The organism is Sodalis sp. RH20 (genome assembly GCF_047324205.1).
Lineage (GTDB): Bacteria > Pseudomonadota > Gammaproteobacteria > Enterobacterales > Enterobacteriaceae > Acerihabitans.
On record NZ_CP178733.1, the window covers coordinates 1036021 to 1093691 of the forward strand.

The 57671-nt window shown below is 57.2% G+C and carries 49 protein-coding genes (2 of these 49 only partly in view); 26 read left to right on the forward strand and 23 right to left on the reverse strand.

What is annotated here, in order from left to right:
- A protein-coding gene (locus tag ACL2XM_RS04785; RefSeq protein WP_413732514.1) for an alpha-2-macroglobulin family protein crosses the window boundary here: on the forward strand, window positions 1-2938 show its 3' portion. Its footprint begins 3089 nt before the window's first position; only the last 2938 of its 6027 coding nucleotides appear in the window; the start codon falls outside the window, past its left edge; its stop codon occupies window positions 2936-2938.
- Window positions 2939-2998: 60 nt separating this feature from the next.
- A complete protein-coding gene (gene pbpC / locus ACL2XM_RS04790) occupies window positions 2999-5365 on the forward strand; it encodes a penicillin-binding protein 1C (protein WP_413732516.1) in 2367 nt (788 codons plus the stop codon).
- A 102-nt stretch (window positions 5366-5467) separates the two neighbouring features.
- Here the strand turns inward: pbpC and ACL2XM_RS04795 are convergent, their stop codons facing one another.
- Window positions 5468-5776, reverse strand: coding sequence for a hypothetical protein (locus ACL2XM_RS04795; RefSeq protein ID WP_410014521.1), 309 nt, complete (start codon window positions 5774-5776; stop codon window positions 5468-5470).
- A 645-nt stretch (window positions 5777-6421) separates the two neighbouring features.
- Between ACL2XM_RS04795 and ACL2XM_RS04800 the strand changes: the two genes are divergently transcribed.
- Window positions 6422-7633, forward strand: coding sequence for a multidrug effflux MFS transporter (locus ACL2XM_RS04800; RefSeq protein WP_410014522.1), 1212 nt, complete (start codon window positions 6422-6424; stop codon window positions 7631-7633).
- Between the two features lie 82 nt (window positions 7634-7715).
- Here the strand turns inward: ACL2XM_RS04800 and ACL2XM_RS04805 are convergent, their stop codons facing one another.
- Window positions 7716-8186, reverse strand: coding sequence for a cupin domain-containing protein (locus ACL2XM_RS04805; RefSeq protein WP_413731034.1), 471 nt, complete (start codon window positions 8184-8186; stop codon window positions 7716-7718).
- A 281-nt stretch (window positions 8187-8467) separates the two neighbouring features.
- On the opposite strand from ACL2XM_RS04805, the gene ACL2XM_RS04810 reads away from it, so the two are divergent.
- A complete protein-coding gene (locus ACL2XM_RS04810; RefSeq protein ID WP_413729886.1) occupies window positions 8468-10063 on the forward strand; it encodes an MFS transporter in 1596 nt (531 codons plus the stop codon).
- Window positions 10064-10087: 24 nt separating this feature from the next.
- Here ACL2XM_RS04810 and ACL2XM_RS04815 read toward each other — a convergent pair whose 3' ends face one another.
- Both ACL2XM_RS04815 and ACL2XM_RS04820 read right to left on the reverse strand, forming a co-directional pair.
- Window positions 10088-10498 (reverse strand): DUF2000 family protein, encoded by a 411-nt coding sequence (locus ACL2XM_RS04815; RefSeq protein ID WP_413732518.1) that lies wholly within the window; start codon window positions 10496-10498, stop codon window positions 10088-10090.
- Between the two features lie 240 nt (window positions 10499-10738).
- Entirely contained in the window at window positions 10739-11242 is a 504-nt protein-coding gene (locus ACL2XM_RS04820) for an Lrp/AsnC family transcriptional regulator (RefSeq protein WP_413732519.1), read from the reverse strand.
- Window positions 11243-11665: 423 nt separating this feature from the next.
- Between ACL2XM_RS04820 and ACL2XM_RS04825 the strand changes: the two genes are divergently transcribed.
- The 4 genes from ACL2XM_RS04825 (at window position 11666) to ACL2XM_RS04840 (ending at window position 18099) form a co-directional block, all read left to right on the forward strand.
- Window positions 11666-12808, forward strand: coding sequence for an efflux RND transporter periplasmic adaptor subunit (locus ACL2XM_RS04825; RefSeq protein ID WP_413723153.1), 1143 nt, complete (start codon window positions 11666-11668; stop codon window positions 12806-12808).
- Window positions 12809-12818: 10 nt separating this feature from the next.
- Window positions 12819-15956 carry an efflux RND transporter permease subunit gene (locus tag ACL2XM_RS04830; protein WP_413732521.1) on the forward strand — a complete coding sequence of 1046 codons (3138 nt, stop codon included), beginning with the start codon at window positions 12819-12821 and terminating at the stop codon, window positions 15954-15956.
- The gene (locus tag ACL2XM_RS04835; protein WP_413732523.1) at window positions 15949-17364 is read left to right on the forward strand and encodes an efflux transporter outer membrane subunit; all 1416 of its coding nucleotides are present in this window, start codon (window positions 15949-15951) and stop codon (window positions 17362-17364) included. The genes ACL2XM_RS04830 and ACL2XM_RS04835 overlap by 8 nt, the downstream gene beginning before the upstream one ends.
- Before the next feature lie 108 nt (window positions 17365-17472).
- Complete coding sequence (locus ACL2XM_RS04840; RefSeq protein WP_413732525.1) at window positions 17473-18099, forward strand: TetR/AcrR family transcriptional regulator; 627 nt, start codon at window positions 17473-17475, stop codon at window positions 18097-18099.
- Between the two features lie 75 nt (window positions 18100-18174).
- Here the strand turns inward: ACL2XM_RS04840 and ACL2XM_RS04845 are convergent, their stop codons facing one another.
- Together ACL2XM_RS04845 and ACL2XM_RS04850 are read right to left on the reverse strand one after the other, a co-directional pair.
- Entirely contained in the window at window positions 18175-19386 is a 1212-nt protein-coding gene (locus ACL2XM_RS04845; protein WP_413732526.1) for an MFS transporter, read from the reverse strand.
- Between the two features lie 94 nt (window positions 19387-19480).
- Window positions 19481-20140, reverse strand: a complete 660-nt coding sequence (locus ACL2XM_RS04850) for an O-methyltransferase (RefSeq protein WP_413723149.1) — start codon at window positions 20138-20140, stop codon at window positions 19481-19483.
- Window positions 20141-20277: 137 nt separating this feature from the next.
- On the opposite strand from ACL2XM_RS04850, the gene ACL2XM_RS04855 reads away from it, so the two are divergent.
- From ACL2XM_RS04855 to ACL2XM_RS04875, 5 genes are all read left to right on the forward strand, one after another.
- On the forward strand, window positions 20278-20910 hold the full coding sequence (locus ACL2XM_RS04855) for a TetR family transcriptional regulator (protein WP_410014531.1): 633 nt from the start codon (window positions 20278-20280) through the stop codon (window positions 20908-20910).
- 137 nt (window positions 20911-21047) lie between these two features.
- On the forward strand, window positions 21048-22289 hold the full coding sequence (locus ACL2XM_RS04860; protein WP_413723148.1) for an MFS transporter: 1242 nt from the start codon (window positions 21048-21050) through the stop codon (window positions 22287-22289).
- A 14-nt stretch (window positions 22290-22303) separates the two neighbouring features.
- Window positions 22304-23377, forward strand: coding sequence for a sugar phosphate isomerase/epimerase family protein (locus ACL2XM_RS04865; RefSeq protein WP_413732529.1), 1074 nt, complete (start codon window positions 22304-22306; stop codon window positions 23375-23377).
- The gene (locus ACL2XM_RS04870; RefSeq protein WP_413732530.1) at window positions 23370-24521 is read left to right on the forward strand and encodes a Gfo/Idh/MocA family protein; all 1152 of its coding nucleotides are present in this window, start codon (window positions 23370-23372) and stop codon (window positions 24519-24521) included. Before ACL2XM_RS04865 ends, ACL2XM_RS04870 begins: the two co-directional genes overlap by 8 nt.
- 108 nt (window positions 24522-24629) lie before the next feature.
- Complete coding sequence (locus tag ACL2XM_RS04875; RefSeq protein WP_413732531.1) at window positions 24630-25610, forward strand: LacI family DNA-binding transcriptional regulator; 981 nt, start codon at window positions 24630-24632, stop codon at window positions 25608-25610.
- 42 nt (window positions 25611-25652) lie between these two features.
- On the opposite strand, the gene ACL2XM_RS04880 is transcribed toward ACL2XM_RS04875, so the two are convergent.
- On the reverse strand, window positions 25653-26543 hold the full coding sequence (locus ACL2XM_RS04880; RefSeq protein WP_413732532.1) for a LysR family transcriptional regulator: 891 nt from the start codon (window positions 26541-26543) through the stop codon (window positions 25653-25655).
- Between the two features lie 97 nt (window positions 26544-26640).
- Between ACL2XM_RS04880 and ACL2XM_RS04885 the strand changes: the two genes are divergently transcribed.
- The gene (locus ACL2XM_RS04885; protein WP_413723143.1) at window positions 26641-27147 is read left to right on the forward strand and encodes a phenolic acid decarboxylase; all 507 of its coding nucleotides are present in this window, start codon (window positions 26641-26643) and stop codon (window positions 27145-27147) included.
- 203 nt (window positions 27148-27350) lie between these two features.
- On the opposite strand, the gene ACL2XM_RS04890 is transcribed toward ACL2XM_RS04885, so the two are convergent.
- The 4 genes from ACL2XM_RS04890 to ACL2XM_RS04905 all read right to left on the reverse strand — a co-directional run bounded on the left by ACL2XM_RS04890 (window position 27351) and on the right by ACL2XM_RS04905 (window position 30045).
- Complete coding sequence (locus tag ACL2XM_RS04890; protein ID WP_413732534.1) at window positions 27351-27788, reverse strand: hypothetical protein; 438 nt, start codon at window positions 27786-27788, stop codon at window positions 27351-27353.
- 252 nt (window positions 27789-28040) lie between these two features.
- On the reverse strand, window positions 28041-28652 hold the full coding sequence (locus tag ACL2XM_RS04895; RefSeq protein WP_413732535.1) for an alpha/beta hydrolase: 612 nt from the start codon (window positions 28650-28652) through the stop codon (window positions 28041-28043).
- A complete protein-coding gene (locus tag ACL2XM_RS04900; protein ID WP_413732537.1) occupies window positions 28649-29626 on the reverse strand; it encodes a glutathione S-transferase family protein in 978 nt (325 codons plus the stop codon). The genes ACL2XM_RS04895 and ACL2XM_RS04900 overlap by 4 nt, the downstream gene beginning before the upstream one ends.
- A gap of 11 nt (window positions 29627-29637) precedes the next feature.
- Entirely contained in the window at window positions 29638-30045 is a 408-nt protein-coding gene (locus ACL2XM_RS04905; protein WP_413723139.1) for a DoxX family protein, read from the reverse strand.
- A 328-nt stretch (window positions 30046-30373) separates the two neighbouring features.
- On the opposite strand from ACL2XM_RS04905, the gene ACL2XM_RS04910 reads away from it, so the two are divergent.
- Complete coding sequence (locus ACL2XM_RS04910; RefSeq protein WP_410014554.1) at window positions 30374-31288, forward strand: LysR substrate-binding domain-containing protein; 915 nt, start codon at window positions 30374-30376, stop codon at window positions 31286-31288.
- Between the two features lie 144 nt (window positions 31289-31432).
- Here the strand turns inward: ACL2XM_RS04910 and ACL2XM_RS04915 are convergent, their stop codons facing one another.
- Window positions 31433-32176, reverse strand: a complete 744-nt coding sequence (locus ACL2XM_RS04915) for a GntR family transcriptional regulator (protein WP_413723138.1) — start codon at window positions 32174-32176, stop codon at window positions 31433-31435.
- Between the two features lie 236 nt (window positions 32177-32412).
- Between ACL2XM_RS04915 and ACL2XM_RS04920 the strand changes: the two genes are divergently transcribed.
- Genes ACL2XM_RS04920 through ACL2XM_RS04930 form a run of 3 tightly spaced genes read left to right on the forward strand, consistent with a single transcriptional unit; the run spans window position 32413 to window position 34997 of the window.
- Window positions 32413-33192 carry an ABC transporter substrate-binding protein gene (locus tag ACL2XM_RS04920; RefSeq protein WP_410016787.1) on the forward strand — a complete coding sequence of 260 codons (780 nt, stop codon included), beginning with the start codon at window positions 32413-32415 and terminating at the stop codon, window positions 33190-33192.
- A 3-nt stretch (window positions 33193-33195) separates the two neighbouring features.
- Complete coding sequence (locus tag ACL2XM_RS04925) at window positions 33196-34173, forward strand: SIS domain-containing protein (RefSeq protein ID WP_410014556.1); 978 nt, start codon at window positions 33196-33198, stop codon at window positions 34171-34173.
- An 11-nt stretch (window positions 34174-34184) separates the two neighbouring features.
- A complete protein-coding gene (locus ACL2XM_RS04930; RefSeq protein ID WP_413723460.1) occupies window positions 34185-34997 on the forward strand; it encodes a PfkB family carbohydrate kinase in 813 nt (270 codons plus the stop codon).
- A gap of 123 nt (window positions 34998-35120) precedes the next feature.
- Here ACL2XM_RS04930 and ftrA read toward each other — a convergent pair whose 3' ends face one another.
- Entirely contained in the window at window positions 35121-36143 is a 1023-nt protein-coding gene (gene ftrA / locus ACL2XM_RS04935) for a transcriptional regulator FtrA (protein WP_413732539.1), read from the reverse strand.
- A 136-nt stretch (window positions 36144-36279) separates the two neighbouring features.
- On the opposite strand from ftrA, the gene ACL2XM_RS04940 reads away from it, so the two are divergent.
- Both ACL2XM_RS04940 and ACL2XM_RS04945 read left to right on the forward strand, forming a co-directional pair.
- Entirely contained in the window at window positions 36280-37872 is a 1593-nt protein-coding gene (locus ACL2XM_RS04940) for a B12-binding domain-containing radical SAM protein (protein WP_410014558.1), read from the forward strand.
- Window positions 37873-37879: 7 nt separating this feature from the next.
- A complete protein-coding gene (locus ACL2XM_RS04945; protein ID WP_410014559.1) occupies window positions 37880-38803 on the forward strand; it encodes a DMT family transporter in 924 nt (307 codons plus the stop codon).
- Between the two features lie 26 nt (window positions 38804-38829).
- Here the strand turns inward: ACL2XM_RS04945 and ytfE are convergent, their stop codons facing one another.
- Window positions 38830-39495: an iron-sulfur cluster repair protein YtfE gene (gene ytfE / locus ACL2XM_RS04950; RefSeq protein WP_413732541.1), complete on the reverse strand. Its 666-nt coding sequence runs from the start codon at window positions 39493-39495 to the stop codon at window positions 38830-38832.
- A gap of 287 nt (window positions 39496-39782) precedes the next feature.
- Between ytfE and ACL2XM_RS04955 the strand changes: the two genes are divergently transcribed.
- Together ACL2XM_RS04955 and ACL2XM_RS04960 are read left to right on the forward strand one after the other, a co-directional pair.
- The gene (locus ACL2XM_RS04955; RefSeq protein WP_413723134.1) at window positions 39783-40325 is read left to right on the forward strand and encodes a chorismate mutase; all 543 of its coding nucleotides are present in this window, start codon (window positions 39783-39785) and stop codon (window positions 40323-40325) included.
- 105 nt (window positions 40326-40430) lie between these two features.
- Window positions 40431-40952, forward strand: a complete 522-nt coding sequence (locus ACL2XM_RS04960; RefSeq protein WP_413732542.1) for an SDR family NAD(P)-dependent oxidoreductase — start codon at window positions 40431-40433, stop codon at window positions 40950-40952.
- Window positions 40953-41080: 128 nt separating this feature from the next.
- Here the strand turns inward: ACL2XM_RS04960 and ACL2XM_RS04965 are convergent, their stop codons facing one another.
- Window positions 41081-41854 carry an SDR family NAD(P)-dependent oxidoreductase gene (locus tag ACL2XM_RS04965; RefSeq protein WP_410014563.1) on the reverse strand — a complete coding sequence of 258 codons (774 nt, stop codon included), beginning with the start codon at window positions 41852-41854 and terminating at the stop codon, window positions 41081-41083.
- Between the two features lie 139 nt (window positions 41855-41993).
- Between ACL2XM_RS04965 and ACL2XM_RS04970 the strand changes: the two genes are divergently transcribed.
- A complete protein-coding gene (locus ACL2XM_RS04970) occupies window positions 41994-42866 on the forward strand; it encodes a LysR substrate-binding domain-containing protein (protein WP_413723132.1) in 873 nt (290 codons plus the stop codon).
- 151 nt (window positions 42867-43017) lie between these two features.
- On the opposite strand, the gene ACL2XM_RS04975 is transcribed toward ACL2XM_RS04970, so the two are convergent.
- The 3 genes from ACL2XM_RS04975 to ACL2XM_RS04985 form a co-directional block, all read right to left on the reverse strand.
- The gene (locus ACL2XM_RS04975) at window positions 43018-44379 is read right to left on the reverse strand and encodes an MFS transporter (protein ID WP_410014565.1); all 1362 of its coding nucleotides are present in this window, start codon (window positions 44377-44379) and stop codon (window positions 43018-43020) included.
- Between the two features lie 123 nt (window positions 44380-44502).
- Window positions 44503-45297, reverse strand: a complete 795-nt coding sequence (locus ACL2XM_RS04980; RefSeq protein ID WP_410014566.1) for an enoyl-CoA hydratase/isomerase family protein — start codon at window positions 45295-45297, stop codon at window positions 44503-44505.
- Window positions 45290-46504, reverse strand: coding sequence for a CaiB/BaiF CoA transferase family protein (locus ACL2XM_RS04985; RefSeq protein WP_410014567.1), 1215 nt, complete (start codon window positions 46502-46504; stop codon window positions 45290-45292). The genes ACL2XM_RS04980 and ACL2XM_RS04985 overlap by 8 nt, the downstream gene beginning before the upstream one ends.
- 192 nt (window positions 46505-46696) lie before the next feature.
- Between ACL2XM_RS04985 and ACL2XM_RS04990 the strand changes: the two genes are divergently transcribed.
- Window positions 46697-47812: a hypothetical protein gene (locus ACL2XM_RS04990; protein WP_413732543.1), complete on the forward strand. Its 1116-nt coding sequence runs from the start codon at window positions 46697-46699 to the stop codon at window positions 47810-47812.
- Window positions 47813-47873: 61 nt separating this feature from the next.
- Here the strand turns inward: ACL2XM_RS04990 and ACL2XM_RS04995 are convergent, their stop codons facing one another.
- Window positions 47874-48533, reverse strand: coding sequence for a GntR family transcriptional regulator (locus ACL2XM_RS04995; protein ID WP_410014569.1), 660 nt, complete (start codon window positions 48531-48533; stop codon window positions 47874-47876).
- A gap of 322 nt (window positions 48534-48855) precedes the next feature.
- Between ACL2XM_RS04995 and katG the strand changes: the two genes are divergently transcribed.
- Both katG and ACL2XM_RS05005 read left to right on the forward strand, forming a co-directional pair.
- Window positions 48856-51066 (forward strand): catalase/peroxidase HPI, encoded by a 2211-nt coding sequence (gene katG / locus ACL2XM_RS05000; protein WP_413729902.1) that lies wholly within the window; start codon window positions 48856-48858, stop codon window positions 51064-51066.
- 706 nt (window positions 51067-51772) lie between these two features.
- Window positions 51773-52981, forward strand: a complete 1209-nt coding sequence (locus ACL2XM_RS05005; RefSeq protein ID WP_413732544.1) for an aldose 1-epimerase family protein — start codon at window positions 51773-51775, stop codon at window positions 52979-52981.
- 210 nt (window positions 52982-53191) lie between these two features.
- Here the strand turns inward: ACL2XM_RS05005 and ACL2XM_RS05010 are convergent, their stop codons facing one another.
- From ACL2XM_RS05010 to ACL2XM_RS05025, 4 genes are all read right to left on the reverse strand, one after another.
- Window positions 53192-54118, reverse strand: a complete 927-nt coding sequence (locus ACL2XM_RS05010; protein ID WP_410014572.1) for a carbohydrate kinase family protein — start codon at window positions 54116-54118, stop codon at window positions 53192-53194.
- Window positions 54118-55485 (reverse strand): hypothetical protein, encoded by a 1368-nt coding sequence (locus ACL2XM_RS05015; RefSeq protein ID WP_410014573.1) that lies wholly within the window; start codon window positions 55483-55485, stop codon window positions 54118-54120. The genes ACL2XM_RS05010 and ACL2XM_RS05015 overlap by 1 nt, the downstream gene beginning before the upstream one ends.
- A gap of 75 nt (window positions 55486-55560) precedes the next feature.
- Entirely contained in the window at window positions 55561-56580 is a 1020-nt protein-coding gene (locus ACL2XM_RS05020) for an ABC transporter permease subunit (RefSeq protein ID WP_410014574.1), read from the reverse strand.
- A 1-nt stretch (window position 56581) separates the two neighbouring features.
- Window positions 56582-57671, reverse strand: the 3' portion of a protein-coding gene (locus tag ACL2XM_RS05025; RefSeq protein WP_410014575.1) for a sugar ABC transporter ATP-binding protein. The gene runs 440 nt beyond the window's last position; the window shows 1090 of its 1530 coding nt (coding positions 441-1530); the start codon falls outside the window, past its right edge; it ends in the stop codon at window positions 56582-56584.

A 57671-nucleotide genomic window follows, 5' to 3' on the forward strand; every position in this document is an offset into this window, starting at 1 on the left:
GAAAATGAAGGAAGTGCGGCTGTCTGAACAGCCGCTGGCGCTGACCGAGCAGGGCGCCGATCTCAAACTTGCCACCGGCCGGCCGGGCGACTTTGTGCTGGTGATTGAAGACGCGCGGGGCAAGGCGCTGAACCGCATCGCCTATAGCGTCGCCGGCAACGCTAACCTTAGCCGCGCCCTGGATCGCAACGCGGAACTGACGCTGAAGCTGAACCAGGCGGAATACGCGGCGGGGGAGGACATCGAGGTGTCGATTAACGCGCCGTACACCGGCAGCGGGCTGATAACCATTGAAAAAGACAAAGTCTACAGCTGGCAGTGGTTCCATACCGATACCACCAGTTCGGTGCAGAAAATCCGCGTTCCGGCGGGCATGGAGGGTAACGGCTACATCAACGTGCAGTTTGTGCGTGATGTGAATTCCAATGAAATCTTTATGAGCCCGCTGAGCTACGGCGTCATGCCGTTTAAAATCAGCACCAAGGCGCGTCAGAACAGCCTCGGTGTCGCGGTGCCGGCAGTGATTAAACCGGGCGAAAACCTGGCGATGACGGTGTCTACCGACGGCCCGCAGCAGGTTGCGCTGTTCGCCGTCGACGAGGGCATTTTGCAGGTGGCGCGTTATCGCCTGAAGGATCCGCTCGAGTATTTCTTCAGCAAACGTGAGCTGGGCGTTAAGAGCGCGCAAATCCTCGACCTGATCCTGCCGGAGTTCAGCAAGCTGATGCAGCTGGCGGCCGCGCCGGGCGGTGACGGCGGCGAAGGACTGGATCTTAACGTCAATCCGTTCAAACGTCAGCGCGACAAGCCGGTGGCGTATTGGTCCGGCATTACCGACGTGAACGGCGAGAAGCGGTTTGATTATCAGGTGCCGGATTACTTCAACGGCAAAATCCGCGTAATGGCGATTTCCGTAACGCCGGACAAAATCGGTAAAGCGCAAACCTCGGCCGTCGTGCGCGACAACGTCATCATGACGCCGAATGTCCCGGCGATGGTGGCCCCGGGCGATGAATTTGATGTCAGCGTCGGCGTCAGCAATAACCTCGAAGGACTGAACGGCAAAACTGTGGCGATTGCGGTGCATCTCACGGTTCCGCCGCAGCTGAGCGTGGTCGGCGGCGCGGATCGCGACCTCCAGCTTGCCGAAAAACACGAAGGCGCCATCAGCTTCCGCCTGCGCGCCAATGCCGTTCCGGGCGATGCGCCGCTGGTGTTTGACGCCCAGGTGCGGGATGACGCCGGTACCGGCAAAGCCAGCCGCCGCACGCTCAGTATCTCGGTGCGTCCGGCCATGCCATTTCGCACCCAGTCCATCATGGGACGCATGAGCGGCCGCAGCCAGGATATCGCCGGTTTGCGCCAAATGTTCGATGCTTACGTGGTGCGTAAAGCGGCGGTCTCCAATTCGCCGCTGGTGCTGGCCAGCGGGTTGTCGCAATATCTGGCGGATTATCCGTATTATTGTTCCGAGCAGATCGTCAGCCGCTCGATTCCGCTGATCCTCGCGGGCGCGCACCCGGAAATCAACGGCAATCAAAGCCAGGCGGAAAACGGTAAGCAGTTGAAAAACATGCTGGCGGTGCTGCGTTCGCGCCAAAACGGCAGCGGCGCGATCGGCATGTGGCGCTCGTCGCCGGAAACCGATCCGTTCGTAACCCCGTATGTGGTGCAAGCCCTGCTGGAAGCGAGAGACGCGGGATATGCCTTGCCGGACGGTATGCTGGACGAGGCGAACGCGGCGCTGCGCGCGCTGGCCGCCAACCAGCATGACGACTTGTATACTCTGCGCCTGCGCGCGTGGGCGTCCTATCTGCTGACCCGGCAGGGGGAAATCACCACCAGTTCGCTGGCGTCGGTACAGGACGCTTTACAGCAGCGGTACCCCGACAGCTGGAAAACCGATCTCGGCGCGCTGTATCTGGCGTCGGCTTATCGCCTGCTGAAAATGGACGATGAAGCCAATGCGCTGTTGCAGCCGACCTGGACGCAACTGGGCAACGCATATGGAAAAGCCTGGTGGACCCAGGCTTATTTCGACCCGTTGGTACAGGACGCGACGCGACTGTATCTCATCACCCGTCACTTCCCGGAAAAAGTGTCCTCGATTCCGCCGCAGGTGCTGGAAAATATGATCAGGGCGCTGAAGGAGGAGCGCTACACCACCTATTCATCGGCGATGAGTATTCTGGCGCTGGAGAGTTACTCCGCGCAGGTGGCGGCACAGGCCACGGCACCGGGCGCGCTGAAAATCACGCAAATCAGCGCGGATAAACAGGTCGGGCCCAAGCTGATTTCCAGCATGCAGGGGTGGCTGGCCAAAGGCGATTTTACCGCCGATGCGCAAGCGATTCGCGTTGAAAATGGTCATGACGCGCCGGCCTGGTATGTGGTGACGCAGGCCGGCTACGATCTGGCCGCGCCGGAAAAAGCCATAGCGCGCGGCCTGGAAATCACCCGCAGTTACACCGATGACCAGGGCAAGCCGGTAACCCGGGTAACGCTGGGACAGACGGTAAGCGTGCATCTGAACATACGCGCCAACGCCAAAGAAGGGCAAAGCAATCTGGCGATTGTCGATTTGCTGCCGGGCGGGTTTGAAGTGGTGCAGCAAACGCCGCCGGAACCGGCGTCCGACCAGGGCGATGGGGACACCGACGAGAACGGCGAGGCCAACGCGCCGCCGTCCTGGCAATCGCCGCTGGCGGCCTCCGGGTCCACCTGGGCGCCGGATTACAGCGATATCCGCGAAGATCGTGTCGTTATTTACGGCAGCGCCGGCCCCGTTGCGCAGGAGTTTGTCTATCAGATCAAAGCCACCAACACCGGCAGCTTTGTCATCCCGCCGGCTTATGGCGAGGCCATGTATGATCGTGACGTCCAGGCGCTGTCCATCGGCGGCCAAAAACTGCTGGTCGGCGCGGCGGCTAAACAATAATATGCCGCGGTCAGCGCCCCGCCATGGAGGGCCGGGGCGTAAACCGCCCCGGGTAATGAGATGAACCTCTTTCCCGTGTTATCCGCCGCCACGCAACGCCGGCTGCAAAACATTGCCATGGCGGTTTTATTACTGGCGCTGCTGGTATTGGCATGCCGGCTGTGGCCTCATCCGCCGCTTTCCCGGGGGCAACCTTTATCGTCGGTCTACTATGACCGGCAGGGGACGCTGATGCGTATCGCCCTCGCCAGTGACGACCGCTACCGGTTATGGACTCCGCTGGAGCGGGTTTCCCCGCTGGCGGTCAAAGGCCTGCTGCTGCATGAGGACCGCTGGTTTTACCTCCACCCCGGCTTCAACCCGTTCAGCCTGGCGCGGGGGTTCTGGCGCAGTTATGTCGCGGGCGGTAAAATGCAGGGCGGCTCGACCATCACCATGCAGCTGGCGCGCATGCGCTGGCATCTCAATACCCGCGCGCCGTCGGGCAAAATCATGCAGGTCCTGCGCGCGGCGCAGCTGGAACTGAGTTACTCCAAACACGATATTCTCGAAGCCTACCTGAACAGCGCCCCCTATGGCCGCAATATAGAGAGCATCGGGGCGGCCAGCCTGATTTATTTCGACAAGGCGCCGCAAGATCTGACCTTGCCGGAAGCGCTGACGCTGGCGGTGCTGCCGCAGTCGCCGCGTTATCGCATCGATGCCGGCGCCGGCGTGCTGGGCGCCTTGCTCTCGCAGGCGCGCAACCGGCTGTTCCAGCGCTGGCAGCGGCACTACGGCGTCGACGCCAGCCAGGGCGCGTTGTTCAGGCTGCCGCTGGCGCTGCGCCAGCCCGAGCGGCTGCCGTTCATCGCGCCGCATTTTATCGAGCAGCTGCGCCAGCAAAACCAGCGCTATATCGGCACCGATACCCGTATCGACACCACGCTGGACGCCGGCTTGCAGCGGCTCGTCGAGCGGCAGGTAACCGCGTTTATCACCCGCAACGAGCGCCGGGGCATCCATAATGCCGCCGTGCTGCTGGTGGATACCCGCGATATGGGAATACGCGCGCTGGCCGGGTCGGCGGATTATTACAACCGCGGCATTCAGGGACAGGTGAATGGCACCAACGCCAAACGCTCGCCGGGGTCGGCGCTCAAACCCTTTATTTATGCGCTGGGCTTGGAGCAGGGCGTGCTGCATCCGATGACTATCCTCAAGGATGTGCCCTCGGCGTTTGGCGCCTATGCCCCTGAGAATTTCGACCGCCGCTTTCTCGGCCCGGTCACCGCGACGGATGCCCTGAACTTCAGCCGCAATATTCCCGCCGTGTTCGTCGCTTCGCAGCTCCGGCAGCCGTCGTTTTATCAGTTCCTGCGGCTCTCCGGCATTGCCGATATGTCCAGTGAGAACCACTATGGCCTCGCGCTGGTATTGGGCGGGGGCGAGGTGACGATGCAGGAACTGGCAAAACTGTATGCGCTACTGGCGAATCGCGGCGAGCTGCAAGCGTTGCGGATGCAAAAAACCGATCCGCGTTCCGCCCCGGTCAGGTTACTCAGCGCGCAAGCCAGCTTCATCACCCTCGACATGCTGCGCCAACACCGCCGTCCCGGCGATACGCTGGCTCAACAACCCGCATCGTTACCGGTGTACTGGAAAACCGGCACCTCTTGGGGCTTTCGCGATGCGTGGAGCGTCGGGATTTTCGGCCCTTACGTCCTGGTGGTATGGGAAGGGAATTTCGACGGCGCCGGCAATAATGTCTTTGTCGGCGCGCAAGCGGCCGCGCCGCTGTTCTTCAACATAATCGACGGCATTAACGCCAGTTATCCCTCATTACAGGAACCGAAGCAGCCTTTTCCAAAGCAGCTGAAACGGGTCGATATCTGCCTCGCCAGCGGGGATTTACCGACGCCGTGGTGCCGGCAAACAGGCAAAACCTGGTTTATTCCCGGCAAGTCGCCAATCAAGGTCGATACGGTGTATCGCCCGGTGCGGCTGGATAAACTGACCGGCGACGTGGCCTGCCCGCCTTACGATGAAGATAAGACCCGCACCGAGGTGTTTGAGTTCTGGCCGTCGGATCTGGCGAACGTCTTTGCCCAGGCCGGCCTGCCCAAGCGCAAACCGCCGGCGAATCACTGCCAGGATGGCGGCGTGGACGTCAGCGGTAATCCGCCGCGGATTACGTCGCCGTTAAAGAACACGACCTATACCCTGAGGCAATCACAGCCGGGGCGCGACCGGATTTCGTTTAATGCGGTGACGGATGCCGACAGCAACCGGGTGTACTGGTTTGCCGATGATATCTATCTCGGCAGCTCCGCCAGCAAAACGGCCCTTGATTGGCGGCCCATCAACAGCGGGCGCTACCGCATCCGGGCGATCGACGATCGCGGGCGCGCCGACAGCCGGTTGGTGAATATTGAGATTGTCGATTAAGGCGGCAAAACGCGCGGCGGGTGAGCATACGGCCTGGCTGTTGAGATGGGCGCGCCGGGCCGCGCGATGCCGCAAGGCCCGGAATACCGGCCTGGGCCGGCGTCAATGGAACGCGCACAGATAGCCCCTTTTGCCAAAATACTTGCCATAATAATCTTTTGGATTGGGATGATAACCGATGGCTTTGCCATTTCCCTGCGCGGCACATTCTTTATCGCCCTCATTCTGGTATCTTTCCGGAACAGGGCCGAACAGTTTAGCATTATTCCAAAACTGCTTTTGCCCCGGGGGGCTTACCAGCTTTGGCGGCGTCACGGAAGGCTTGGTGCCGGGCGAATTAGCAATATAGGCGCACCCGGAAGCGAGCAGCATAAAACCGGCCAACATTATGGAAAGGGTGGTTTTTGTCATAACAGATACCTGAATAAGCTGTGTATTAAATGTCGCGTAATAGCGATATGTCCAGATGCAACGTGCGATGTCAATTTTATTGCATTGCGTTAATGTGTAAATAAAAAATAATAATCCATTCTTACAATAAATTCAGCGCTGAATAAACACGCGTAATTGAGTGTTGAGATATATTTTCCCGATTAATTCATTATTAATACACTTACAAATTACCGTTCATAATGGGCAGGTGCAATTGCCACTTTTATCATATCCGGTTATTTTTTTGCTTTGAGAAAACTCTCAGTAAAGAGTAATAAAAACCCCATAAAATTCAAGCGGTAAAAAGAATTAATATATTAACCGATTTAAAATTATCCCGGCGTGATATCCGTTGCGAATATCGGCAATTGCGTTTGTTATCATTTATGTCCCCAGGGTCACGCGCTATAACAACACCGCGGTAAACCTGAAACGGCGCGTTTACCGGCCAAGGGCGGCCAGGGGTGCGACGGCCGCTAGCGCTCGAATGGCGGCCCTCGGCGCCAAAACGGCCATTTATGAATCTGACTCATAGCCACATTATATTTTCATCAGGTTACCCGGGAAGGGTTCAAGGCTAAGATGAGGTTTCTGCCACCTCCCGTATACGCTAAAAAGAACATTATGAAGAAAACAGAAAGACGAGTGCTTATCGCCACAAGTCACAATACCGGGCTGTTATTTATCGTCATCCTGAGTGCTTTAATGGCATTCACCTCGTTGTCGACAGATATTTATTTACCCGCGATGCCGGCCATGTCAGCCGATCTCCGGGGGAGCGCGGAATTGACCATCACCGGTTTTTTAATTGGCTTTACCATAGCACAGCTTATTTGGGGGCCAATAAGCGATCGCCTGGGGCGCCGGGTGCCGTTATTTATCGGGATGGTGCTGTTTACCCTCGGGTCCATAGGCTGCGCCATGTCGCGTGATATTACTCAAATCGTCTTCTGGCGGGTATTCCAGGCGATGGGCGCCTGTATTGGACCGATGCTGGCGCGCGCGATGATCCGGGATTTATTTACCCGCACCCGCGCAGCGCAAATGTTGTCGACGCTGATGATGATTATGGCCATCGCGCCCATAGCAGGTCCGCTGCTCGGCGGACAGATGATCAGGGTGGCGTCCTGGCACGCCATTTTCTGGTTATTGGCCATTATAGGAACGCTGATGTTTATCTCCTTATGGTGGCTGCCGGAAACGCTGCCGCAGGCGCGGCGGATCAACGCCTCACTCGCTGGCGCTTTCGCTAATTATGTTTCTTTGCTGAAGAACAGGACATTCATGCGCTATACGCTGTGCGTGACCTTCTATTATGTTGCCGCGTATGCCTTTATTACCGGTTCGCCGTTTGTCTATATCAGTTATTACCAGGTTGATCCCCAGCATTATGGCTGGCTGTTCGCCATAAACGTGATTGGCCTGATGGCCATCAGCGCCGTCAACCGTAAGCTGGTGCAGCGCCACAAACTGGACACGCTGCTGAAAATAGCCACCTCGATTGCCGCCGCCGCCGCGGTGATATTGGCGCTGGCGACAAAAATGCAGGTGGGCGGTATCGTGCTCATTGTCATCAGCGTGTTTATCTTTTTTTCCATGAACGGGGTTATTGCCGCCACGTCTACCGCCGCGGCAATGGATGACGTGCCGGGAATGGCGGGATCCGCCTCGGCATTAATGGGTTCATTACAGTACGGGAGCGGGATTATTTCATCCCTGTTGCTGGCGTGGCTGAGCGACGGCACGCCCTGGACGATGGCCTGGATCATTGCGCTGTTCACCTCGGCCAGCGCCCTGATGGTGATACGGAAAAGCCCGGGAAGCGCACTATCGTGATAGCGCGCAGCAGAATCGCAAGGCAGGCGTGGGGCGCGTATTGCCATGGCGCGCCGGGAGGCGAGCCATAGTATGGCGGGGCTTACTGCTGATACTGCTCGTCGGTGACTTTTTCCAGCCAGTCGACGGCTTTGCCGTCCAGGGACTCGGCAATGGCGAGATGCGACATGGCGGAGGTGGCCGACGCACCGTGCCAGTGCTTAACGCCGGGCCGTATCCAGATGATATCGCCCTTATTCATGACCTGGGCCGGCTTCCCCCATTCCTGCACCCACCCCTGGCCTGCGGTGACAATCAGCGTCTGGCCCAGCGGATGCGTATGCCAGGCCGTGCGGGCCCCGGGCTGGAACGTGACGGTCGCGCCCCCCACGCGCGCGGGCGGCGTGGCCTGGAATGGCGCGTCGATACGTACCGTGCCGGTAAAATAGCTCTCCGGACCGCTGGCGGCGGGCGTGGAGCCGTGTCTGGTAATATCAATCATGGATGTTTCCTCAGCAAAAGTGGCCGACGGAGGTAGCGCCAACGGTAAGGCGGATATCATCAGTCGATTTATGACTATTTTCTCCAGCATAGATGCCCGACGATAATGACCAGCCTGCTGGTCATTATGATGTGAATAAGGCTGGGAAAAGCGAGAATCCTTTTTCGAGGATGCCACCGCCAGCATAAGGCAAAGATGATTAATGACAATGGGACCATTATTCATAGGACTTATTCATCATGCTCATAAGTGATATCAGTCCTACATTCCCTTTCCTCGCCAGCCCCCCGTCCTTGCATCATAGGTGTCGCCGCTGTGGCGACACCTATTCGCCAATATATCGCGTAAGCTCCATGGCATTATTTTATGCGGCAGCGCCGCCGTTAAGGCACGCTGAAATCATCAATGAGGTTTATTTGAACACTAACCAGACTTCAGGCGGCGCGTTGCGCAAGGCCTGCGTACTCCTGTCTGCCTGCCTTATCGCGGTGGCGAACCCGCTCGCCTTCACCGGGCCGGCCGTGGCCATTCCGACGCTCGGCCGGGCGCTGGAAGGCAGTTCGCTGGAACTCGCCTGGATCTCCAATGCCTTCATGCTCGCCTTCGGCAGCTGCCTGATGGCTGCCGGAGCGCTCGCCGACACCTTTGGACGAAAGAAGATCTTCCTTTGCGGGTCCTGCGCCCTGTGCATCGTTTCGGCCGCGCTTGCCTTCTCGCCAAACCTGTTCACCGCCGATTTGCTGCGCGCCGCCCAGGGCGTCGCGTCGGCGTTAGCGTTCTCCGGCGTGATGGCGGCGCTGGCGCAAGAATTCACCGGCCCCGGCGCCATCAGGGCTTTCAGCGTGGTCGGCACGAGTTTCGGCATCGGCCTGGCCTTCGGGCCGATAAGTTCAGGGCTTATGATTGCTATCTTCGGCTGGCGCTCAATCTTTTTCCTGGCGGCGGTCCTTGCCGGCGCGGCGTTCCTTCTTGGCACCGGCGTGGTGCGCGAATCGCGCGATCCCGACGCCGCAGGCCTCGACTGGAAAGGCGCCGTCAGCTTCACCGCCGCGCTGGCTTTCCTTACCAACGGCATTTTGGTCGCGCCGGCGGCCGGCTGGCTGGCTATGCCGGTCATTGTGTCTTTGGCCGGCGCATTGCTCCTCGGCGCCGTTTTTGTCCTGGTAGAAACCTCCGCGCGGCGGCCGATGCTCGACCTGTCGCTGTTCCGTATTCCGCGTTTCGTCGCTGTACAACTGCTGGCCGCGGCGCCGGCTTACGCTTTTGTGGTCCTGCTGGTGCTGCTTCCCATCCGGCTCGTCGGCATCAATGGCATGAGTGAACTGAAGGTCGGATGGATCATGATGGCGCTTTGCGGTCCGCTCCTGGTCCTGCCGCTCATCGCGGGCCTGCTCACGCGATGGTTATCCTCCGCTGCGCTGTGCGGAACAGGGCTGATGCTGTCGGCCTGCGGTCTCTTATGGCTGGGCCGCTGGGCGGGCGGCGAGGCCGGCCCGGCGCTGATTGCTCCGCTCCTGCTGATCGGCATCGGCATCAGTCTTCCCTGGGGGCTGATGGACGGGCTCGCCCTCAGCGTCGTGCCGCGCGAACGCGCCGGCATGGCGACGGGCATCTTCAACACCACCCGCGTGGCGGGTGAAGGCATCGCGCTCGCGATGGTAAACGCGCTGCTTGTGGCGTTGCTTATCCCCCGGTTTGATTCTTTACTGCCGGAGGCGCCATCATCGGCCAGCGCAGCCGCGCAGCGCCTGGCAGGCGGCGATTTGGCAGGGGCGAATGCCGCCCTCAACGCGTCTTCCCCTGAGGCCCTGACCGCAATTTACCAGAGCGTGTTCAGCCTCCTGCTCGACGTGCTTTCGGCAATCGCGGCAATAACCGCCATCGTCATCTTTATCGCATTGCGGGGCGCGGGACGCACGGCGGAATTGACGCGGTCATCGAACCCGTGACACCGGCGGTATTTTTACCCGTGCTTACGGATGGAGCCGGGCGCCTTTGATTGCCTTATCGACATCCTTGCGCGGGCCACGCACGGCAAGCCCCACTAAATCCGGCCTGTGCGCGTGCTCGGCGCGAAAAACCCTGCGCCCTTCCTCGCCATGGGATTGATCAAACATAGCGTTCACATAGGCGGAACACGTCAGGCCCCTCTCCTGACCAACCCGCAGCGCGCGTAACAGCGTATCCTGCGAAGCCGAAAATACGACTATAGGTTGCCCGAACAGTCGGGTATATTGCCGCTCATCCGCATCGATATATATATCGCTCATGGCCTCGGGGGAGGCATCGCCAATGCCTGTCGCCAGAAAAGCCGTGACGTTCAGTTTTTTCCAGAGCGGGAGGGGATCCAAAAGTATTATCGCGGTCTTGGTCAGAGGTACCATATCGTCATTCACTATCGCTGGTTGAACATTATTCTGCGGTAATATAATTTTCTCACATAATATTCGGCGCTAGGAAGTGTATAAGGCGAGAGGCGCGAAAATACGAACGCGGTTCGCAGCACATCTGTTTAAGTGTCTTGCCGGACCATGAAATCCTGAATATTCTTCAGCCCTAATAGCCTGTATGCACTTTGGGAACAGGCCTGAAAAAAAACGCAGGGAAATGCGGCGGCAATTTTTTCAATCCGCGTCGTCGCCATCCGTTAACGGGCTCGGGCCGCGTTCCAGGTAGGTAGAGAGGGCGATATGGCTATGCGTGGAAGACACGCCCTCTATTTCATGAATCTTGCCAAGCAATGCCTCCAGGGACTGAGTATCTTGCGTGCGGACCTTGAGCAGGATAGCGCTTTCCCCGGTGACCGTGTGGATTTCCTCGACTTCATTAAAGGCGCGAAATTCTAGAATCCGGCGGGTACTTGTCCAGTTTTTGGTGTCAACGTGCACGAAAGCAAGCAAGGGGCGGCCTAGCTTTTTGCCGTCCAAGAGGGCGACGGTGCCTTTGATGACGCCATCCTGTCTTAGACGCTTGGCCCGCTCGTGGATGGCGGGCGGCGACAAATGCATTAACTGGCCCAGCTCGGCGTAACTTCTCGTTGCGTCCTCCGACAGCAGGGCGAGGAGCTTGCGATTCGCCGCGTCAAGGCGGGAAAAGGCGCTTCTTGCGGTCTGTTTGCTTTTGCTCACGTGCTTCCACCCTCGAAAGTATTGACGCTGGTTCGGCATCATAAAACACCCGGGGAATGAGATAAAGTCATTGCAAGTGACCCCGTCTCATATTAATGCCACATCCCGCGTGTTATCGGTATTGGCCGTTTTGTTACGTTATGCCGGCTGCTTTATTCTTGTTGATCGTTAATACAGCCGGCGGCAGATTTTGCCTCGATGAGTGCGCTTGAATATTCCCCAAGGCAAACAGCGAAAATAAACGTCTCCTTGCCATGATATTAATCCTCCTGGCATACCATAACGGCAAAAAAGGTGTTTTTGCGATTCAATTTGACATTATTGTTAACGCAAGCCTTACGTTATCGCGGCCGGCGTTAGGGTAATATCCACTCTTTCTGAGAATGATTGTTCTCAAAACATAACGATTGAAAGAGTGAACCGATGACGCATCCAAAATTACTGATTATCAGTATGTTTTTGTTGATTGCCGGCTGTGATGACTCGACCTCGCCAACGGCCGGACAACCAGCCGCCATACCGCAAGTCAGTATTGTCACGCTACATACCCAGCCGGTAACACTCACCACCCAATTACCCGGCAGGACCACGGCGGTAAAGGGCGCGGAGGTCCGGCCGCAGGTCGACGGCATTATCCTGAAGCGGCTTTTCACCGAGGGTGCCGAGGTGAAGGCCGGCCAGCCGTTATATCAGATCGACCCCGCCACGTATCAGGCCGCCTATGATAAGGCGCAGGCGACGTTCACCAACGCCGCTGCGCTGGCCAAACGCTACAAGCCGCTGTCGGAAGCCCACGCCGTCAGCGGCCAGGTTTACGACGATGCGGTCGCCGCCGCCAAAGAAGCGGCCGCTGATGTGGAAACCGCGCGGGTCAATCTGAATTACACCCAGGTCAAGGCGCCGATTTCCGGCCATATCGGCCGGTCGATATACACCGAGGGCGCTTTGGTGACCAGCGGGCAAACGAGCTATCTGACCACCATCCAACAGCTGGATCCGATGTACGTCGATATCAGCGAATCCTCTCAGGATCTTTTGCGTTTGCGCCGGGCGCTGGCGCAGGGCCATCTGAAATCGGCCGGCGATAACGCCGCGGCGGTACAACTGACCCTAGAAGACGGCAGCATCTATCAACATGAGGGCAAGCTGGAGTTTTCTGAAGTGACGGTGGATGAGGGGACGGGATCGGTAACCCTGCGGGCATCGTTCCCCAACCCGCATAACGAACTGCTGCCGGGGATGTTTGTGCATGCGGTCCTGCGCCAGGGCGTGCAGGAGCAGGGTATTCTTATTCCCCAGGAAGCGGTCGGCCATGACGTCAAAGGTAAACCTTACGTCTATGTGGTGAAAACCGATGACACCATCGAACAACGCACTGTCGCCACCGGCGAAATGATCGACGGGGAGTGGCTGGTGGTGCAGGGGCTGCAGGCCGGTGAAAGAGTCGTTACCGACGGGCTCCAGAATATCCGCGCCGGTATCAAGGTTAACGCCAGCGAACGCCGGAACGCCGTCGCCTCAACGGGCAGCAACAACTCTTCGATGACCGATCCGTCGGCACAATAGGGGAAACCAGATGTCGAAGTTTTTTATCGAACGTCCCATTTTTGCCTGGGTCATCGCCATCGTCATTATGCTGGCGGGCGGCTTGTCCATCTTGTCTTTATCGATCAATCAATACCCTAATATCGCGCCTCCGGCTATTTCGGTTTCCGTGACCTATCCTGGCGCAAGCGCGGAAACCACGCAAAAAACCGTGGTGCAGGTTATCGAACAGCAAATGAACGGCCTGGACAACCTCCGTTACCTTGAATCGCAAAGTAACAGCGACGGCAGCGCCACCATTATCGCGACCTTCGATCAAGGCACCGATCCGGATACCGCGCAGGTACAGGTACAAAACAAGGTTTCGCTGGCGGAGTCGCAATTGCCCACCGAGGTGACCACCCAAGGGCTGAGGGTCGCTAAATATCAGGCCAATTTCATGATGGTGGTGAGCCTGATTTCGCAAGACGGCAAATTGAGCGATTCCGATCTGGCCAATCTCCTGGTGTCCAAGCTGGAAGACCCCATCGCCCGTACCAAAGGGGTGGGCGACTTTATGGTGATGGGTTCCGAATACGCCATGCGTATCTGGCTGGACCCGGCCAAATTGTATCAATATTCCTTGATCCCAAGCGACGTCAGTACCGCCATTACCCGGCAAAACGTGCAAATTTCTTCCGGTAAACTGGGGGGGCTGCCTTCGGTAAAGAATGCCAAATTCAGCGCCACGATTATCGGTAAAACCCGCCTGGAAAGCGTGAAACAGTTTGAAGATATCCTGCTTAAGGTGAATACCGATGGCTCGCAGGTGCGCTTACGCGATGTCGCCAAAATTGATTTGGGGCCGGAAGATTACAGTATTTCGTCAACCTTTAACGGCAAGCCTTCATCCGGGATGGCGTTAAGGCTGGCCAGCGGCGCCAATGTGCTGGATACCGCCAAAGCGGTCAAAGCCACCATCGCCGGTCTGCAGTCTTCCCTGCCGGACAACGTCAGGATCGAATACCCGTACGAAACCTCGCCGGTGGTCAGCGCCTCGATAGAAGAGGTGGTCAAAACCTTGTTTGAAGCCATTGTGCTGGTGTTCTGCGTCATGCTGCTGTTTTTACAAAATCTGCGCGCCACGCTCATCACCACCATGGTGGTGCCCGTGGTCCTGCTTGGTACGTTTGGCATACTGGCGGCCTTTGGGTACTCGATCAATACGCTGACCATGTTCGGTATGGTGCTGGCGATAGGCTTGCTGGTGGATGACGCCATCGTGGTGGTGGAAAACGTCGAGCGGGTCATGTCCGAAGAAAAGCTCGGGCCGAAAGACGCCACCATCAAATCCATGGCGCAAATTCAGGGCGCGTTGTTTGGCATCGCCCTGGTGCTGGCGGCGGTGCTGGTCCCGATGGCTTTTTTCAGCGGCTCAACCGGGATTATTTATCGCCAGTTCTCCATCACCATTGTTTCGGCCATGGCGTTGTCGGTGCTGATGGCGCTGATTTTCACGCCGGCATTATGCGCCACCCTGCTCAGGGCCTCGGCGGGAGAGCGATCGCAGCGCGGTTTCTCCGGCTGGTTCAACCGCAAATTTGATTCGGGCACCGTGCATTACACCCGCTATGTCGGCGGCGTTATCTCACGGCGCGGGGTATTTATGCTGGTTTACCTGCTTATTGTGGCGGCCACCGGTTATTTGTTTACCCGTGTTCCCGGGTCCTTTCTGCCGGACGAAGACCAGGGCGTGATGATGATGCAGGTGACCCTGCCGGCCAACGCCTCGGCGCTGCGCACCCAGCAGGTCCTGATGGATATGGAAAACTATCTGCTGGACAAGGAATCCGCCTCGGTGAGCTCGGTATTCGCCGCCAACGGCTTCAGCTTTTCCGGCCGCGGGCAGAACAGCGCCATGGCGTTTGTCAAGCTCAAGGACTGGAGCGAGCGCGGCGGCAGCAACCTGTCGGTGCAGGCGCTGGCCGGCCGCGCCATGCAGCACTTCGCCACGTTAAAAGACGGTAAGGCCTTTGCGCTGATCCCACCGGCGGTGATGGAGCTGGGCAACGCGACCGGTTTTGACTTCTACCTGCAGGATAACGCCGGCAAAGGCCATGACGCCCTGATGGCGGCGCGTAATCAGTTCCTGCAACTGGCCGCGCAGGATAAACGCCTGACGGCGGTACGTCCCAACGGGATGGAGGACGAACCGCAGTACCAGCTGCTTATTGATGACGAGCGCGCCAGCGCGCTGGGCCTGAACCTGGACGATATCAACGATACGCTGTCCGCCGCCTGGGGTTCCACCTATGTAAACCAGTTTATGTATGAGGACCGCGTCAAGCAGGTCTACATCCAGGGCAACGCCTCATCGCGCGTGACCCCGGAAGATCTGGATAAATGGTATTTCCGCAACGGCAGCGGCCAGATGGTACCGTTCTCGGCTTTCGGCAGCGGTAAATGGATCTATGGCTCACCCCGCTATGAACGTTTCAACGGCGTCTCGGCGGTGGAGATTATGGGATCGCCGGCAAGCGGGTTGAGTTCGGGCGCCGCGGTTAAGGCGGTCAATGACATCGCCGCCAAATTGCCGCAGGGCTTCAGCGTGCAGTGGCACGGACTGTCTTATGAAGAACAATTGTCCGGCTCGCAGACGCCGGCCCTGTACAGCCTTTCGGTGCTGGTGGTATTCCTTTGCCTCGCCGCCTTGTATGAGAGCTGGTCCATACCTTTTTCGGTGCTGCTGGTGGTACCGCTTGGCGTGTTGGGCACCATCGGCGCGGTATTGCTGCGCGGATTACAAAACGATGTCTTTTTCCAGGTCGGGCTGCTGACCACGGTCGGGCTGGCGGCGAAGAACGCCATCCTGATTGTGGAGTTCGCCAAAGAGCTGCATGAAAAGCAGGGCAAAGATCTGGTCGAGTCTGCCATTGACGCGGCCAGGCTGCGGATCCGCCCCATTATCATGACCTCGATGGCGTTTATCCTCGGCGTCTTGCCATTGACGATTTCCCATGGCGCCGGATCGGGCAGTCAACATTCCATTGGCACCGCCGTGGTGGGCGGCATGCTTACCGCTACCTTCCTGGCCATCTTTTTTGTGCCGATGTTTTATGTCGTCGTGGTCAACCTGTTCACCCGTAAAAACAAAAAAGCATCGCAGTCCGAGGCGACCTCTCATGAATAAACGTTATCTGGTTCCGGCTCTTGTGCCTGTTATGATTTCCCTGGCGCTGGCCGGCTGTACCTTGCAGCCGGCGTACCACCGGCCGGCAATGCCGGTGGCCGCGGACTGGGACGCCGCCGGCCAGCGCGGCAAGGCGGCGGACGGCGCGGATATCCGCTGGCAAACATTCTTTACCGACCCGGCCATGCATCAGCTGATCGGCCTGGCGTTAGCCAATAACCGCGATTTGCGGGTGGCGGCGTTGAATGTCGAGACGGCGCGCGCGCAATTCCATATCGACCGGGCCGCGCTGCTGCCCACGGTAGATTTGTCCGCCAGTCAAACGGCGGAACATTTGCCGGGGAACCTGTATTCGACCCAAAGCTCCGGGCCGGTAACCTACCATCAATACGATGCCAGCCTGGGCGTCACTTCCTGGGAGATGGATTTTTTCGGCCGGGTGCGCAGTCTGCGCGACAAAAGTCTGGAAAGCTATCTGTCGACCGAGGCGACGCAGCAGGCGACGCAAATCAGCCTGATTGCCGAAGTGGCGACGGGATATTTGACATTGTGTTCGGACAATGAATTATTACTGTTGGCGCAACAGACCGCCGCCAGCCAGCAACAATCCTATGATTTGACCAAACGCAGCTATGATGCCGGCGTCAGCACCTCGCAGGATTTGGCGCAAGCGGAAACCACGGTGCGCAGCGCCCAGGCCGATGTGGCGCAATATACCCGCCAGGTACGGCAGGATATCAATGCGCTGCGCCTGCTGGCCGGAACCGGGCTGCCCGCCGGTCTGGCCGAGCATGCCCGCCTGAATAAAGAGTGGCGTTTCCCGGCGACACCGGCCGGCCTGCCGTCCGATTTGCTGACGCGGCGGCCGGATATTATTGCCGCCGAACATACCCTGAAAGCGGCTAACGCCAATATCGGCGCGGCGCGGGCGGCATTTTTCCCAAGCATCAGCCTGACGGCGGCGGGCGGATCCTCAAGCAGCAGCCTGGGGCATTTGCTGGAAGGAGGGACCGCGGCCTGGTCGTTTGTGCCGACAATCACCCTGCCGATTTTTGATGGCGGCGTGAACCGGGCCAATCTGGATATCGCTAAAACCTCGCAAAAAATCGAGGTGGCGAATTATGAAAAATCCATCCAAACCGCGTTTAAAGAAGTCTCGGACGCCCTGGCCGGCCAGTCGACCTATCAGGACGAACTGGACGCCCGTTCGCTGAATACCGCGGCCAACCAGCGAAACTACGATGCGTCGAATATGCGTTATCGCCAGGGTGTGGATAATTATCTGTCTGTGCTGGTGGCTCAGCGTTCGCTTTATAGCGCGCAACAGTCGCAAATCACGACGCAGCTGGATTTGCTGCAGCAACAGATCACCCTTTACAAAGTCCTGGGCGGCGGATGGAAACAGTAGCCCTGGCGGTCAACGCCATCCGTCCGCTATCATCGGTGCCTGGCGATTGCCTTTTAGACCGGCTTACCGCTAGATTTATTGCTGGCCCCGGTAAAGGATTAAGATCTGATGGCAACTAAAAACAAACCCCTGGTGCCCGACAGGCAACAGAAAATTGCGGATCGGCGCGATCAGATTATTGCCGCCGCCCGCCTATGCTTTCGTAAACACGGTTTCCATGGCGCCGGTATGGCTGAAATCGCGGCGCAATCCCAGTTGAGCGTCGGCCAGATATACCGGTATTTCACCAATAAAGAGGCGATTATCGAAGAAATCGCGCATCGTATCGTCAAGCATCGGGTGCAACTCATGCTTGATAACGATAACAACCTGGAACATATGGCTTCAGCGCTGGCGGATCACCGGCTTTTGGATGGCGATGAGACGGAAATCAACCAGGCGCTGATGCTGGAGGTCTCGGCGGAAGCGACGCGCAATCCGCGTATTGCCCGCATTCTGCTGGATGTTGATGCCGTACTCTTCCGGGAGGGCTGCAAGATGCTAATGCAGGCCTATCCGCAGATGAGCCATGACGCCGCCGCCAGTCTGGCGGAGCTGATGGCGGTGCTCACCGAGGGAACCATGCTGCGTATCTTGACACAGCAGCGGCAAACCACGCATAAGGGTTTGCAGCAAATCTATCTGAACCTCTTCTCGGCGGTGTTTCCCGCCAGGCCCGAAACCGCGCCCGAGTAATGCATTTGCAAGCAACAGGGCCTGGGAGGCCCGTAGGCGAATGCGCCGGGAGAACCCGCGCACGCGCTGACGTGGTCAATCTCCCGACGCGCGGGGGTTGCGCGCAGCTACGGCGGTATTGGCGCGATAGAGATAAAGCGCGATGAAAAAGCCCATCGCCGCCGCAATCCCGCCGACCAGAAATAGGCTGCCGTAGCCGGCGCGGTCCGCCAGAAATCCCGCCACAGGCCCCGTCAAGCCATAGGCGAGATCCTGGAAGGCCGCATACCCGGCCATGGCGCTGCCGCGCAGATGCGGCTCCACGAGATGGACCACTTCACGCCCCATGGCCGGAAAGACCAATGAGCACCCGAGTCCGGTAAGGAATGCGCCGGCAAGGGCGAGGGAGGGATCGTGCGCGCTCCAGATAAGAATCTGGCCGATGGCTTCGATTGCCAGCGATCCAAGCGCCACGGGAAGGCCGCCCATGCGATCGGGCAGATGGCCAAATAGCACGCGGACCAGGACGAATCCGCAGCCGAAAGCCGTCAGGCCCAGCCCGGCGTAATGCCATTCCTGATGCAGGAAATAGAGGGCGAAGAACGCGCCGATAGCGGCAAATCCAATGCCTTGAAGGCAAACGACCACCCCATGCAGCCAGATTCTGCCGAGCACGTTCGTAAAGGCGGGGCGTTTGCCGTGCGCAGACGGGGCGACGCCGGCCATGCGCCAGATCGCCAGCAGGCCCAGGGCGCAGAGCAGCGCGCTCACAGCCATGGTGCTGGAAAAGCCAAACCATTTCAGCAGCGCCAGTCCCACCGGGCCGCCGACGGCCAGGGCGCCGTAAATGGCGGCGCCGACCAGGGCCAGTACCTGGCCTGAACGCGCGGGCCCCACCAAACCCACCCCCCATAGGATAATGCCGACGCCGGCCAGGCTTTCGCCCAGGCCGACCAACAACCGGCCCGCGATAAGAACCAGATACGCAAGCCAGGGGGCGTAGGGCAAAAATCCCGCCCCCGACGAAATGAGCGCCCCGCACGTATAAAAGCCCAGCCCCATCCTGACCGCATACCTGGCGCCACGGCGGTCGGCCAGGTTGCCGGCATAGCCGCGGGTCAATACCGTCGACAGGAAGGCGACGCCAACGCCGAGACCTGCGTAAACATTGCCGAACCCCAGTTTCCCGGTCACGAATACGGGAATGACCGGGAGAGGAATGGCCACGCACAAATAGGAAACAAACAAGATCGCCATCAGCAGCATGAGGCGTTTCTGCGCGGGATCCCGCTTAAGCGTATCAGTCATAATGCATTAATCCCCGCAAAGCGCCACCCCGTGGCGCCGGTAATGAATATTGGCGTAATGGCATCGCCTGAATGAAAAACATGGGAAGTCATGCTCAACCGAGTTTGATGGACAATTCCACGTCTTGGGCGAATGGCGTGGACAGGTAGCCCCCGGCGGGCGAGCGCACGCGCGCCAGATAATCGGGGCTGTAGTCGGTATTGTCGGCGACGATGAGCGCCCCCGGCCGCAGCCGCTTTTCGACCAGGTTAAGGATGTCGCTATAGAGCGACTTGGCGCCATCCAGCAACAGCAGGTCGATGGACGGGGGCAGATCGGCGGCCAGCGTTTTGAGCGCGTCGCCGGCCCTGATCTCCACCAGGTCGATCAGCCCGCCGGCGGTCAGATTCGCGCGCGCCTGCGCCAGCTTAGACGGTTCAAACTCGCTGGTGATAAGCCGGCCGCCGCCGTTGTCGCGCAGCGCCGCCGCCAGGTATAAAGTCGAGATGCCGAACGACGTGCCGAACTCCACGATGGTGCGTGCATTGGCGCTGCGCGCCAGCATATAAAGAAGCGTGCCGGTTTCGCGCGAGACCGGCAGCCAGAGGTCTTTCAGGTGCCCATAGAGCGCGAGATAGTCAGTCTTGCTGTGCATAAAGCGTTCGCGTTCTTCGTGCGCCATTGCCGCCCAGGCCGGACTGCGCGCCTCGTCCGCCTGTTTGAACAGGCGATCCAGCAGGGGAGCCAGCGGAGCGGTGGAGAGTGTGGTGATCATAAAAGTGTCCGATAGTGGAGGGCTGATGTTGACCGCCTTGCGGCGGCCGGATAATATGAGTAATTACTCGCGTTTTAGAATACGACTAATTCGTCATGTTTCCTATTCGCGTTCACCTTCACGTTGCCAGGGCCCCCATGACCCATCGCCGAAACCCGCAGATTTCCTCACGAAAAATACCCCAGCAGGCGCGTTCGGCAGAGCTTGTGGCCGCGATTCTCGAAGCGGCTACTCAGGTTTTAAAGGAAGAGGGCGCGCCGCGGTTCACCACCGCGCGGGTTGCCGAAAGGGCCGGTGTGAGCATTGGATCGGTGTATCAGTATTTCCCGAATAAGGCGTCGATCCTTTTTCGTCTCCAAAGCGATGAATGGCGGCAAACTACGGAATTACTGCGGCGCATCCTTGACGATGGCGGGACACCGCCGCTGGAGCGTTTGCGCATATTAGTGCACGCCTTTATTCGCTCCGAATGCGAGGAGGCCGAGATGCGCGTGGCGCTCAATGATGCCGCACCCCTCTATCGGGATGTCCCCGAGGCGCATGAGGCCCAGGCGGCGATCGACCAGACTGTGCAAGCCTTTATGCGGGAGGTGCTGCCCAACGCGTCGCTAACAACCCGGGCATTGGCAAGCGACCTGATCATGACGACCCTCAGTACCGTGGGGAAACATTTTTCCGCGGGTCCCCGTACCGCCGCCGAGATCACCGCCTATTCCGACGCCATGGCGGATATGTTCTGCGCCTATCTCGAAGGGATTGGCCATCGTTGAACCGGGCGTTTTTAACCGGGGTTTTATCGTGATTCAAATCGCAAATTTGTTATAAAGAGCGGGATAATTAATTTGTAATCGATTACTTTCGTGCAAACACGTTTTGTAATCGATTACTTTTTAAGGCGAGGCAACTCATGATGTCAACACTGGAAAGCAGTGAAGTCAGCCAAGTACAGCATCGGTTCCTGATACCGCGGCTGTCCCTGATGATGTTTTTACAATTTTTTATCTGGGGAAGTTGGTCGGTTACCCTGGGGCTGGTGATGGCGCATCACAATATGTCGTTGCTGATTGGCGACGCGTTCTCGGCGGGGCCCATCGCTTCGATTTTGTCCCCGTTTGTGCTGGGCATGCTGGTCGATCGCTTTTTTGCTTCCCAGAAAGTCATGGCGGTGATGAATCTGGCCGGCGCGGCGATCCTCTGGTTCGTGCCGCAGGCATTGATCGATGGCAACGGCACGCTGCTTATTGCCCTGCTGTTCGGCTATACGCTCTGTTTTATGCCGACGCTGGCGTTGGGCAACAATATTGCCTTCCACAGCCTGAAAAATGTCGATAAAAGCTTCCCGGTGGTGCGCGTATTCGGCACCATCGGTTGGATTGTCGCGGGCATATTCATTGGTGTTACCGGCGTGTCGGCCAGCGTGAATATTTTCTGGGTGGCGGGCATCTGCTCGGTATTGCTGGCGGTTTACAGCCTGACGTTGCCCCATACGCCGGCACCGGCCAAAGGGCAGCCGCTGGCGCTGCGCGATCTGTTCTGCGCCGATGCGTTCGCGCTGCTGAAAATCCGCCATTTCTTTGTGTTTTCGCTCTGCGCCATGCTGATTTCCGTACCGCTGGGCACCTACTATGCCTATACGGCGTCATATCTTGCCGATGTCGGCATCAGCGATGTCAGCACCGCCATGTCCTTCGGCCAGATGTCTGAAATCTTTTTTATGCTGGTTATTCCCCTGCTATTCCGCCGGCTGGGCGTCAAATACATGCTGCTGATAGGCATGCTGGCCTGGTTCGTCCGCTACGCCTTTTTCGCGCTGGGCGTCAGTGAGGAAGGCCGGTTCCTGCTGTATCTCGGCATTTTGCTGCACGGCGTGTGTTACGACTTTTTCTTTGTCGTCGGTTTTATCTATACCGACCGCGTCGCCGGCGCAAAGGTCAAAGGGCAGGCGCAGAGCATGATCGTCATGTTTACCTATGGCATCGGCATGCTGCTGGGTTCGCAGATTTCCGGCGCGCTTTACAACCGCCTGGTGGCGGGACAGACAGTGCCGCAGGCGTGGGTCACCTTTTGGTGGATCCCGGCGGTGTCCGCCGCCGTTATCGCGGTAATTTTCTTCTTTTACTTTAAATATAAAGAGCCAGAGCATGTTTGAGTTTGGGAGATGTAATGAAAACGATTAAAGGTCCGGGCATTTTTTTGTCCCAGTTTGTCGGGAAGCAACCCCCGTTTAATACGCTTGACGGGCTGGCGCAGTGGGCCGCCTCGCTGGGATATACCGCCTTGCAGATCCCTTGTAACCACAAGGCGATATTTGACCTGGAAAAAGCCGCCGCCAGCCAGATCTATTGCGATGAAATCCTGGAAACACTGGCTGGCCACGGACTGACCATTAGCGAGCTTTCCACCCACCTCGAGGGGCAGCTTATCGCCGTCCACCCCGCCTATGACCTGGCGTTCGATGGCTTTGCTCCTGTTACCGTCAGGGGAAACCCGGGGGCGCGCCGGGCATGGGCGACCCAGGCGTTGAAACAGGCAGCCGCCGCGTCCGCAAAGCTGGGATTAACGGCGCACGCCACCTTTTCCGGCTCGCTGGCCTGGCCGTATTTCTATCCCTGGCCGCCGCATAACCAGACGCTGCTGGACGAGGCGTTTAATGAACTGGCGCTGCGCTGGCGGCCGATACTGGACTGTTTTGACCAGAACGGGGTTGATGTATGTTTTGAGATCCATCCGGGCGAGGACCTGCACGACGGCGCCACGTTCGAACGTTTCCTGGCGCTGGTGGATAACCATCCGCGCTGTAACATCCTCTTCGATCCCAGCCATCTGCACCTGCAGCATATGGACTATCTGGCATTTATCGATCGGTATCACTCGCGCATCAAAGCCTTCCATGTCAAGGATGCGGAATTTGCGGCCAGCGGGCGCAGCGGTGTTTACGGCGGCTATCAGAACTGGATGGACAGGCCGGGGCGTTTCCGCTCTCCGGGCGACGGTCAGATTGATTTTAAAGCAATATTCAGCAAGCTGTCCCAGTATGACTTCGACGGCTGGGCGGTGTTGGAATGGGAATGCTGCCTGAAGGACGGCGAAACCGGCGCCCGTGAAGGCGGCGACTTTATCCGCCGCCATATTATTCCGGTCGCCGCCCGGGCTTTTGATGATTTTGCCGCCGGCAATGAGGACCGCGCAGACGCGCGCCGTATGCTGGGGCTGGGGGAGGATGCTACTCATGATTAAAGTCGGTATCGCCGGCACGGGTTTTATCGGCCCTGCCCATATTGAAGCCATCCGCCGGCTGGGATTTGTCGAGGTGGTGGCGCTGTGCGATACGCCGCTGGCCGCCGCCAAGGCCAAAGCGGCGCAGCTGAATGTTCCTTATGCTTACGGCGACATTGATGACTTGCTGGCCCATCCTGGACTCGATGTGGTGCATAACTGTACGCCCAACCATTTGCATGCCGACATCAACCGCAAAATCCTGCGCGCCGGCAAACATGTTTTTTCGGAAAAACCCTTGTGCCTGACCGCCCTTGAGGCGCGCGAACTGGTCGCCATGGCCGAGCAGGCAGGGGTGGTGCACGGCGTCAGTTTCGTCTACCGGCAGTTCGCCATGGTGCAGCAGGCCGCCAGTATGCTGCGCCACGGGCGCTTGGGCCGGTTGTTTTCGGCGCACGGTAGCTACCTGCAGGACTGGATGCTGCTGGAGACCGATTACAACTGGCGCGTGGACGCCGCCCTTGGGGGCAGCTCCCGCGCCGTGGCGGATATTGGCTCGCACTGGTGCGACACGGTGCAGTTTGTCACTGGCCGGCGGATTACCGCGGTCATGGCGGATTTATCCACCGTCTGGCCAACGCGTAAAGCCAATATGCGGGGCAATTCGACGTTTTCCGCCGGGCAACAGGACGCGCGTTACGAAGACCGCCCGGTTACCACGGAAGATATGGGGTTTGTCCTGTTCCGCTTTGACGACGGTAGCAAAGGCTGTTTCAGTGTGTCGCAGGTCAGCGCGGGCAGAAAAAACCGGCTGAGTTTTGAGGTGAACGGCAGCGATGCTTCCGTCGCCTGGGATCAGGAAACGCCGCAGCAATTGTGGATAGGGCATCGAACGGCGGCCAACCAGTTGCTCTGCGACGATCCGGGGCTGATGAACGCCGACGTGGCGCACAGTGCGCACTTCCCCGGAGGGCACATTGAAGGCTGGCCGGATGCGTTCAAGAACATGATGCTGCAATTTTATACCGCCGTGCGCGACGGCCGGGCGCCGGCGAAGGGCTGCAGCCCGTTCGCCACCTTTTATGAGGGTGCCGGCGTGATGCGCGTTATTGATGCCATCGTGCAAAGCCACCGGCAGCAGGGCTGGGTTACCGTCGCCGATTGAGAACGGACGCCCGGCGCGCAGACAGAAACGCCGGGCTTTGATTCATGCCGCAAGTAAACTGTGGTAGCCTCTGGTAATAGGGTGATGACCGCAGGATGTGTTGTCGTAATGTCGATTCAAAAAATAGCTAAACTGGCGGGAGTCTCGGTGGCGACGGTGTCCCGGGTGCTGAATAACAGTGATACCGTGAAAGTCCATAACCGCGAGCGCGTTTTGGCGGCTATCCGCGCCAGCAACTACCAGCCCAACCTGCTGGCCCGTCAACTGAGAACCGCCAGAAGCTCCATGATCCTGGTGATGGTCTCGAATATCGCCAATCCCTTCTGTGCCGTGGTGGTGAAAGGGATTGAAGAAGAAGCGGAAAAAAACGGCTACCGTATCCTGCTATGCAACTCGAATTCGGACATCGAACGGTCAAAATCAAGCCTGGGATTGCTCTCGGGCAAAATGGTCGATGGCATTATTACCATGGATGCGTTTTCAACCTTGCCCGATCTCAGCGCCATGATTGGCCAGACGCCGTGGGTACAGTGCGCGGAATATGCCGATGCCGGCAACGTTTCCTGCGTCGGTATCAACGATACCGACGCGGCGGAGCATGCCGTCCGGCATTTGCTGAAACGCGGATGCCGCCGTATTGCGCTTATCAATCACGATCTCAGCTACAAATATGCCCAGCTCAGGGAGCGGGGCTATAAAACGATACTGCGCCGGCAGGCTCCCGGTTATGAAGCCATTGCGTATGCCAGCGACCTGAGCAGCAGGGCGGGCAAGGCGGCGATGGAAACATTGCTGGATGCGGATCCGCGCCCGGATGCGGTGTTTGCCGTATCCGATACGCTGGCGGCGGGCGCCATGCGTGCCATTGAAGCCGCCGGACTGTCCATTCCGCGCGATATCGCGGTAGTCGGTTTCGACGGTTCTGAACTGGCCGAGATGGTGTCGCCCCAGCTCACCACCATTGAGCAGCCGTCGAGGGAAATAGGCCGCCAGGCCGTTTCCCTGCTGCTTAAAAAAATTGATAACCCGGACGCGCCGGCGGAACGCGTCATGTTGAACTGGCATTTTATTGCGCGGGCCAGTGCTTAAGCCTGCTCCCGATAACCCGCTAAGGTAGGGCGGCAGGATAGGCTATGACTGCGAGGCATAAAAAGAGAGATGCCGGGCCAGCGCGTTGATCTCGTTATCAAAAACCTTGCTGTTTTCGTCAATAACCAGATAAAGGGCGGTTGAGCGTGTCTGGCCATACATCAGCGGTAAGGGGACAAGTTCACCGGACTGAAGCTGTTTTTTAATATGCTCAACGGGTAACCAGCCATAGCCGATGCCATGGACTACCGCGTCTATGGCGGATTCAATGGTGGTGAATGTCCAACTGTCCGTCACGGAAACGGCTTCTTTTGGCGGCGCATCCTGACTGATATGGGTCAGTTCAATACGCGGCCATGAGGCCAGGGCGTTGTCCATGATCGGGTAGGGCTGCGACAGTAACGGATGGGACGCATTGGCCACCGCCATAAAGGTGAGTTCAATAAGTTTGTTACCTTTGGCCGTCAGATCGTCACGCCAGGTCACCAGGTAGAGATCCGCCTGGCGGGCTATCAGCTGCTCGGTGGTCTCGCTGCGAAGCACTTCCATCAGGTCGATGCAAATAGCCGGGTACTGGCGCTGAAAGGCGCGCATTGCCCCGAAGAGATGATGTTTGGGGAAAATACTGTCAACAGCCATGCGCACGCGCATCTTGTCGCCTTGTTTTAGCATTAAGGCGCGTTTTTCCAGCGCGTAAAACGACCGCAACAAGGGTTTCGCCTGCTCAAGCAGGCAGAAGCCTTCCTTTGTCAGCTCCGCTTTACGCCCGTTGAGGGTCAACAGGGGAAGCCCCAGGCGTTCCTGCAATAAACCGACTTTATAACTTATGGCCGACTGGCTGCGGTTGAATTTTTCGGCCGCCTTGGCAAAGCTGCCTTCTTGCACAATGGATTGTAATAATTCCCATTGCTCCAGGGTGGTTTTTAATGCCATAACCAATCCAAAATTTCGTTTAATATGTTCTGATAATACGTTTTTTAATCTAACAATAAAATGTTTATAGTATAAAAAAACGGATGAGGAAAAGGGTATGAATACCTTTGATAAGAACGATTTAAGCGGTTTTGTCGGCAAACATTTAGTGTATACCTATGATAATGGCTGGAATTATGAAATTTATGTCAAAAACGCCGCTACTCTTGACTATCGCATCCATAGCGGGATTGTAGGGAATCGCTGGGTGAGGGATCAGCAAGCGTTTATCGTTCGCGTCGCCAATAAAGTCTATAAAATATCCTGGACAGAGCCCACCGGCACGGATGTCAGCCTGATCGCCAATCTGGAAGATAACATCTTTCACGGCACCATATTTTTCCCGCGCTGGGTCATTGATCATCCCGAAAAAACGGTTTGTTTTCAGAATGATCATCTCCAGGAAATGGCATTGCTACGCGAACAAGGCCCAGCCTATCCCACGGAGGTGATAGACGAATTTGCGACGATAACCTTTATTCGCGATTGCGGCGCGGATAACGAAACGGTAATAAATTGCGCGGCAGATGAACTGCCGGCTCATTTTCCTGAAAATCTAAAGTAATAGCGACGCTATAAGACCCTGCGGAAAGGACGCAGAAATAGCGTCCTTATTCCTCGCTATCCGGCTGGCGAAATAACGAAATACTACCTGCATAGTAGGCCCAAGCGCTGGATTCGGGCAAAACGCCGATACCGTCGAATTAAGGTGTGTATACGTCCAAAGCAGCTAAAAAGCGTTGCCTTAAATGCGAGCTTTAAATGAGGTTATAGTATGGTTATCTTGTCTATGTGGAAATGATGCGTCATTTCCCTGATAAAGACAAAATACGTAAGGCTGGGGACTTTTTCCGGGGGGATAGCAATGGCAGAATAGGACAACCTATCAGCCAGCGTGTTGAACGCCGCTTCAATCTCTGATGGTAAAATGACGTTAGACCCATCGAGGTAAATACTACTCACCTCTTTCATTAATTCATCTTGGCACAACGCGCCGCCGTTCACGGGAAATAGACCTTTATCGGATTCAATCATCTCTTCAATGCGATAAATCAACATTTCCAGGTCATAGGCAGTGAGCATTCCTGATTTAAACAGGTGTTTGGCGGCATGAGCATAACCTGCCGGGATTTTTATCGCGCGATCCCCTCCTTGCCAGAGAAAGCTTATCGATTCGGATTTAATGGAAAACTCAAAAGTATTCATCCTCTGGGCCCTTAAGTGAGCATAGCGCGAAAACAGGATTAAATGTTAAGTTCGTGGCAAACAAGTCTAAGCGTTTTCATCAAACTCGTTAGTCTCTGATAAAGCTATTTACCGGAATTTTCATTAAAGATTTCTTACCTGTAACTCAATATTCCCTGAAAATTTTGCCAAACTACACTGCGTCTTCTGACAGGCTTCTTATCAGAAGAGAGCGGGTCCGGCACGTTTTCAGACATACTGGGGGAATACAAATCATCCGTTTAAATTGAAGCGCCGGGCGATATACTCAGCCGCTTTTTTTATACCCGATGCAGAAATGGTATGTGATATCCCGGGTTCGAAAAGCGTTTCGACCTCGATACCCGCATCTCTCAGCCGGACGCAGGCATTTTCGCTTTCCCGCCAAGGTATTACGGCATCCGACGTACCATGGATAAGAAGCGCTTTTGCGTGTATTTGCCCGCTCCAGGGCTCAGGGGAAGATAAGCGTCCGGAAAAAGCCACAACCGCAATCAGTGGCAGCCGGTTTGTGACCAATGCGTCCAGGGCCATAATAGCGCCCTGGGAAAAACCAAGGAGAATAAGCTGGTCCTCACCCGGCACGAAGTCATGCTGCCTGAATATCTCCCTTAAAACCCCGTCAAACGCGCTGCGCGCCTCCGCGATACGACGTGGCCGGGAATTTTCTGTAATGTCTTGCACGCTGAACCATTGATAACCGGCGTTACCACCGGCAAAGGAAGACGTGCCATCGGGCGTGGAGACAATAACGTCAGGCAGTAATTGGCGTAAAAGCTGTGCCACTCCCTGCATACCCGCCCCTGAGCTGCCGACACCATGTAGCAGAACAACTAATTTTTTCATTTCAGCTCGTCCTCGTGAAAACCATAATCGTGCAAGTCTGGCCCCATCGGCACGATGCCATTGGGATTCAGCGCTTTGATGGAATAATATCCCTGCTTGATATGATCCATGTTAACGGTTTCGTTTATGCCCGGTACCTGCAATAGGCGCCGGGTAAACGCGAAAAGAAACTGGTATTCCCTAAGCTGGCGGATATTACATTTAAATAAACCGTGGTAAGCCGCGTCGAACCGAATCAGTGTCACGAACAGACGGATATCCGCCTCGGTCATCTTATCCCCCGTGAGATAAACACGCCCGTCGCTCAGGCGTTTCTCCAATGTGTCAAGCATACCGAAAACATCATTGCAGGCTTCCTGATAGCTGATTTGCGAGGTGGCAAATCCAGCCCGGTAAACGCCATTATTCAGCGCCGGATATATTTCCGCATTTAATAAATCGATCTCCGCCTGAAATTCAGGCGGATAGAGATCGATATCGGAACGAGCCAGCGCCCCGAAGCCGCTGTTAAACATACGGACGATATCAGCGGATTCATTACTGACAATGGTTCGGCTCTTTTTATCCCACAGCACCGGCACGGTGGCGCGGCCAGTATAGTTAGCATCGGCACGCGTATAGAGTTGATGCAGCCATTCCGCCTGATTGAGATCATCGCGGTTTGCTCCCGGATAATCACCAAAGTGCCAGCCCTCGTCAAGAAGCCAGGGTTCAACGACTGATAGGCTAACCACATCCTCCAGTCCTTTCAATTTTCTGGCTATTAAGGTACGTGACGCCCATGGACAAATCAGCGCCACGTACAGATGGTAGCGCCCCGGCTCGGCCTTGAAACCGCCGTCACCCGTAATGCCCGGCAACCCCTCGGGGGTGACCCAATGACGAAAACTGGAAGCCTGGCGAACAAATCCGCCTTTCTCATCTTTTGCCTGTACGGGATGCCATTCGGCGGTCCATTTTCCATTAACAAGCATGCGGGTTCCCCTTAACGCTGACTCAAGGTTGGTTTAAGCGCATATTTACCATCGCCAGTGAGCGCCAGAACGATCAGCCCGATAATCCAGAAGGCGGGAAACTCCCACCCGCCATTAGGGTTGGTGAAGAAAAAGCCGGCGGGTCCGTGAACGGTAAAAATCGCGCCCAGTAGTATAGGGATAAGGATCACCGCCACTACGCGGGTATACACGCCCAGAATCAGTGCGATGGCTCCCACCAGTTCCACCGCCATGGTAATATAGGCAAGACCGCCGGGCAGGCCGAGCGAGGCGAAAAATTTGGCCGTACCCGCGGGCGTAAACACAAAAAATTTCAGGCTAAAATGGGCCAGAAACAAGATACCCAGCGCCAGGCGCATGATCAGGGCGGCATAAGGTGCGGTACGCGTGTCGGTCATGGTTATTTCCTCTCAGTCGGTTGATGTGAGGAAGATACCTTATTTCCATTATGGATATTATCCCATCATTCAGAGCAAGTTTTGTTCCAAAATGGAAATTATCAGGTCACCAGCGCGTTTATTCATCGCGTTGACTCAGGCTGCTTTTTCATTTTTGACGGATATCAGAAGAAAATATAAATCAGGCTGGGCAGGTTTATCCCCGCGTGATGACCTGAACCGACGGCCTGGATAAAGCACTTTATATCATCATTTTATCTGTTCTTATCCCCTGGCCGGCCTTTGTTTGCTATGGTGACGCACCGATAGCCTTATTGCCGGAATCAAAATGGAAAGATTGGACTGTGATCGTATGTTTATCGCGGTGATCGAGACGGGCAGTTTTACGGCCGCGGCACAGCGGCTGTCTACCAGCCATGGGCAGGCCTCTAAATTGATTTCCCGGCTTGAGAAGGCGCTTGCGGTCACTCTGTTCAGGCGCAGCACCCGCTCGCTGCAGCCGACGGAATTAGGACTGGCGTATTACGAGCGGATCCGCCCTTTGCTGGCGGAATATGATGCGCTGAATGAAGATTTACTTAACGCATCTAAAGGTCTCTCCGGCCAGCTGAAGCTGTCGGCCCCCGTCACTTTCGGCTCCACTCAGCTTACCGCGCCGCTGATTGCTTTTGCCCGCCGTTACCCCGACATAGAGCTTGATGTCAGTTTTTCTGACCGGCTGGTGAATGTTGTCAATGAGGGCTTCGATCTGACTTTACGTATAGGCAACCTTGATGACAGCAGTCTCATCGCCCGTAAGCTCTGTGATATCCGTATCGTCATGGTGGCATCAAGAGACTACCTCAACGATCACGGCACTCCCTCGCATTGGGGGGAACTAGCCGATCATAACTGTATTCTGGACACCAATTTTCGCGATCCATTTCTCTGGCCTTTTCTGGATGATAACCAACAGTTACATGTTCATTCGGTCAGAGGGAAAATGAAGTTCTCTAATGCGGAGGTTTGCCTGCGCGCGGCCACCGAAGGAATGGGCATTGCCCGTCTGCCCGCTTTCGTGGCGGGCGAGGCGCTACAAAACGGGCAGGTCATGCCCGTGCTTGGACATTATGAAGCGCCGCCCCTGGGCCTTTACGCTGTTTATCCCCCGGCAAAATATTTGGCTCAGAAGTCCCGGGCGCTGATAGATTTTCTTGCCGACCGCTTTTCCGGCCAACCGGAATGGGAAAAAAACTGGCTATAAAATCCCTTAAAGCGAGCGGGGGCGTACTCAACAGGTTTAACGCGTGGCTGCGGAATCCAGGAAATAACGCCCATAGCGCTAAATAGGCATGACGGCGGCACTCATAACGGCGCGGTTATCCGCGTTTTCCAAGCGCCCGGCGACCTAGCGGTGGCTGATGCGAAACGACACCCGCTGAGGATGATTCACCGACACCAGATATTCCACCGGCTGCTGAAAACGGTCGGCGATCACGCCCCGGTATACCAGCGCCGGGCTGTCCGGCGGCGCGTTCAGTAACGCCTGCTCTTCTTCATTCATGATGCCGACCCGGATAGTGCCCTCGTCGGACACGCCGAAAATGTGATACCGCTCCGCCAGCAGCCGGTACAGCGAACCATTCTGCTCCAGCATCTCCGCCGTCAGATCCGGGATTATGGCGCGGGGCAGGTAGCTGGTTTCCAGGCAGAACGGCTCGCTATCGGCCAGCCGCAGGCGTTTAATCATCACCAGCGGATCGCCGGCGCTGATTTTCAGCAGCGCGGCGAGGCGGGAACTGGCCTGGGTATCCTGGAAATAAATCAGCCTGCTTCCCGGCACCGCGCCATTAAGCTCGGTGATCTTGCTGATACCCTGTTCAATCGCCTGGGTCAACGGGCGCTCTATGGTGGTATGGGTCAGCCAGGTGCCCTGGTTGCCGCGCCGCTCCAGCACGCCGCTCGCGACCAGTTCATCAATGATTTTGCGCAGCGTCATTCTGCTGATGCCCAACTGGGCCGCCAGATCCCGTTCCGCCGGGATCTGATCGCCATCGTTGAACTCAGGGGTGCTCAATAAATTCAGCAATGCCTGCCTGGCCTGCAGATAGGCCCGGCGTGGACGGCGCTTACCTTCGCTCGGCTCGCTCATGGTCTGTTTTTTAGTCCGGATTACACTGGGGCAATGGGGCCAGTATAGCCGCTCAGCCGTTGTTCCGTCATCGAAAATTCATCGGCGCCGCGCGATAAAGGGCCGGCATTAAGCAGACCATCACGCCATCACGACCCGTCAGGCCGGCATAAAACAGAAAAATGAATTGCGTATCTCACGGCGCAGGCGTATATCTTGTATGGTCTATTTTATGGTATATTTATCAGGAGTAAATGATGAAAAAAACGCTTGCCCTGTTATCCCTCGGCCTGGCTTTGGCGGGGCTCACCTGCCAGGCATCAGCCCAGCAACAAATCCGGTTCGGCACCGATGCCACCTTTCCGCCGTTTGAGTCGAAAGCCGCGGATGGCAGTCTGCAGGGCTTTGACATTGATTTGGGCAATGCGATCTGCGCTCATCTCCAGGCTAAGTGCGTGTGGGTGGAAAACAGCTTTGATGGCCTGATCCCGGCGCTGCATGCCCGCAAGTTCGACGCCATCCTTTCTTCGCTGTCGATCACCGATGAGCGTAAAAAAGCCATCGACTTCTCCGATAAATTATTCAATACCCCGGCGTATCTGATCGCCGCGAAAGACAGCGGCCTCAAGCCGACCGCCGAATCCCTGCGCGGCAAGCGCCTGGGCGTGCAGCAGGGGTCGGTATTCGAGGCCTATGCCAAGAAACATTGGCAGGATCAGGGGGTCGAGCTGGTTTCCTACCCCAGCGCGGAAGCGGTCTATGCCGATTTGGTGGTCGGACGTTTGGACGCGACCCTGGATGATGCGACGGTGGTGACCGACGCGCTGTTGAACAAACCCCAGGGCAAGAATTTCAGCCTGGTTGATCCGCAGGTAAAAGACGATGTCATTTTTGGCCCCGGCACCGGTATAGGCGTGCGTAAGCAGGACGACAAGCTGCTGGCACAGCTCAACGGCGCCATTGCGGCGATCCGCAGCGACGGCACCTATGATCAGCTGGCGAAAAAATATTTTAATTTCAATGTGTATGGCGACTAATTTATGAATACTGCAGCAATTATTTCTTCCCTTATTGAACAGCGTTTCCGCCCGCAGGGTGGGCTGCGCCAGGTGTTCCTGGTGGCCTGCGGCGGTTCGCTGGTGGATATGTACCCGGCTAATTATTTTCTTAATAGCGAATCCACCACCCTGCACAGCTATATGATGACCGCCAATGAGTTTGTCCATGCCGCGCCGAAGACGCTGGGCAGGCAATCGCTGACGATTGTCTGCTCCCACGGCGGCGATACCCCCGAGTCGGTGGCGGCGGCGGAGCTGGCCCAGCGCCGGGGCAGCGCCACCGTCACCCTGACCCATAACGAGCGGGCAGGCCTGATCGATTTCTCCGACAGCAATCTGCTGTATGCCTGGGGCGATGACAGCCAGGTTATCAATAATCCGATGGCGCTGATTCTGAGCCTGTGCGTCGAGGCGTTGCAGCAGACCGAAGGCTTCGACGGCTATGCCGATTTCCTGGCCGGCATGGAGCAGATCGACGGGGTTATCGCCCGGGCCCGTCGTCAGGTCCAGGCGCGCAGCGCAGCGTTTGCCAAACGCTATGCGCAGGAGTCGCTTTTTTATATTCTTTCCAGCGGAGCGTCCTACGGCCATGCCTATGGCTTTGCCATCTGCTCGCTGATGGAAATGCAGTGGCTTAACGCGGCGTCCATCCACAGCGGCGAGTATTTCCACGGTCCGTTTGAAGTGACGGATGCCAATACGCCTTGGATTTTGATGATGAACGAAGGCCGCACCCGGGCGCTGGACGAACGGGCGCATGCCTTCCTGGGCCGGTATGGCGATAAGGTGGAAATTATCGATGCCCGGGAACTGGGCCTGGGCGTGATGCCGGTAAGCGTGGTGGACTATTTTAACCCGATACTGTTTTACAGCGTGATGTGCGAATACCGTGCCGCGTTGGCCAATGAGCGGCGGCATCCGTTGGAGACGCGGCGGTATATGGGACAGGTGCCCTACTGAGGGACGACATGATGAAAGTACTCGGACTAGGCGATAACGTTATCGACCGCTATACCCATACCGGCATCGGTTATCCCGGAGGGAACGCGCTTAACTTCAGCGTATACGCCCGGCTGCTGTCGGCCGAGGCCGCCTATCTGGGCGTCTTTGGCGACGATCGGGCGGCGGAGCATATCCGCCGCGTGCTGGCGGCGAGGGGAGTGGACATTTCCCGCTGCCTGGTGGCGGCCGGCGAAAATGGCCATGCCAGCCTGACCATCGAACAGGGGGAGCGCCGCTTTCTCGGCTCCAACGCCGGCGGCATCCGTCAAAAAATAGCCATGGATTTTGCCCTGGAGGATATGCCCTGGCTAGGCCAGTTTACGCTGGTGCATACCAGCGCCTACAGCTATGCCGACGCCCTGTTGCCGGCGCTTGGCATGCTGCCTGGCCGTTTATCCTATGATTTTTCAGATGATTTTGAAATTGAGCGGGCGTTGCCGCTGTGTCGCTGGCTGGATTACGGCTTTTTCTCCTGCGCGGACCGCAGCCTGGGGGAAACCCGGGAAGTGCTTGCCGCGGCCCGGCATGCGGGCTGCCGCCTGCCGATCGCCACCCGCGGAGCCGAGGGCGCTTTGCTGTTCGACGGCAGCCGCTGGTTCAGCCAGGCGCCGGAGATGATCACGCCGGTGGATACCCTTGGCGCCGGAGACGCTTTTATCACCGCGTTCCTGCTGGCCCATGCCGCGGGTGACACGCTGGCGGAAAGCCTGCGCCGGGGCGCCGGTTTCGCCGCGCGGATATGTATGGTGGAAGGGGCATTCGGCGAGGGCATGATCTACTGATTTCCCACGCCGCGCAATACGCGACAAGATTGCCGGTGTCGGCAGGATTCAATGGCTTCAGGTAAAGCGGCGCCGGCTGATGAAATAGCGACATTCCCCCCATCGCTGCCGGCGCAGCCTGTTTTACCGCGGCAAATCTTCGCCTGATTGCGGGGGATGCGCGGACGCCGCGCCGTATTTTTGCCGGCATTGGCGGCGAAACTGGGTCGGCGAAATCGTTTCATGCAGCCTGAACTGATGGCGAAACGTGGCCTCCGAGCTGTGGCCGGAGACTTCGGCTATGCGCGCGATGGACAGCGACCCGCTGCTCAACAGCTCCCTGGCATAATCCAACCGGCACTGCGCCAGCCATTGCATCACGGGCAGTCCCATGGCTTCCTGGAAATGGCGTTGCAGCGTCCGCTCGGACATCATGGCGCGTTTTGCCAGCGAGGAAACCGTATGGGTCAGTATCAGGTTGCCCCGCAGCCAGTCAACCAGGGAGGCAATGCGGTTTTCCCCTTTTTCCACCACTTTGGTTTTGATTAACTGCTGTTGGCTCCCTTCCCGGTGAAAAGGGATCACCAGACGCTGCGCCACCATATTGGCGACACGGTGGCCATAGTCGTTCTTGACCAGATGCATCAGCATATCCAGCCCGGCCGCCGATCCGGCCGAAGTCATGATTTGCCCCTGATCAACATACAGCGCCGAGGGCAAGACGATGGTATCGGGATAACGTTGCGCCAGCAGCCTGGCGTGATGCCAATGGGTGGTGACGCTTTTGCCGTGCAGCAGGCCGGCCGCCGCCAGCACAAATACCCCGGTACAGATGCTGCAAATGCGCGCGCCGCGCCGGTAGGCGTCACGCAGGCTGTGCAACAGGCGTTCCGAAGGGGTTTCATTGATATCCCGCCAGGCCGGTATGATGATCGTATCCGCCGTGGCCAGCACATCGAGATCGGCTTCTATCTCCATGCGGATACCGCCGACGGCATGGATCAGGTGCTTATCAGCGGTACAAACCGTAAAGCGGTACCAGTCGACGTTCAGTTCCGGGCGCGCCACGGCAAAAAATTCCACCACGCAGCCAAACTCGAAGGTTCGCAGCCTGTCGTAGGCTACCGCCACGACATGGTGGCCTTTTTTGGCATGATTTATACGCATCTTGTCCCTTCCTGTCCTATCAAGCCCGGTAAATATCATTACATAATATCCCTATTAGTGAGCCGTATAGAAGAGTAATGCGTTTGCGCGGGTATGGCTTGATGGCATTTTATTGCTGTTCCATAGGGGAGGTGGCATGAGGATCGCTCTGATCAATCCGCAGACGGAAACCGTGGGGATGCGCGAACTGTATGATCAATATGAAAACCTGGCGCTGGCGCTGATTGCCGCCCAGCTACGGCCGAGCGGGCATAGCGTGGAGCTGTACGATTTGCGGGTGGACGGTTTAACGGAAAGCGCTATGGCCCAGCTGATCGCCCAGGAAAAATTTGCCCTGATCGGCTTTAGCGTGAATTACGCCACCCTGCATTCGGCGTTGAGGATAAGCCAGCGGCTGGCGCTGTTTGCCGATCCCAAACCTTTTATCGTCCTGGGCGGCGAGCATGTTTCGTATGAGGATGTCGGCATTCTGTCGGCCTATCCGTCCATCGACGCCATTTGCCGGGGAGAAGGGGAGATTACCTTCCACCGCATGGTCGACGCCCTCAGCAACGGCTTTCCGCTTAACGATGTCGCCGGCATCACCTGGCGGGACCGGGCGACCGGCGAGTGCCGTATTAACGCCAACCGGGCGGCGAATAATCATCTCGATGGCCTGTGTTTCGCGGCCCATGATATTGCGCTGAAAAGCGTGCGTACCGCCAGGCCGGTCAAAACCGGCATTTTAATGAAACGCGGCTGTCCTTACCCGTGCGTATTTTGCAACGCGCAGCGTTTCCTGGGCAATGAGTCTACGGGCATCCGGGCGCGCTCGCCCGCCAATGTCGTCAAAGAAATGGCGGCAATGCAACCGCTGGTCAAGCAAACCCGGGGATACCTGCATATCTTTGATGCCACCTTTGTGACGCCGGCCAGAGAAAACCGCGCCTGGATCGAGGAATTTTGCGACGAGATGGAGCGGCGATCGTTAACCTTGCCGTTGGACGCCTTTATCCGCGCCGACAGCGTTGACATCAACAAACCCAGGGATCGGGATCTGCTGCTGCGTCTAAGAAGCGTCGGTCTTATCAGCACCTATTTGGGCCTGGAGGCCGGTGATAATGAACAGCTTGATTTGTATAATAAAAAAATCGTCCCCTCCGAATCAAGTAAGGTTTACCACTACCTCAAATCCCTTGGCATGACCGGGTCTACCAACGGCTGCATTACCTTTTTCCAGGACGTGACGCTGCGGCAAATACAAAATAGCGTGCTGTTTTTGTACGGCGTCGGGCTGGCGTCGTTATGGAATATTGCCTCGCGCGCCGAAACGCTGCCCGGTATTCGTCTAAATCACCAGACGCGGGTACACGAACGGCACGTGCCCTGGGATGTGGAGAATTATCATTTCAAGGATGACAAAGTGGCCACGCTCTACGCTTTCATCCGCCGGATAATCGACCGCTATGAGATTATTCGCCTGGAAGACCGTATGCTGCGCGAGATTCGCGATGCAATAAAAGTGACGCAATTTTACTGCGGCATCACCGGTTACTCCCATCTGGAGAAGGCCTTCGATCAGCACGTCAGCACGATTCAGGGCGATACGGTGGAGTTTGTCATGGGCCTGATTAGCGAATTATCCTGCCAGGACACCCTCTCCGATCGTTTGCTGCGGGCTGAATATAACTATATTGCACGTCTGGAAGAGAACATGAAGAAGCTGTTCATGTTTTATGGGACCAAATAACATGCGCATGAAAGTCTATATTACATTATCCCTTTCCGCCTTTTTTTGGGGTGGTTCGGCAATAGCGGGTAAATATGCCCTGGCGGTATTTATTCCTTCGTTCGTCACCTTTGTCCGTTTTTTCCTGGCCGCGGCGATCATCTTTATTTTAATTGATAATAAAAAACAGCTGCTGCATATCAACTGGGTGACCCATATGCGCATGCTGGTCACGGCTGTTTTTGGCGTGACCTTATGTTATTACTTTTACTTTAACGGCCTGAATATCAGCAGCGCATTCAATGCCGGCATTATCGAGGCGACCATCCCGCTGATTACGCTGCTGATGGCGTCTTTATCCGGCATGGAGCGCGTTAAACCCTGGCAACTGCTGGGATTGATTGTTGCCTACCTGGGGGTGGCGATTACCATCAGCGGCGGCAATTGGCATAGTGTGCAGGATTCATCCTACAATTATGGCGATATTATGCTGTTAATCAGTACCTTATGTTTTGGCGTTTATAATGTGTTAATCAAAAAATGGCACATTCCCATCCCGGGCATGGTGCGGATGTTTTTCCTGTTCTTCTACGGCAGCCTGGCTTTTTTACCTTGGGTATTCATTGATGCGTATCATCAGGTGGCATTTTGTTATCCCGGGCGGGGGATCACCCTTATCAGTATTGCCTCGATAATTTTTATGTCGATCGGCGGCTCGGTGCTGGCTTATTTATTCTTTAATCAAGGCATCGACGAAATCGGGGCGACCAAAGCGGCCTCTTTTATCAATTTAGTCCCCTTTATTACAGTATTCCTGTCGGTATTTGTGCTGAAGGAACCGGCCGGCCTGGCGCAGTGGGTCGGCGCTGTGGTGATCATTTCCGGCGTCATGCTATCGAACCGGGTGAAGACGGATAAAGCCGCTATCCCGCCGGAATTACCGATCCGCTAGTGGCCGTCTTCAGCGGGATTAGGGTGTTATTCTCCGCGCAGCGCCCGGGGAAACAGCAGATTATTTTCCAGGTTAACATGTTCCATTAAATCATCGGTAAATTCATTAATGCCTGCATAAAGCGCGCGCCAGGTCGTACAAGCCATGGCCGGCGCCGTCCCGTTATGGGTCAATTCACTGATGATTTCAAGCTGCCGCCCGGCATCGTCATGCTCAAGCTCCATGACGGAAATCGGCCCGGCCGCATGGACGCCCATTCCCTGCTTAATCATCGGGAACAGCACCTGCTCCTCTTTCATCATATGATCCCCCAAATCCCGGCAGAGTAGGGTCAATTGCCGGGCCAGCCCACGCGGGCATGCCGGTTTATCCCGATGTACCCGTTCTACTTTTTCCGCCATCAAAATCAGTTCCGGCAATTGTTCCCGGTGGCGCTGATGATAGCGCGCCAGGATATGATCAATCAGTTCAGTCAAGGCGCTGTCCTGCCAGGGTCGGGTTTCACCGGGCTGCTCCATCAACGCCGCCAGTTGCGTTTCAATCAGTTCAATGTCCAGGAGTTGTTTTTCGGCGGCCCGCAACAGGGTCTGTTTGCCCCCACAGCAAAAATCCAAACCGTACTCACGGAATAGCCGGGTGGCGCGCGGAATGGTTATAGCAAGAGAGCCAAGGGCCTGATCGCGATACTGCATGGTAACACCTTAGAGAGAGGGAAAATTTATGATTCATTATACATGCATCTTTTAGCGTGTTGCCATAATCCCTAGTAGGTAGACGCATTGACGCTGTTTGGGCAATGCCTGCGGACGGGCTGATCTTGGGGCGCGACGGGCCGTGCGATCGCCGTCCGGGTGCGGTCCTGGCGGCAAAGCGCAACCAGACGACAATAAGGTCAAGGTATTATCCCCTATTGTCACTGTACGGTATTGTTTCTGTTGTATGCTTTTGTTTTGCTTAAGTGTCGCAGGGGAGGAAGGAAATGCACCATATCGTTTTGCTTTTATCATCATTTTTCATGGCCGGGGCGGTATTCGCCAGCTCGGTGTCGACTGTGACGGTTCCTCATCTGTCGTCCGCCATAAACCAGCGCCTGTTGGTGATGAAAGATGTCGCCGGTTACAAGGCGGAGCATCACTTGCCCGTAGAAGACCTGGCGCGGGAACGGAAGGTGGTGGCTTCGGCTCAGGAAGATGCCCTGGCCCAGGGCCTGGATCCGCAGTCTGTGCTGCCCTTTATCCAGGCTCAGATGGATGTGGCCAAGGCTATTCAATACCGTTATCTGGCTGACTGGTTATCCAGCCCTGAACCGTCATGGCAACCGAGAAGCCTTGATGAGGTCAGAGGGGCGATCGCCGACCAGGACAAGGTGATACTCAATTCGATCGGCCAGCGGTTGCTCGCCGGTGGTTTCAGTGAAGCGGATAAGGCGGAAATGTATAATTTGCTGCATGCGCCCCATCTTAGCGACGCGGATAGGCACCGCCTGGTTGACGCGCTGGTTAAAATTAAACGCCGGCTGTAGACTCGGCCGGGTTTGGCCCCGCCATCCCCCAGCGTGATGGCGGACGGCAAGGGCCGCTGCCGCAAATGCGCAAGCTTTGCCACCTCCGCGCCTCGCTGGTTCGGTGTGTTCAATGTCACGCGGGCAGTGCTGCCCTTAATGCGGGCACAACGTTCCGGCCATGTTATTACCGTCTCTTCGACCTGCGGCATCACCGGATTCGACGGCGCATCTATTTACTGCGCGACGAAGTTTGCCGTCGCGGGCTGGTCCGAATCCCTGAGCATCGAACTTGAACCTTTCGGGATCAGGGCAACCTGCATCCATCCGGGTCCTTTTCGCACTGATTTTCTCGAGTCAACCTCGGTCAGGTTCGGCGATCGCGTGGTTGATGATTATCAACAGTCGAGTCAAGCCAAGCGCGGGGCCCTCGCCAATACGAACCATAACCAGGACGGAGATCCGGTTAAATTTGGCCAGGCCGTGGTCAGGCTTGCCGAAGATAAAACGCCGCCGGTGCGATGGGCTGCGGGGACGAACGCCTTCGAGACGCTGATGGCGCGCGCAGACGAGCTTCGCCGCAGCGCACGAATGGCAGGCGCTGTCGCAGTCAACCGATATCGGCTAAGGGAAATAACTTGTCCTTAATGGCGGCGGATGCGCGGCCCGGGTCGGCGTCTGCGCACGCCAGCAAATAACGGCGTAGGTGGTCAATCGCCATTGGACGTTCCTCTATATGCCGGCGGTGCTTGATATGGAACGCGCCATAAAGTCCGTCAGGTTGCGGCGTGGAGGTGCTTCCACACCGCGCCGTAAGTGCCCAGTTCGCTGAAGCCGCCATCGGCGGCGAGATCGATGCCGGTGATAAAGCTGGCGGCATCGCTGGCGAGAAACAGAACCACTTCTGCCATCTCCTCGGGACGGCCCGCGCGGCCCAGCGGTGTCAGCTCGACCAGCGCGCGAAATAGCGGACCGGCCGGGTCCATCATCGGCGTGGCTATGACGCCGGGATGGAGCGCGTTAACACGGATGTTGGCGGGGGCGAGCTCGATCGCCGCCGATTTGGTCAGGCCGCGCACGCCCCACTTTGACGTGGAATAGCCAGCGACCGGATGGCCCATAATGCCGGCGGTGGATCCCAGGTTGACAATACTGCCGCCGCCGCCGTGCTTCATCAGGGGTGCGCACGCCTGTATGCCGAGAAACTGCCCGGTAAGGTTGACGTTCAACATGCGCTCCCATTCCTCCCGCGTCGTATGGGTGAGGGCATGGCGAACATTGGCGCCGGCGTTGTTAATAAGAATGTCGAGCCGGCCTGTCCGTGCCTCGATCTCGGCCACCACCCGCTGCCAGGCGCCGGCATCAGTCACGTCAAGGCGCGCAAAGCTGGCACCCGCCCCCATCTCTGCGGCGCGCGCCTGGCCTTCCTCCTCCAGCACGTCGCAAAGGAATACGCGCGCGCCCTCCTGAACAAATAAACGCGCTTCCGCCTCGCCTTGTCCGCGCGCGCCGCCCGTGATCAACGCCACCTTATGCTCAAGCCTGCCCATGTCATTTCTCCTTGCGCTGTCTTACTCATACGATTTATCGGCGCAACCGCGCCGGAATCCCCAGACAAGAACTATAATTGAGCACTTTCATTTGGATAATCCGCTTAATTCTGCGAACAGACCCAACCAGGAGTGTGAAATGGACCGACTTGAGAGCATGGCCGTGTTTGTCCGCGTGGCGCAAAAGGGCAGCTTTAGCGCGGCAGCCAAGGTCTGCGGGTTGTCCCCCACCATGGTGGCGAATCATATTCAGGATTTGGAACGCCGGCTCGGAACCAGGCTTATCCAGCGCACCACCCGCCGGCAAAACCTGACGGAGGTGGGACAGGCCTTCCTCGCCGACTGTTTAGACGTGCTCGCCCGCGTCGAGACGGCGGAAGATGCGGCGCGGGAACGCCATGGCAGCCCCACCGGGCGCTTGCGGGTTAGCGCCACTGTGTCGTTCGGCACCCATGTCGTCACGCCGCTCATTCACGATTACCTCAGGCTCTACCCGGACGTGGAGGTCGACCTGCGGCTAACCGACCGGATCGTTGACCTGACCGAGGAGGGCATAGAGGCCGCATTCCGATTCGGCGACCTGCCGGATAGCGGGTTGATTGCGCGGTCACTGCGCCCTTGCTTCAGGCAGGTTTGTGCCGCGCCCGATTATCTGGCGAAGCATGGCGTACCGCTAACCCCCGCTGACCTGGCACAACATGCGTGTCTGCTGTTCCGGGAGGGCGCGTCGCGCAACCGCTGGCAATTCGCCGGCATGCCGCCAGTCCAGGTATCGGGCCGCTTGGTCGCCGATAACGGCGCCGCATTGTTGTCGGCGGCGCGGGAGGGTTTAGGCGTGGCGCTGCTGGCGGATTTCGAAATAGCCGCTGACCTGGCCGCGGGGCGTCTGGTCAGGCTGCTGCGCGATACCGCCACGCCGGCATGGCCGCTGGCTCTCGTTCATCTGGCCGACCGGCGCATGACGGCCAAGCTGCGCCGGTTTGTGGAACTCGCGCTTCAACGGCTGGGGTGATCGGTCAGTGGCCGATGGATTCCAGCGGCGCCCAGGGAGTTCAATGGCGGCACTATGCCGGCACTATGCCCGGCACTATGCCGCTGGCTAATAAGTATGAATACGGCGCCGTGAGGCGCCGTAATGAAGAGACCCGGATGTGAATTTTTTTTCAATGCCGGGCCTGCTCATAGCGCGCGTCCACGGCGTGGACTTCATTATCTGGCGCATGGCTTCCACTATCGGTAAATTCAGTGAGATCCAATTTATGCGTTTCAGGCGCACAGGCCACGGCGACAACGGTAACCAAACTCATGGCAACGGCCAGGCAGGCGACAGGCCAGGACGCGCCACCCGCCATGCTGGACAGGACGACGGCGGCTAAGGGCGCAATGCCGCCTGACAAGGATGCGCTGATTTCGCGACCAAGGGACAATCCGCTAAAGCGCACTTTCGATGGGAAAACTTCCGAGAAAAACGATCCCTGGGTGCCGAGCATGGCGGCAACGCCGACACCGACACCGAGCGTCATGGCGATGATGACTCCCCAGGTGGTCCCGGTATTCACCAGCCAGAAAAAGGGGAAGGCGAAGACAGCTGAAAAAACGGCGCCGAACATGTAGATGGCGCGGCGCCCAAACCGGTCAGACATCGCGCCGAACATCGGCGTGGTGCACATGGCTACGCCTGCCGCGATGGCAACCGCTATCGGCCCCACGGACGATGCCATATGCAGGGTGCCGACGATATAGGTAATGACAAAAGTCTGATAAACATAACTTACGCCGCTCTGCGCCACCTGGGAGCCGGCGACCACAAGCAGGCTCCTGCGCTCAGTGCGGACAAGATCACGCAGCGGGCTCTTGCTGACGGCCTCGGTTGTCGACAGTTTCTCAAACGCTGATGTTTCGGAAACCTTCATACGAATTAACAGTGCAATGACCACCAGCACAGAGCTGAACAAAAACGGCACCCGCCATGCCCAGGCTAAAAATATCTCTTTTGGCAGTTGGGTGAGTACAGCAAACGTACCTGCCGATAGCAACAGACCGATATATACGCCCACTCCCGGGAAAGACGAATAAAATCCCCGGCGATGCGGTGGTGCGCTTTCCGCGCTGAGGATAGCCGCGCCGCCAAACTCCGCTCCCGCGCCAAAACCCTGAATCAGCCGCAAGGTCACGAGCATCGCCGGAGCCCAAAGGCCCACGGAATCATAGGTCGGCACAAAACCAATCAGCGTGGTCGCAATCCCCATTATTAATAATGTAATCACCAGCACTTTTTTCCGGCCGATTTTATCCCCCAATTGGCCAAAATAGACGGCGCCAAAGGGGCGGACGAAAAATCCGAGGGCAAGTGTGGAGAAGGCCAATAACGTAGACACAACTGCATGCCCCTTGGGGAACATGATTTCATTAAAAACCAGCGCTGCCGCCGTGCCGTAAAGGAAATAATCAAACCATTCCAGCGCAGAGCCGACCAGGGAGGCGGCTGCTACCCCTTTCATAGATGGATGTTTTGCGTGACTCATAGGGTTTTCCCCTGTTCTGTGGCTATAGTTATTCCTCATCACCAAAGATGATTAGGGTGTTTGATAATAAGATGTTCAGCTGTAAAAGGGGTCCGCTAAACACGGACACCGGATAGTGAGGCGTTATTCCCCTTTGAAATGCGGCGTGCGTTTTTCTTTAAACGCGGCTTTACCTTCCCGTGCATCGTCGGTGTAAAAGCATAGGGTACGCAGGTCGCGCTCGTAGCGAACAGCCTGGTCGAGCGGCATATTGACCGCGGCGCGCATGTTCAGCTTCGCCGTCTGGGCCGCAATCGGCGGGCGTGACGCAATAGTGGAGGCCAGCGCTTTCACCGACGCCATCATCGCTTCGGCCGATTCAAACAATTCATCAACGATGCCCCATGCCAGCCCGGTGGCGGCGTCAACCGGATCGCCGGTGTAAAGCATGCGCGACGCGCGGGACGCGCCGATGGTTTTATTCAGGTACACCGCCATACCGCCGCCGCCGACCCAGCCCAACTTGATTTCCGGCGCGCCAAAAAGGGCATTACGGGTGCTGACGCGGATATCACAGCACAAAGCCAGCTCCAGGCCGCCCCCGAGGGCGTAACCGTTAATCGCGCAGATCGTGGGTTTGGTGATTTCCGCCATCGCGTCGCAGTGATCGTGTTTCATACGGTGGATCCACGGAGACGGGTAAGAATCCAGCTCTTTGATATCGCTGCCGCAGCAGAAGGCTTTAGGGCCGTTTGCCGTCAGTACCACCACGCGGACGTCAGGCGCTTCGTTACACCATGAAGCAAGTTTCGTGATGGCGACCGACATGGCGGGGGTGACGGCGTTCAGTTTTTCCGGGCGATTCAGCGCGATAATGGCGACGCTGTCCGCCAACGTAAACTGCACGTTGGGATCAATTTCAAAGTCGAACTCAGCCATCGATTTTCTCTCCATTGGTGCGGATGACCGTGCCGGTTTCCTTCAGGGCGGCGATTTGCTGCTCAGTGAAGCCCAGTTCGGCCAGGATTTCATCCGTATGCTGGCCGACAAACGGCGTCGGGCGATAGATGGAAGAGGGGGTTTTGCTGAATTTGATGGCGAAGCCCGGCGTCTTCACTTTCCCTTCGCTCGGATGGTCGTATTCGACGAAGGTTTCGTTGTGAATGACCTGCGGATCTTGCACCACGTCTTCATAACCGTAGACCTCACTGCTCCACAGTCCTTCCGCATCAAAAGCGGCCCGCCATTCTTTGGTGGTGCGCTCCCGCAGTTTTTCGCGGGTCACCCGGAAAATGAAATCGCGCTGAGGCAATGTATGCCCGTCGACTTCATCTTCCATGGTGTCGAATTCAGGCACGTCGAGGATTTTGCCGAGCGTGGGCAGGTGCGGCGTCACCAGGGTGATATAGCTGTCGGCCGTTTTAAACACACCATACGGCGCGCGGATATAACAGTGCCCGTGCGGTTCTTCGCTGCGGCGCTGCGGTTTGCGGCCCTGCGTGAATACGGTCATTTCCTGCATCTGGTTGGCGATGATCGCATCCAGCATGTTGACCTGGACCAACTGGCCTTCGCCGGTACGTTCACGGTGAAGGAGCGCCGCCAGCGCCCCTTCAAATGCGGTATACGCGGTAATGGCGTCGACCACGTACTGGCCGGAAGGTTGGGGCGGGGTACCGGCCGCACCGGTACTGAGCATGGCGCCGCTGAGCGACTGCAACAGTAAATCCTGGCCCGGGCGTTTTGAATAGGGACCGGTTTCCCCGTAGCCGGACATTGAAACATACACTAAATCCGGTTTTATTTTTTTCAGGGTTTCATAGTCCACGCCCAGACGCGCAGCGACACCCGGGCGATAGTTTTGAATAAAGACATCCGCTGTTTTAACCAGCTTATACAACAGCGCCTTGCCCTCTTCATCTTTCAGGTTCACGGCCAGGCTGCGCTTGTTACGGTTCAGGGACAGAAACGACGTGTTGATGACGTTTCCAAATGCGGCGCCGGCCGACGTGTGGCGTTGCCATTCGCCGGAGGTCGGCTCGACTTTAATCACATCGGCGCCCATATCCCCCATGCGCAGCGCCGCAAACGGCCCGGCCATCGCAATTGAACAGTCAAGTACCCGATACCCTTTAAGAATTGACATAAAACGACCTCTTGCTCTCAGAAACGCCGCCATCCGGGGCGGGGATGATTGATGGAAATAATTTAGGCGAAATTTATTAGATATTATATATAATATTTAAAAAAGTGTGATGATGATCGAAATTTCTATGCGTGCTAACCGATAGAATCAGGGTCAGTGTTTGGTATCTTATTAATTAATAAAGGAATTATAATGAAAACATTCAAAGGGTTAACCTGGGATCATCCGCGCGGCCACCGGCCTCTTCAGGCGTGGGCGCGAGAAGACGGTGCGGTAAAGGTGGACTGGGCTGTCCAGAAACTGGAAGGTTTTGAGTCCCATCCCATTGATGAGCTCGCCGAGAGATATGATTTCCTGATTGTCGATAATCCCGGCATCGGTGAAGCGGCGGAGAAAGGCTGTTTACGTCCCCTGGAGGCGTTTCTAAGCGAGGCGCAGTTATCCTTCCTGCGTAACAGCAGCGTAGGTCCCTCCTTTGACAGTTACCAGTATTACGGCCGGCACTGGGCCATTCCCATTGATGCCGCCGCCCAGGTTTGCGCGCTGGCCGGGCAGGCCGCCTCGGCCCAGCCGGACACCTGGCAGGAAGTCCTGCGTTTGAGCCGGTTAAACCCGGGACGGGTGGCGCTGTCGTTGGGCGGACCTCATGCGCTTTTGACATTTTATGCCATTAGCCTGTCGCTGGGGGGCACGCTTTTTTTGGGCAATGATTTTGTCCTGGATAAGGCGGTGGCGGCCCAGGCGCTGACATTTATGAGGGAGATTTATTCCTCTCAGCAGCCCGGGCTGGTTGATCTTAACCCCATCGGGTTGCTGGATGAAATGGCTCAGGGACGTGTTGACCTGTGTCCCGCCATTTTCGGTTATGTCACTTACGCCACGCCTGACGACGGCAGGCCCGTCAGCTTCGTTGACATTCCCCACTGCGGCGAACCGGCTATGCGTGGATCCATTTTGGGCGGGACCGGGCTGGCGATTTCCGTGCATTGCGGGCTAACGCCTGGTCTTATCGACCACATCATGCGGTATGTGTCAGAACGCGTACAGTCCACGCTGGTGGTTGAAAACGGCGGACAGCCCGCCAATGTCCGGGCATGGCATGATCACCATGCCAACGAACTGACGGGCAACTTTTTCCGCAACACGTTTTCAACCGTTGCCAATGCCTATGTCCGGCCAAAGTATCACGGCTACATCCCGTTCCAAGACAGTTCATCCGCCATCGTCCGCGATGGCCTGGTTAGCGGAAAACAGGCCGGGGATATCTTCGACGCCATCCGGGAAAACCACGGGCGCTACCTGCCCTGAGGAATATGCGGATTTATCCCTACGCCCGCCCGGCGGCGTTAGGGAAACTAAAGGGCGCGTTTTATCGGGCTGTGCTGTATGAGATTTGGCGGTCAAAGCCCAGGATGATGTGGTCCGCTGATTTACTGCGATACATTTCCGCGTCCCGCCGCTCTATGGCATCGATAATCTCATCATGCTCATCGCACAACAGTTGCAGGTCAGGCACGCCGCGCTCCTCGTGAAAGCGGCCCACCTGCGGTCCATAGTTCAGGGTGGCGTACATCTCGATAATTAAATCATTACGTGACGCAATGACAATGTGCTTATGAAATTCGGCATTAAGATTAATGAAATAACTGTACTGTTCATACCGGGGGCCATAATGGTGGGTACGCATGGAATCATTGAGCTGGCGAAGATAAGCGATTTCATCCGGCGTAATATTCGTAAGGACCATGTCGGCTATGGCAGGCTCAATCAGCAGGCGCGCCTGCTGCCACTGGGCAATATCCCGGGCGTCGGGTTTATCCGCCACCCGGAATCCTTTGTTATGCTCCAGTAAAATGAGTTTTTCTGCGGCGAGACGAAACAGCGCTTCCCTCACGGGTATGCCGCTGACGCCAAACCGTACGCTCAGATTTTTAACGATAAGCCGCTCACCGGATTTAAGCTGATTGGAAATGATCTCCTGCTTTAGCAGCTCATAAACTTTATGGCTGATGCTCTCGTGCTGCAGCATAGGGCCTCTACGGATTATACAAAATATATAATATCCTAACACTTATACTACTTACTGGCAATTTAACATATTGGCAACAAGCCGCCCTGATCAATATTTATCAATCCGCCTGGGCTTTTCTTATTTTGCGTCTCTGGCAGGGAATCCCTTTGCCATTAACTGGCAATATAGGCGCAGGGAAAGAACGCTTGCATGATTAACACCACAGAATGAACGCTGTAATCCTATGGAGAGGTCTATCAAATACATAGGGTAATACAGGTGTGACTGGGTTAAGTCCGCGTATAGAGTAGCAATGAGAATACATAAAAGGAGTATGGTCATGAGCAATTCGATTGATGAAGAAGCAAAAGACGCAAAGCCGATTGTTGAAGCAGAAAGAGAAGCATCAGAGAGTAAATGCCCTTTTCATGAAGGAAATTCCAATAAGGCATCCGGCGGAGGGACACATAATCGGGACTGGTGGCCTAACCAGCTCAGAGTCGACCTCCTGAATCAGCACTCAACCCGCTCTAACCCGTTGGACGAATCCTTTGATTACCGCCAGGAATTCGCCAAATTAGATTACTCCGCGCTCAAAGCCGACCTGAAAGCGCTGCTCACTGAGTCGCAACCCTGGTGGCCCGCCGACTGGGGCAGTTATATCGGTCTTTTCATCCGCTTGGCGTGGCACAGCGCCGGGACTTATCGCGCCGTCGACGGGCGCGGCGGCTCGGGACGCGGCCAGCAGCGCTTCGCACCGTTGAACTCCTGGCCAGATAATGTCAGCCTCGACAAGGCGCGCCGTTTGCTGTGGCCGGTGAAGCAAAAATACGGGCAAAAAATTTCCTGGGCCGACCTCTATATCCTTGCGGGCAACGTCGCTCTGGAAAACTCCGGTTTCCGTACCTTTGGCTTTGGTGCCGGGCGCGAAGACGTATGGGAACCCGATCTGGACGTGAACTGGGGCGGCGAGACAACCTGGCTTGAACACCGCCATCCTGAATCGCTGGCGCAATCGCCGCTGGGCGCAACGGAAATGGGGCTGATTTACGTCAATCCCGAAGGCCCCAACCACAGTGGTGATCCCGCCTCGGCCGCCCCGGCTATCCGCGCCACCTTCGGCAATATGGGGATGAACGATGAAGAGACCGTTGCGTTAATCGCCGGCGGCCATACGCTGGGCAAAACGCATGGCGCAGGTCCCGCCAGCCATGTCGGCGTTGACCCTGAAACCGCGGCTATTGAAGCGCAAGGCCTGGGCTGGGCGAGCAGTTTTGGCTCGGGTGCCGGGGCTGATGCCATCACCTCCGGTCTGGAAGTGATCTGGTCGCAGACGCCAACGCAGTGGAGCCATAACTTCTTCGAAAATCTGTTTAAATATGAGTGGGTACAGACGCGCAGTCCGGCGGGCGCTATCCAGTTTGAAGCGGTCAATGCGCCGCAGAGTATTCCTGATGCCTTTGATGCCGAAAAAAAACGCAAACCCACCATGCTGGTCACCGATCTGACGCTTCGTTTCGATCCGGAGTTTGAAAAGATAGCGCGTCGTTTCCATGACGATCCCCAGGCTTTCAACGAAGCCTTTGCCCGGGCGTGGTACAAGCTGACTCACAGGGATATGGGACCCAAGGCGCGTTATATCGGGCCCGAGGTGCCAAAAGAAGACTTAATCTGGCAGGATCCGCTGCCGCTGCCGGTATATCACCCGACTAGCGCCGATATCGCACTGCTGAAAGAAAAAATTGCCGCATCCGGCCTGAGCGCCGGTGAACTGGCCTCGGTGGCATGGGCTTCGGCATCAACCTTCCGCGGCGGCGACAAACGGGGCGGCGCAAACGGGGCGCGGCTGGCGCTGCTGCCGCAAAGAGAATGGGACGTGAACGTCATTGCCGCCCGCGTCCTGCCCACGCTGGAAGCCATTCAGCAGTCATTGCAGAAAGCTTCCCTGGCGGATGTGATCGTGCTGGCCGGCGTGGTCGGTGTAGAACGGGCGGCGAAAGCGGCCGGCGTTGAGATTGATGTGCCTTTCACGCCAGGTCGTGTGGATGCCCGCCAGGATCAGACTGATATCGCCATGTTCGAATTGCTTAAACCAAAAGCGGATGGTTTCCGTAACTATCGCGGTGTTTTCGACAGTACATCGACTGAGGATCTCCTGATCGACAAGGCACAGCAGCTTACCCTCACCGTGCCGGAATTAACGGTGCTCATCGGGGGTTTACGGGCGCTTGGAACAAACTACGATGGCAGCCAGCTTGGCGTGTTTACAAATAACCTGGGTGAACTTAATACTGACTTCTTTGTAAATCTACTGGATATGGCCATTGAATGGAGAGCCATCGACTCCTCAGGTGAACGATTCGAGGGGCGCTATCGCGCCAGTGGCGAGGTCAAATACAGTGCAACGCGCGCCGACCTGGTATTTGGCTCTAATGCCGTATTACGTGCATCAGCAGAGGTTTACGCCAGCAGTGATGCCAAAGAAAAGTTTGTTAAAGACTTTGTCGCGGCCTGGACGAAGGTGATGAATCTGGATCGATTCGACTTATAAAAATTGTTGACCGGCAGCAACGATAGAGATCGCCTGGTAAAAAGCCCGTTTCAGGGAACTGACGCGGGCTTTTCTATGTCTGGTGATGCGAAAAGAGCCTGTGCCCGTAAGCGGGCCGGAAGACGGGTGAGTGCCTATCATGCGCCTGAAGAATAACCGGCTTATGCTGGCTGACAAGACCTGCGGCCTGGCGCTGCGTTTATCGGCTGACCAGAAATGGCACCTTGTTTTTCCGCATTGCCGATAAACCTCACAGAAGTTCCTGTGCCTACAAGGCTTACGGCTGGCGAATCAAAGCCCGATTCGTCAGCCGGCACAAAAGGGCGCCTGACAGGGGAAAACGGCGCCGGGCTTCCCAGTCTTTGCGCCCGTTAGTTTTCCCGGGAGGAGAAACACCTGTGCGTCAGTTTCAGCCTAAACCATCCCTGACCCGCTTTTGGTTAACGCCTCGTCATTTCTACCCGGCGCACACGTCCGGGCCACATCAGTAATAATTTAGCTGAAACGATAAAGCAAATGTTGTTGTATAACGCAAATATAAAGTAATGCATCGATGTTATTTCATTATTATTGCGATATGAACCCCATTTTTATCGCATTTTTAGTTCACTTTTCTATCAGGTGAAGCTCATCACATTTCTTTAACCTGCTTGCCAGTAGATTTTCTTAGGCAAAACAATAATCGATTCAGCAAAAGGGAAGAGAAATGAAAACTAAACTGGCTTTAACGGTACTTGCAGTCATGATTTCGGGTCATGCCGCGGCTAAAACCTGGGTGCTGACAAGTGCTGAAGTGGGCGCTGAAAAGGGAAACTGGAAGATTTCAAGCACAGAGCTGAAGGTAAAGGATAAGACGTTCAGCATTGAACAGAAAGTGCTGCACGGCGGTAAACAAGAAGGCAGCAAAGTGATTGTCATCAGCAGCAAAGATGGCCTCACCATTACCCTGAGTCCAACCCGCGGGATGAACCTGCTGCGGGTTGAAGGCTTCGGTTCGAAAATGGGCTGGGATTCCCCCGTCAAAGAGGTGGTCAACCCGGCGTTTATCAATCTGGAAAGCCGCAATGGGGTGGGCTGGCTGGAAGGTTTTAATGAAATGATAGTCCGCTGTGGCTATGAATGGACCGGTCATCCGGTTACCGCAGACGGTCAAATCTACACGCTGCATGGTAAAGCGGGCAACACCCCGGCCTCACAGGTGGAAGTGGAGGTGGCGGATACGGCGCCCTATGAAATTCACATTCGTGGCCTGATCAAAGAAAGCACCTTCAAGAAAGCCGATTTGCAGACCATGACCGAACTGCGCTATGTGCCTGGTAGCAACAGTTTCAGCCTGCATGACGTCTTAACCAACCATGCGGATTATCCCCACGATTACCAGATTATCTATCACAGCAATTTCGGCGCGCCGATTCTGGAAAACGGCGCGCGCTTCCTGGCGCCGATGGCCAGTATCAGTCCGTTTAACGATTATGCCAAAGACGGACTGAAGACATGGCAAACCTTTGCCGGTCCGACCAAAGGGTTTGATGAAATGGTCTTTAACATCAGGCCGCTATCCGACCAGAACCACCAATCACTGGCGGCAGTCGTGAACAAAGAGGGAGATCAGGGCGCATCCATCCAGTTCGATACCCGTCAGTTACCCGTGCTGACGTTATGGAAGAATACCGATACGGTAAAACAGGGGTATGTAACGGGTATCGAACCAGGCACCAGCTATGCTTACCCGGTCACCATCGAGCGTGAGCAAAAACGCGTTAAGCAACTGCAGCCGGGAGCCAGCACCCAGTTTGATCTGACCTATACATTACTGCACGGCAAAGAGCAGGTCGCAGAAGTTGAGAAGAAGATTGCGGCTATTCAGGGCGAGACCAAAATCGATGAAAACGCAGTGCCGATAGCGAAGGAGTAAATCGCCAGGCTAATGCTCCCGGAAGTCCAAATCCGGGAGCACAATGACAGGGATTGCGGTATCAGCGTTTGCGGAGCAGGCATATCAGGGGGCCGGGCATGATTTTTTCGTGCCATGCCAGCATGCTAAGTCGGTTAAACGAAGATGAGGCATTTTCCTGCCAGCGCCACGATGCGTCCCGCACGCTGGGCCATTCCCCGTGGCGCCGTCTCACCACGCGACAACTTCATCAGCCCAAGGCGGATTCGCCCCCGCGCGCGACACGGTAATCGCGGCCGCGCCAACCCCGAGCGCCAGCGCGGCGCGCATCTGCTCCTCGTTCAGTCCGGCAATGGCCGCCTTGGTCAGCAACCCCTGGGCGTGCAGGCTGGCCAGTATCCCGGCATTTACCGTATCTCCGGCTCCCACCGTATCCACCACGGGCACCTTGACCCCCGGAATATGCACCCTGGCGGCGGCCGAATAGGCGTCGGCGCCGGCAGCGCCGCGGGTGATGACCATCAGGCTTGGACCGCGCGCCAGCCAGCGGCCGGCAATCTCCTCGTCGCTGCCGCTTTCCCCGAACCAGGCTAAATCCTCGTCGGAGAGTTTGACGATATCCGCCAGGGCCATCATGCGTTGCAGGCGGGCAAGATAGGTCTCCCGGTCGGCGATGAAGTTGGCGCGGATATTCGGGTCGAGGAACATCACCCGTTGCGGCGCGTCACGCGCCATCAGGGCTTCATAGACGCTGCCGCAAGGCTCGGCGATCAGGCTAATGCCACCGAACAGCAGGGCGGTCGCCTCTTGCGTGGCCGGCAGATCGCTTTCCGTCAGCATGCGGCCCGCGGTATTCTCGTCATAGAAGGTATAGCGCGCCTGGCCCTCAACCAATTGCGCAAACGCCAGCGTGGTCGGGAGCGCGGAGCAGGCCGCATGCGTGCCATCGACATTGGCGCGCGACAGGGCGTCGCGCAGTATCCCGCCCATAAAATCGGATGACAGACCGGAGAACAACCCCGTCGGCACCCCGAGCCGCCCAAGGGCTATCGCGGTATTGAACGCCGCGCCGCCGGGGCAGGGAAGAAAGGCGGCTTCCCCGCCCGCGGTAACGCGGGGCAACATATCTATCAGCGCTTCGCCGCAACATAAAATCATCAGCGTTCTCCTTCACCCACCGTGACCACCGGCGGTGTTTCAAGCTGGTCGGCAACTTGCATCCAGCATGCGGCGAAATGACCGTAAGCGGTTTTGATCGCCACCCCGGTCGGCAGTTCCGGGCATTCATTCTCGCCGTTGCTGCCCCAGTTCACCCAGCCGGACTGGCGGCGCTGCACAATTTGAAAGGCGCCGGAGGGGCGTGAAGTCCACCAGACCATGGCGCGGCCCGCGTCCTGGTGGTATTCCACCGTTTTGCTGGCCGGTCCCGGGAAAATCGTTTCATGCGCCATGGCGGAGACATCCACCGCCTGGTCCGTCAAGACCCAGGGGCGGTCATTCAGATCGGCGCTGACGTGCGCGCGGGCTCTTACCCGGGCCAGCCTGTCCCGCAGTTCGTCTTCGTCGAGCACGTTTTCCCAGGCGCAGAACAGGCGCCAGTAGAGATCCCAGTGGGCCGACGCCATATCCGCCAGCCGGGCGCGGAACTCTTCAAATTTCGGGCTGTGATTCGCTGAGTTGGCCACCGTATCGGCCACCATCGCCACCAGTTCCCCGGCGTAGGGATCGCCGGCGCGATAGCGCGTTCCACCGTAGGCGGCGAAGCGATCAAATACCAGCTGTCCCGGGCCGCCTTCAAACTCATCGCCGACAGTGATTTTATCGGTTACCGAGCGGCCGTTGATCTCGGTCTGGAAGCTATCGACCCGGTAGCGGCGCTGAAAGAAGGGTGTTTTATAAAAAAATTGCCAGTCGATGCTAAAGCGCTTGCCGCGTAATTCCGGCAGCAGACCGTCGGGGATCACCCCATGCATGCGGTAATGATGCAGTACCGGTCCGCATTCCACGGTTTCAATGGCCACCGTGGTATGTTCGGGGGGGTTGATCAGCCCGTTTTCCGGAGTGAAAAAGGGGCCATAGAATCCGCCGATGGCGTTATTCCCGGACGGCAGCAGCTCAAAACCATCCCCGGCGGCGCGGAAATGGCGGATGCCCCACTTCGATGAACCCGCCCCCTGGGCGGTGCCGCGGCACAGTTCAAGATCGAAGGCGCCGGTATCGAGGCGCGCGAAGCAGTCGATTTCTTTGCCGGGCAGTGGCTGAATACCGCCGAACCGCGCGGCTTCCACCACCGTACAGGGCCGCTCGAGGGTGAAACGAAGCCGGCCGGTAAAGCTGACGGTAGCGATAAAGCGGGTGCGGCCATGGCCTGAACCGGCGGCGAGCCGCTGGCAGAGCACCGGCTCGCCACTGTCGGTGGCGGCCAGCCACAGGTCGCCGGCAACATCCCGTTCGATGGCGAATATCACGGGTTCATGCACCCGCTGCCCGGAAAGCGGATCCGTGACGGTAATGGTATCTGACATGCAGGGTCTCCATAACAAGAGGCATAGGGTCCGCTGCCGCGACAGCGGACTGAGTAAGGGAACATCCAGGCGGCGTTATGACGGCGGGGTTTTTTGCCGGCGCCAGAAGGTGAACAGCTCCGGGCGCTGTTTAAGCCCGTCGATGGCCACCGCCAGGATAATAACGATTCCTTTGATCAGCAGTTGGGTGAAGAAGGGGACGCTGAGGAGGATAAGCCCGGTGCTCAGCACGCCAAGAATAATGGAGCCGATCAGCGTGCCGATAATTCGTCCGCGTCCGCCCGACAGGCTGGTGCCCCCCAGCACCACCGCGGCGATGGCGTCCAGTTCATAACCGGTGCCCGCCGTGGGCTGGGCCGAGATAACCCGCGCCGCAAAGATAATGCCCGCCAGGCCCGAGCAGATGCCGGCAATAACATACACGGAGGTGGTAATGCGATTGACTCGCACCCCGGCCAGGCGGGCCGCCTGGGCATTGCCGCCCACCGCGTACAGGTGGCGCCCGTAGCGGGTGCGCTCCAGGATAAACCACGCCAGCACATACACCACGGCCATGATGATCACCGGGATCGGGATGCCGGCCAGGTAGCCGTTGCCAAGTTCGCGAAAGCTCAGGCTGCTTGACACAATGGGCTGGCCTTCGGTGATGGTGTAGGCCAGTCCGCGTAAAAATGTCATGGTGCCCAGGGTAACAATAAACGGCGCCAGCGACAGGTAGGCCGTCAGCGTGCCGTTGATAAGCCCGCAGGCGGCTCCGGCGAGGGTGCCGGCGAGAATCGCCACCGGCGCCGGCCAGCCGGCCATGGCCGCCACCACGGACACTACGCCTGAGACGGCGACAATAGAGCCGACGGACAAATCAATCCCGCCGGTCAGGATCACAAAAGTCAGTCCCGCCGCCAGGATCGCGTTCACGGATATGGAGCGGGCGATATTCAGCAGATTGTCCACCCGATTGAAATTCGGGGCGAACAGCGACATCAGTAGCACCAGCGCCAGCAACACCATCAGAATTCCCACCCGATCCCACCAGCGGGCAAAATCAAACGGCGCCCGGGCGGCCGGCGTTGCGGAAACAGGATTCTCTTTGTTCATATTACCCACCTTCACTTTCTTCCGGCTGACCGGCAAACGTCCCCGTGGCGTGAAGCATCACGATCTCTTCCGTCGCCGTTGCCGAGGACATTTCATGGACGATGCGTCCGTTACGCATCACGAGAAGCCGATCGCTGATACCGATGGCTTCGGGTAAATCGGATGAAATCACCAGCACCGCTTTTCCGGCCCGGGCCAGCTGATCGATAAGCTCATAAATTTCCCGCTTGGCCCCGATGTCGACCCCGCGGGTGGGCTCGTCAAGGATCAGCAGCCGGGAATCGCGCAGCAGCCAGCGCGCCAGCGCCGCCTTTTGCTGGTTGCCGCCGGATAAGTCCTTTACCGGCAGGTCGAGTGCGTTGAGCCGCAGCCGCAGCCGGGTCATCTGTTGGGTAACGGCGGCGCGCACGGCGCCCTGCCTGATCACGCCGGCGGTGACGTAGCGGTCAAGCGAGCTGAGCGCGATATTGCGCTCAACGGAATGGTCCAGAAACAGCCCCTGCGCCTTGCGATCCTCGGATACCATGCCGATCCCATCAGCAATCGCGGCGGTTGGATCGGCGGGGGCGCTTTCCTGTCCCGCCAGACGCACCGTACCCGCCGTGCGCGGGTCGGCGCCGAACAGCAGTCGGCCGATTTCGGTCCGCCCCGAGCCGATAAGCCCGGCCATGCACACCACCTCACCGGCCCGTACCTGAAAAGTCACCGGACCGACCTTATCTCCCGCCAGGCCGGTCACACCCAGCAGGACTTTCCCGGGCACGCGGGCGTCATGTTGATAAAGATCAATGATTTGCCGCCCCACCATCATGCGCACCACCTCGGCGGGAGAGATATCGCGCATGTCCCGGGTGCCCACCCAGCCGCCGTCGCGAAACACCGTGACGCGATGCGCCAACTGCCAGACTTCCTCCATACGATGCGAGATGTAAATCATGCCCACGCCCGCGCGGCTCATTTGGTTAATGATACCGTAGAGCGCCTGCGCTTCAGTGCGGGACAGGGCGGCCGTCGGCTCGTCAAGCACCAGGACGCGCGCATCCTCGCTGACGGCGCGGGCAATCTCCACCATCTGCTGCCGGCCGATGCTC

Excerpts from the sequence above, each read along its gene's own strand:
- pbpC (WP_413732516.1), top strand. The coding sequence starts at position 2,999 with ATGAACCTCTTTCCCGTGTTATCCGCCGCCACGCAACGCCGGCTGCAA.
- ACL2XM_RS04795 (WP_410014521.1), bottom strand. The coding sequence starts at position 5,776 with ATGACAAAAACCACCCTTTCCATAATGTTGGCCGGTTTTATGCTGCTC.
- ACL2XM_RS04800 (WP_410014522.1), top strand. The coding sequence starts at position 6,422 with ATGAAGAAAACAGAAAGACGAGTGCTTATCGCCACAAGTCACAATACC.
- ACL2XM_RS04810 (WP_413729886.1), top strand. The coding sequence starts at position 8,468 with ATGGCATTATTTTATGCGGCAGCGCCGCCGTTAAGGCACGCTGAAATC.
- ACL2XM_RS04815 (WP_413732518.1), bottom strand. The coding sequence starts at position 10,498 with ATGGTACCTCTGACCAAGACCGCGATAATACTTTTGGATCCCCTCCCG.
- ACL2XM_RS04825 (WP_413723153.1), top strand. The coding sequence starts at position 11,666 with ATGACGCATCCAAAATTACTGATTATCAGTATGTTTTTGTTGATTGCC.
- ACL2XM_RS04830 (WP_413732521.1), top strand. The coding sequence starts at position 12,819 with ATGTCGAAGTTTTTTATCGAACGTCCCATTTTTGCCTGGGTCATCGCC.
- ACL2XM_RS04835 (WP_413732523.1), top strand. The coding sequence starts at position 15,949 with ATGAATAAACGTTATCTGGTTCCGGCTCTTGTGCCTGTTATGATTTCC.
- ACL2XM_RS04840 (WP_413732525.1), top strand. The coding sequence starts at position 17,473 with ATGGCAACTAAAAACAAACCCCTGGTGCCCGACAGGCAACAGAAAATT.
- ACL2XM_RS04845 (WP_413732526.1), bottom strand. The coding sequence starts at position 19,386 with ATGACTGATACGCTTAAGCGGGATCCCGCGCAGAAACGCCTCATGCTG.
- ACL2XM_RS04850 (WP_413723149.1), bottom strand. The coding sequence starts at position 20,140 with ATGATCACCACACTCTCCACCGCTCCGCTGGCTCCCCTGCTGGATCGC.
- ACL2XM_RS04855 (WP_410014531.1), top strand. The coding sequence starts at position 20,278 with ATGACCCATCGCCGAAACCCGCAGATTTCCTCACGAAAAATACCCCAG.
- ACL2XM_RS04860 (WP_413723148.1), top strand. The coding sequence starts at position 21,048 with ATGATGTCAACACTGGAAAGCAGTGAAGTCAGCCAAGTACAGCATCGG.
- ACL2XM_RS04865 (WP_413732529.1), top strand. The coding sequence starts at position 22,304 with ATGAAAACGATTAAAGGTCCGGGCATTTTTTTGTCCCAGTTTGTCGGG.
- ACL2XM_RS04870 (WP_413732530.1), top strand. The coding sequence starts at position 23,370 with ATGATTAAAGTCGGTATCGCCGGCACGGGTTTTATCGGCCCTGCCCAT.
- ACL2XM_RS04875 (WP_413732531.1), top strand. The coding sequence starts at position 24,630 with ATGTCGATTCAAAAAATAGCTAAACTGGCGGGAGTCTCGGTGGCGACG.
- ACL2XM_RS04880 (WP_413732532.1), bottom strand. The coding sequence starts at position 26,543 with ATGGCATTAAAAACCACCCTGGAGCAATGGGAATTATTACAATCCATT.
- ACL2XM_RS04885 (WP_413723143.1), top strand. The coding sequence starts at position 26,641 with ATGAATACCTTTGATAAGAACGATTTAAGCGGTTTTGTCGGCAAACAT.
- ACL2XM_RS04890 (WP_413732534.1), bottom strand. The coding sequence starts at position 27,788 with ATGAATACTTTTGAGTTTTCCATTAAATCCGAATCGATAAGCTTTCTC.
- ACL2XM_RS04895 (WP_413732535.1), bottom strand. The coding sequence starts at position 28,652 with ATGAAAAAATTAGTTGTTCTGCTACATGGTGTCGGCAGCTCAGGGGCG.
- ACL2XM_RS04900 (WP_413732537.1), bottom strand. The coding sequence starts at position 29,626 with ATGCTTGTTAATGGAAAATGGACCGCCGAATGGCATCCCGTACAGGCA.
- ACL2XM_RS04905 (WP_413723139.1), bottom strand. The coding sequence starts at position 30,045 with ATGACCGACACGCGTACCGCACCTTATGCCGCCCTGATCATGCGCCTG.
- ACL2XM_RS04910 (WP_410014554.1), top strand. The coding sequence starts at position 30,374 with ATGGAAAGATTGGACTGTGATCGTATGTTTATCGCGGTGATCGAGACG.
- ACL2XM_RS04915 (WP_413723138.1), bottom strand. The coding sequence starts at position 32,176 with ATGAGCGAGCCGAGCGAAGGTAAGCGCCGTCCACGCCGGGCCTATCTG.
- ACL2XM_RS04920 (WP_410016787.1), top strand. The coding sequence starts at position 32,413 with ATGAAAAAAACGCTTGCCCTGTTATCCCTCGGCCTGGCTTTGGCGGGG.
- ACL2XM_RS04925 (WP_410014556.1), top strand. The coding sequence starts at position 33,196 with ATGAATACTGCAGCAATTATTTCTTCCCTTATTGAACAGCGTTTCCGC.
- ACL2XM_RS04930 (WP_413723460.1), top strand. The coding sequence starts at position 34,185 with ATGAAAGTACTCGGACTAGGCGATAACGTTATCGACCGCTATACCCAT.
- ftrA (WP_413732539.1), bottom strand. The coding sequence starts at position 36,143 with ATGCGTATAAATCATGCCAAAAAAGGCCACCATGTCGTGGCGGTAGCC.
- ACL2XM_RS04940 (WP_410014558.1), top strand. The coding sequence starts at position 36,280 with ATGAGGATCGCTCTGATCAATCCGCAGACGGAAACCGTGGGGATGCGC.
- ACL2XM_RS04945 (WP_410014559.1), top strand. The coding sequence starts at position 37,880 with ATGAAAGTCTATATTACATTATCCCTTTCCGCCTTTTTTTGGGGTGGT.
- ytfE (WP_413732541.1), bottom strand. The coding sequence starts at position 39,495 with ATGCAGTATCGCGATCAGGCCCTTGGCTCTCTTGCTATAACCATTCCG.
- ACL2XM_RS04955 (WP_413723134.1), top strand. The coding sequence starts at position 39,783 with ATGCACCATATCGTTTTGCTTTTATCATCATTTTTCATGGCCGGGGCG.
- ACL2XM_RS04965 (WP_410014563.1), bottom strand. The coding sequence starts at position 41,854 with ATGGGCAGGCTTGAGCATAAGGTGGCGTTGATCACGGGCGGCGCGCGC.
- ACL2XM_RS04970 (WP_413723132.1), top strand. The coding sequence starts at position 41,994 with ATGGACCGACTTGAGAGCATGGCCGTGTTTGTCCGCGTGGCGCAAAAG.
- ACL2XM_RS04975 (WP_410014565.1), bottom strand. The coding sequence starts at position 44,379 with ATGAGTCACGCAAAACATCCATCTATGAAAGGGGTAGCAGCCGCCTCC.
- ACL2XM_RS04980 (WP_410014566.1), bottom strand. The coding sequence starts at position 45,297 with ATGGCTGAGTTCGACTTTGAAATTGATCCCAACGTGCAGTTTACGTTG.
- ACL2XM_RS04985 (WP_410014567.1), bottom strand. The coding sequence starts at position 46,504 with ATGTCAATTCTTAAAGGGTATCGGGTACTTGACTGTTCAATTGCGATG.
- ACL2XM_RS04990 (WP_413732543.1), top strand. The coding sequence starts at position 46,697 with ATGAAAACATTCAAAGGGTTAACCTGGGATCATCCGCGCGGCCACCGG.
- ACL2XM_RS04995 (WP_410014569.1), bottom strand. The coding sequence starts at position 48,533 with ATGCTGCAGCACGAGAGCATCAGCCATAAAGTTTATGAGCTGCTAAAG.
- katG (WP_413729902.1), top strand. The coding sequence starts at position 48,856 with ATGAGCAATTCGATTGATGAAGAAGCAAAAGACGCAAAGCCGATTGTT.
- ACL2XM_RS05005 (WP_413732544.1), top strand. The coding sequence starts at position 51,773 with ATGAAAACTAAACTGGCTTTAACGGTACTTGCAGTCATGATTTCGGGT.
- ACL2XM_RS05010 (WP_410014572.1), bottom strand. The coding sequence starts at position 54,118 with ATGATTTTATGTTGCGGCGAAGCGCTGATAGATATGTTGCCCCGCGTT.
- ACL2XM_RS05015 (WP_410014573.1), bottom strand. The coding sequence starts at position 55,485 with ATGTCAGATACCATTACCGTCACGGATCCGCTTTCCGGGCAGCGGGTG.
- ACL2XM_RS05020 (WP_410014574.1), bottom strand. The coding sequence starts at position 56,580 with ATGAACAAAGAGAATCCTGTTTCCGCAACGCCGGCCGCCCGGGCGCCG.